We start from the raw sequence: 54,814 nt of genomic DNA on the forward strand, positions 1-54,814 counted from the left end.
GTTATGCCTGATGACCATAGCAAGTTGGTCCCACCCCTTCCCATCCCGAACAGGACCGTGAAACAACTTTGCGCCGATGATAGTGCTGCAACCAGTGTGAAAGTAGGTTATCGTCAGGCTTGTTATATAAAAAAACCCCGCATCAGCGGGGTTTTTTTTCGTCTGCAGCATTCATCGAATCAGATGCCCCAGGTGATGCTTTCATTTTCCGCCTTGGCCGAGCGCAGCATCTCCATCAAGGGATAGGCGCGCTGCGAGAAATGCACTTTTTGCGCGCGCGCATGGGCACCCGTTTCACCATCTTCCAGCGTTTCCGGCGTATGCGCATCGTGTTCGACGTCATTTTCCGGATGCAGTTTGCTTTCCGCGACTTCTTTTTCCAGCAGGGCCAGGGCATCGCCCGCTTCGGCTGGCGTGATGACGCCGCGCGTGGGGTTCTTGTGCAGAATGTCGAGGATGCGCTGGGCATGTTCCTGGTACATCAGCACTTCAGGGGAGGATTTGGATTTGAATGAGATCAACATAAGCGCTTTCTGAAACTTGTTGTTAGTGTCGAAACAATATCACGACTTGAAATGTCGCACAGGCCGTCCGATTGCCCGGATTGCACATTTGCAAGCCGGATAGGGCCATCTGTTGGACAACGCACGCATTTACAAGAGCTTGCTTACGGTGAAAATACCCGTTTAAGCGATCGTTAAGTCTCAATCCAGTTTCACCGAGTCCATGAAAGTGTCGATGGTGTCACGCGACAGCTTGCTTTCTTCACCGAGGATGATGATCTGGAAAATCCGTTTATCCTGCGCCACGAAACGGCCGACCAGCAAGACAGGCTTGCCTTGCTGCGTGCCTTTGGCCTCGATGCTGAGCGAACTGTGCTGGTGTGTTCCTGCCGCCGTGCTCCTGGCCGTCGATGCCGATTTTTCGCTGCGCACGGTGCCGTTAATATTCTTTAACAGGGCAGTCTGCATGGCGGGCAGGGCCGCTTGCGCCTGTTCTGCACTGTCGAGCACGGCGCTGCCGATGGCGAAGGTATTGCCATCAACCTCGCTGGCCGTCATGGTCAGGCTGATTTTCTTACCATCAAGATCGATCTCGCGCGTCAGCACGGCCGGTTTGCCTGGGAACAAGGCCGTGAACTGGGCGTCGGGGCTGCGGTAGTCGCGCCAGTCGAACTTCGGACTGCAGGCGGACAAGACGCCGGCGGCCGCGAGCGTAGCCAGAAAGAGGGCAAGTGATGGTTTTTTCATCAGCAGATGGTAGCAGCGCCGCCAGTCGCGCGCAATCGTGCACGTTTGGCACTTACGGGCCGCCTTATATTTCACGCAGCACGCGCCGGTACTGGATCGCTTCGGCGACGTGCGGCTGTGTGATGCCGGGGCTAGCCTCCAGGTCCGCGATGCTGCGCGCCACGCGCAGTACGCGGTGGTAGGTACGCGCCGACCAGTGCAATCGCGCCATGGCGCCGTGCAGCAGCTGTTCGCCATGCGTTTCCAGGCGACAATGCTGTTCGATTTCCGTGCTGCTCAGGCGCTGATTCGCCTTTCCCTGGCGCGCCAGCTGCAGGGCAAAGGCTGCCGCTACCCTTGTGGCGATGGCTCGCGTGCTTTCTCCGGCGCCGGCGTGCCGGCCCAGCGCCGCCGGCGGCATCGCGGCCACTTCAATCTGCAGGTCGATACGGTCGAGCAGCGGGCCGGACAGGCGGCTGTGATAACGGAGCACGGCGTCCGGCGTGCAGCGGCAACGTCCCGAAGCGTGGCCCAGATAGCCGCACGGGCAGGGATTCATGGCGGCGATCAGCTGGAAGCGGGCAGGAAACTCGGCCTGGCGGGCCGCGCGTGAAATGTTGATCACGCCCGATTCCATGGGCTGGCGCAACACATCGAGCACCCGGCGCTGAAATTCGGCGATTTCATCGAGAAACAGCACGCCGCAGTGCGCGAGCGAGATTTCTCCGGGGCGCGGAACATTGCCGCCGCCCACCAGGGCCACACCGGACGCCGTCTGGTGCGGGGCGCGGTAGGGGCGGCGTTTCCAGTGTTCCACCTTGAAGTGGCCACCCAGCGAATGCACGGCAGCCGATTCCAGCGCCTCTTCGTCGCTCATGGGCGGCAGCACGCCGGGAAAACGGCTGGCCAGCATGGTCTTGCCCGCGCCCGGCGGCCCGACCATCAGGACGTTATGGCCGCCTGCGGCCGCCACTTCCAGCGCCCGCCGCGCCTGCTGCTGCCCTTGCACGTCGGCAAAGTCGGGATACGGAAAGACGTGCGCTGCCAGCATGGGCTGATGGCGTTGCAGGGCGGTCTGGCTGCCGTGCGCGGCAAAATGCGCGCAGACTTCCAGCAGGCTGTGGGCGGGATAGATGCAGGCATCGCTGACGAGCGCCGCCTCGTCCGCGTTCGCCTGCGGCAGGATGAAGGCGCGTGGCGCGCCCGCCGGGCTGCGCTGCATGGCAAAGGTCATGGCCAGCGCGCCGCGAATGGGACGCAACTGGCCTGAGAGCGACAGTTCGCCCGCGAATTCATAGTGATGTAATTGGTCGCCCGGCAACTGGCCGGAGGCGGCCAGGATACCCAAGGCAATAGGGAGGTCGAAGCGCCCCGATTCCTTGGGCAAGTCCGCCGGCGCCAGGTTGGCCGTGATGCGCCGCGCCGGCATCTCAAAGCCGCAGTTTTGCAGCGCGGCACGGACGCGGTCGCGCGATTCCTTCACTTCCGTATCCGGCAGGCCGACTATCGTAATAATTGGGCCGAATTACACAAATTTATTTTCAAAAAAGTTTGCTTGTCGATAAAATCATTAGTGTGAATGTAATGAGTCTCTCAATAGTGATTGGGGAAATCAATGAGTACGGAGGAGGACGAGTAATACATTCTCTGAAAAAATGATTCTTGTAGCCAACCAGCTAAGAAAGTACTACAATCAGTACAGGGCTACGATTTTTCTACTATATGTAGTTTTTAGCTCGATTTCTAATGTGGTTTATTGTTTGCCAACATTTAAGATGAGGTGACACATGAATGACAAATGGGAATTCTATCAAGATCCGTCAAAGGGCTGGCGTTGGAGGAGAACGGCAGCAAATGGCAAAATTGTCGGAGCTTCAACGCAAGGATATACAAATCGCGTAGATTGTATTGCTAATGCACGGATACATGGTTACACCGGTAGTTGAATAGTATCGTGGGCCGGGAAATTTATATTTCTCGGCTTTTTAATTTACAGTTTTCAGTACTCGATAGACGCTTGCAATACCTTTACTGGTGGTATCGGTAATTTCTTGTCTCCTCAGTTCCTTTTCTGCGAACGAAACAACCTTTGCAGTCTTGCTTGTGCGTTTGGAGCACGACCCGTCTATTTCCCCTCCGCTTTGGTTATTTCTATCCCAACCTTTCGATGTCTTCGCATGTTCTCACCTTCAAATTGAGTGATGCTTTCGAACAGGTTGAAGGCTAAGCCCGCTCCAGTGAGATTTTCGATACCCGTGCGTAGCCATAGATACAATATGGCCTGAATTATAAAAAAATTTACAGAAACGTTGAATATGGAAGTCGATAGAGTTGCCTTATGGCAATTCTGGGTATGCTGCGAGGTCGCATTCTTCACTTAATAGGCGAAAGGGCGGTAAGGTATTGCCTCAGAATGCCCTGAAATATGGCTAGGAGGCGTTTGAGCGCAGGTCGAGTGGTTTTTATCGCCTCCAAAATACAGTCTCTTCTACCGTCTTCTAGCTGTAAGCCACTTAATAGGCGTGCTATCAAAACCTGCCAAGCTTTTCGACGGGCACGCCGTTAGTGTCAAACTCCCATACTTTGCAGCAGCGCCGTAAGTCGCCAACCTTTAAAAGCATTTCTGGGTAGGAAGATGGTAGTTTTTCCCATTCACGATTTGGCAGGACAAAGGCATGCTGAGTGGTGCCTATTTCGAATGCGTTCTTGATCGAGAAGGCAAGTCGGTATTCAGACTGCCATTCGTAGTCCCTTGTCTTTGACATTGCAATACGATCAGGTAAGGCCCATGCCACTCCTACCTCTTGCTCAGGGCCGTAATACTGTACGGTATCGTGTAGCAGCTTCTTGTTTTTGACGGAAGGGCGGCGCTCAAGCGCTGAGCGAATGCGTCCTATGAGGTAGCTGGGATTATGAATTTCGATACAGGCTGTCGTCTTAAAGTCATTGGCGAGGTCTGTAGATAGCACTGTACTGAGACAGAACACAAATATATCGTCACTTTGTACCCTAGATTCAAACGATCCCTGCATAATAGTTGGCTTTGGATCATCGTTCAGCATCAGATCGAGTCCTTCTGGCTTCTGGTGCAGTCTAGTACCCTCGTACATATCACCCCGTACCTTCTTTTCCTCGTCTTCCAAGTCTCTAAAGTACGATAGTGACCTGAATAGCACTTCGCCCCGAAGGAAGTTTGCAACGTACTGTTCTGGAATGTATTTATATACAGACGACATGCAGTCTCCGATGAGTTGCTTGGTGCTACGAACTAGCCAAGTGATGCTACTCTTCGCAACACGGCAGAAGGTTTCTCGCCTCTCTTAGGAGCGGTCAACAGAGCCTTAATGAGTGTACTTCCGATGATAGCTGGATCGATACCATTTTGATATCCATCATGCATTAGCTCCAAAGAGGCATTCAGGTAATCGAAGTCTGAAGTGGAGACTTCAAGGTAGTGCATATAGACGTCATAGGCATCGACAGCAGTAGCGTCTCGTAGCGTTAATGCATCTAATACCTGCTCTTCGTACTCTTTAAACGATCCAGGAATATCTAGCGGTTTTGTACCTTTCTCAGCTTTACAGATCCAGTGTTCTATCGCTATGAAGCTGCTGAAATGTTCAGTGCAAGGCGGCTTGACGAGTGTCGGCGTACCGTCTTGCCATGCTATACGAGCGGTGTAAGAATTGCGGGAGAGCAATAGATCATTACCACCGTTATCGTTTTTTACTCGTCCTGCTACTACCCAATTCATGTGGGCTGCTTGCCGAGTCATCACATTGGATGGGTGGTTATATATTTTCCAAAGATGACGCACCAAAAATAGGAGAACGACACCCGCTGCGATCCAGATCATTTAGCGATCCTGTGTCTAGGTAGAAGCACGCATAGTACCGCTGGATCACTGCTGCTACCAGAGAATTAGTGTTGTCAAAAAATTTATCGGCTTACGCTGTTGTTGTAGTGCAGTATCGTTTGACTGTGGCCGTAGAGATTTCAAAATGCGCAGCGGTGACCCTGATGCTTGCTCCATTCTCAGCACGCCATGCCGCTACGGTAGTCGGGTCAGCAACTTTGGCACGGCCTACATAACGTCCATCGCCTGCTGCCTTCGCTACTTCAATGCCTCGCTTCTGCATTTCTTTGCGGTTCAGGTAATCAGCTTCGCCTTGGGCGGCAATGAAGGCCAGTACGGCATCTCGGGTAGCTTTGTCGATGGCATTGGTAGCAGTGCCGTCGAACGTCATTCCATTTAGAGTGCAGATGACTTTGACGCCCATGCGCATCAGTTCCTGCATGACAAGGTTGAGTTCGTCATAGCGGCGGCTGATGCGATCTAGCCATCGAACGTACAGCACCCCACCGTCTGATAGTTTATCCATAACACGTCGCCACTCTGGGCGATCTGATGGGGCAATGTGATAGCCGCCTGTAGCCTCGTCAACGTGAACATGCTTTTCATCGACTCCTTGCTTGCTCGCGTCGTCGTATTGGCTTGCACTAGTTTGGCCGTCGTTCGTGCTGGTGCGACCGTAGTAGATTGTTTTCATTGTGGTTCCTTTATGTGGCTCATTTGGGTGTGTGGCTCAATATTGATGCATGGCTCACATACAGTCAACCCTATTGAGCCATATAAATGGATTAGTTTGATTGGTTCGTTGGGGTATACCCTGTGAGCCACCCTTGACGGCGCTGTATGTAGCGTTCTCGTCTGGCATTAATGATAAGCGGCTATCTGTTTTGAATTGGCAGTGTTGCTGCCTGTTGATGTGGCTGTGCTACGGACGGAGCATTTCCCATACTTCCATCCCTACGGCCTCTGCTAAGCGTTCCATGCTATCAATGGATAGATTACGAACGCCCCTTTCGACTTGGCTAATGTACGTCCTGTGCAGGCCAGCTTTCTCTGCTACGGCCTCCTGAGATAGCCGCAAGCTCTCCCGCCTGTGTTTGAGTACTAGGCCGAACTGTATCTTTCCGGTGAGCTTGGCCGGGGCGTTTTTGTCTGTATGCACGAGTAGAATCGTGCGTGGATGACTACTTTGAGTCTACAGAGTTTGAGTCTATTTATGTTACTATGTTCGCAACCATAATCTGATATTTGGAGAAAATCATGCACAAATCTTTACTTACATACTTTGTTCTAGTGGCTACATCTATTGTTTCAGGTGCTGCTATAGCTGGTAGTTGTCTACCTATTGATTATCAGGAGTTAAAGGAGTTACCTAGAGAAGTTCTCCTAGCGGAACTGTGTTCAGCTAAGAAGAATTCTGAATTTAATAAAATTCATGGTGACTCTTTAAGTCTATCGGCTAAGATGAATCGTAATTTGGGCGATGCAAGAGAGGCGAGTAGTGAGAATAAAAAAGCCATTGAGGCGTATGAGGTTCGTACTGTTTGTGAAAAGCAAATTGAACGAATTCAGCGGCAGCTTGTTCAGGTAGGCGAGAAGGAAGAATCCATCGAAATTCTTTGCCCGGCAAAAGCAAAATAGAAGACCTAGATTGTTAGTAGGTTTTCACTCTTGATAAATTTAATCATAGGAAGAATAAATGACTATTTTAAACACTACGTGTCCCGTGTGCGGCGCTCCGCATGCCAAAAAGCTCTCCGTGATACATAGTGATGGTCTTTCTAATGTCAATACTTCGGTGAACTCAGTTGGAACATTGAACACAATCGGCCGACAAAAAATAACTACAAATGGTACTGTGTCAGGGATTCAGCAAACTGATGCATCTAGGCGTGCAGCACCGCCCTTTGTGCCACCCCTTGTATCTAGTAGTGTAAATAATGCAGCGTCCTTATTATTTGGTGGTAGCGTAGTTATAGTATTAATTGGTGTTATGGCAAATATTTCTGGTGCGAAAACCGGAACTGTATTCCTCATGGTAATTTCCATGTTTGTAGCACTTTTCTTTATCGCACGTTCGTCAACTGCTCCGCCAACTCAGAAAGACATTGAGCTATATGAGGCAGAAAACAAGGATAAGCTAGAGGCGTACCGAAAATGGGAGAATACATTTTCATGTGGCTCTTGCGGTAATAGATTCATACCTGAGGACTCCCATGGTTAGGAATTTATTCTTCGTAGCATAGGTAGTTCGTTGGAATGATAATACTTACAACTGGCATCTTTAAGGCGGGGAGCATATCTCCGAGGCTGGAGTTTTTCCTGCCTATGTGCTGCTGCGATCCCTGCTGGCGCTGTAAATGTTCCTCATTCCAGCTACTTTAGATCGATTCTTTACTAAGTAAGAAATCCATACTTTGCAGTCTGCAATCTTCTCCTTGCTCCCGAGCGTGGCGTACCTCAGTTGGCGTTGCTTTCTCTTAGTGCGATGGATTGACGAGCGAGGAGGTGCAATGTAGAACTTCACGCCGTTCCTTTCCATGATAGGCTCAATTTTGCTGTTTGAGCGGTGGTTCAGGAACCTTCGGCAAGGGTTTTGATCTTTGCATTCAATCAACATAAAAATGTGCATGTGTAGTCCTTTACCATCTATATCTTTATCTTCATCACGCTCTATGCAGCTATGCCACTGACAGGGCATACCGTTATCTCTTAGTTTCTCAACAACAGTCTTCCATGTTGCTCTATACACTGCTGGGTCGGTGGCACCTGTCAGTATGAGGTGATACAGTCGTGCCTCTTTGAACTTATTGTTATCAACCATCTCCTTCATAAGCTTGTATTTAGGTTGATTATGCATACCTCCATTTTTTAGGGTTATGACTGTTTCTTCTTTCTTCATTTATTGTTTATCTCCTTATTTGTTCTTGCTGTTCTAGTAGACTGGTTACACACTATAGTTACATGCTCCTGTCTCTACTATCTATTACAGATTTTCTTTATTGCGGTGAAATGTAGCGATTTCTCCTATGAAGGCATCTCAATTTTTATGTGCTTCATATGAATATGTAAAGTGCGTGCTATCATAGGGGGAATGGTTATTTTCTTTTCAATTTGAAACCCTCTAATTCGCTGAGTGTTTCATTGTCTAAAACTCATTAAGCTCAGTTGCCTTTGCACTATGCTGTTGCTTAATGCTGATCCATGGAATTAAGACTTCACAAGCCATTTTTATGTCCTGGCTAGGGCTTCCTATTGCCGGGATTTATTTTGTGCTTGTAGGGGCTTTAAATCGCCTGTAAATCAATTCTATTGTGCGTTCCTAGTTCTGCTTTGATCTGCGATTGCGACAAGTTGAGAAATTACTCGACTGCCGCTTAGCTTTGAGCGCATGCACAGTCTCCGTAGTGCCTCCCATGATTCTGAGTCCATATACACAAATCGCCTTTCTAGGTTGCTGCCATCTGCTGTGACGATGTGCTGTCCGACAGACAAAGGGTTAGTTCTTAATGCTCGTTCCATATCTCTTCCTTTAAAAATGCAAAATCGCAGACGAACAAATCCATACCTTTGATCGAGGCGGGATTCATCAGACTGCGATTAGCGGGTATTTTGTGCCGAATTGGCTGGCTACCGGACGGTGGCCGGGATGGTGTTACTGGATTGCTGCCAACTCTTTTTCTAAGCGCTTTACTTCTTTGGCGTGCTGTGCTGCCTGTTCGGCCAGTTGCTTGCGGACTGTGGTAGCTTTATCCTCGGCTACTATGCGTGCCGCCTCAGCCTTCACGCGGCGTTCGAACTCTACTTGTTCCAGTGCTAGGGCGTCATTGATCGTTTGCTGTGCGGCTTCTTCGGCAAACTTGAGTGGCTCACCCAGAATTAGATGGATGAATGCTTGGCCTGTAGCGGGGATAACATCCACTGCCGCGTCAGGATTGATGACGTATCCGTTTCTTACGTGCGTACACAGTTCCTGAAATACTCGATGGGAGTTGCCGGATAGTTTCAGGGCAAAAGGCTTGTTAGTTGTCATTGTCATATGTTTAGATTCCTTTTTTGATATTGTTGGAGATAAAGTTACTCACGCCCCCTCGATTGAAGGCCTTGCCTGATGGCATTGTGAAGCCTTGGGCATCTAGGTGCTTTGCGATGGTTGCCAAGCTTGAGAGGGGGCGTAGCACGTTAATTATGCTGATGATCGAGGCGTAATATTCGGGGGTGCATAGCTTGCCGCCGAATGCGGGGACTGCTTTTGTGGACATACTTGTTGTTCCTTATGTTGAGATGCTCATTTCTGTGAGCGTAAACGACAAAGGGCAACCGATTAAGATTGCCCTACTGAATTATTTATGATCTTAGCACGACTCACCTGAAAAGTCAAGCACATTTCATGTGAATTTGCAAGTATTTTTTGAATTATTTTACAGTGTCATATCAAAAGGTGGGCAACTTTTCCTGGCAATCGTGCCTTTTCCTGCACTCACAATGCGATATTTGCCAATAAATTTCTAAGAAGAAGAAAGTGCGTTCGCTTAACAAATAGGCCGCTTTCCGCACTGGCATTTTCAGGTAGATGATAGGTGTGTTATCTGTACTCTGGTACAGTAGGCTAGTCAGGGACTACGCTATCGCCCCAGTCACCTTCGCTCACAAAGTCGTCTTCTCTGTATTCTGGATCGGGATCAAATGGTGGGGTAAACACATCCTCTTGTGTCCACACTGTAGCCTGTGTGGCTGGAGTGGCTGGGTAGAACATCACACCTTGCTCCATGCTATCGAAGATGTCCAGTATCTTCACCTTGTCTTGCTCCACACTGTAGCGACCAGCTCCACCATCAATCTTGACAATGATGTTCAATCGTTTCAAAAGCTCGTTAGACTTTTGACGTAAGTCTCTATTAGTCAGGTCGAATGCAGCGAAGAAAGCCGCCTTGTCATCGATGGTATCGGCAGCCAGTGATAGTTTGAGGTCGGCAATTTCTTCTTTAAGCTGGTCAATGCTGAATTGTAGTTTGTGTAATGCTTTCGCTAACGGCAGGCTGTACGCCACTTCTAATCCTTCCGCCATCAGAGTCTGTTTGTTCTCCTCAACGATCAGCCTCCCGTGCGCAGCCTCAAGACGGCCTGCCAGTGCTGCGGTCTTGTCCTCCGATAGTGACTTGTCGCCTACCTTCGCCAGAATTTCACGGTAGACCATTTCCGTTGCTTCAATCCTGATAGCTTTTGCCTTGCAGCCAGTACGCTTGCCTGAGCACGTCAGATAGGTGTACACAGGAGGTGGCTTTTTCTCTCCCACACTGTAGATACGTCCCACATCTGGTAACTTCCCCTTCGTGATGCTGTACATTGATTCGCCACATGCCGCACACTTTCCTATGCCAGCCCACACATTGAAGTCCCTGGTAGTCTTCGTCGTTCGCTGAATGAGGCGGCTTTTGTTGGCTGATGCTGCCCGATTGAAGGTGGTTTCGTCTATCACTGGTGGAAAGTAACCAATGACGGGAGGATGGCCAGTTGTTTTGCGCATAGTCTTAGGATGGTACTCACCAAGCACGGCACGGCTTTTAAGGATACGACTAATTTGAGTCGTTCCCCACAGTCCGCCTTTGAAAGCTGGTACGCCTTCAGTGTTCAGGATGGCAGCTATGGCCGTCCGTCCCCGTCCGTCTATCGATAATTGGAAGATACGTTTCACGATAGCAACACGTTCTGGGATGGGTCTGTAGCAGGCACTGATGCCGTTGGCCTTGTCCTCTTTAACGTACTCCAGCCACCTAGGAGCGTTGTTGCCCATTGGCTTAAGTTCGTCTGCAGCGGCTTGCTTCTTCCTTCTCCAAGCACTGCCAAGCAGTGTTGACTTACGCGAGGACTCCTCGTGCGCTCTCCCCATCGATACAAGGATAGGCATAAGTTCAAGCCAGTTGTTGATCTGGCTGGCTCGGCTGTACTCCCTTTCGTCTTTCAGTGTCACGACTGTTACTCCACCCTTTATGATGGACTGGAATACGTCCAGAGCCTCCATCACCGGGAGGCGTGAGAGCCTATCAATGTCTTCAATGAGTAGAAAGGAGCCTTTCGGCACTGTGCCGCACTCAATCGCCTTGACGAAGCTACCCAGCGCACCATCTGTGATGTTCTTGCCTGTGTAACCTGATACTCCTAGGTCTCGCATGTTCAGCGTTGTATCAAGTGTCAAGCCCTTGCGAGAGGCGTACTCAATAGCTCTTGAGTCTTGTCGTTCAAGACTTCCACCGTGCTGCTGGCTGGAATGGCTGAACCTTATATATGAGTAGGCGATATTTGTCATGCACCGATTTTAGTGTATATCGGGCCAACAATGGTAAATGAAGGCAAACCGTTGGCAAGGTGGACTTCGACACTTACCTCGGGCGCTTCCATGCCGGCCAGGGCGCGGCTTTTCAGGACGGCCAGACTCATCAAACTCCCCTGTAGCGCGGGCGCGGGCAGTCTCAGTCTAGCGCGTGAAACGCCGTCAGGCTTGAGCTATGCCAGCAAGGCCGTCAGTAACGTGGTCTGGCTGGCGTCACCTTACAATCTTACAACCTTACAACCTTACAACCTTACAACCTTACACCTTGGCCTTGGGTTCGTTCAGACGGGTTTCCAGTTCGATCAGGCGCAATTCCAGTGCGTCGAGCTTGGCGCGGGTCTTGGCCAGCACTTGCGCCTGGATATCGAATTCTTCGCGCGTGACGAGATCGAGGCGTGCGAAGCCTTGGGTCATCATCGATTTCACGTTTTTCTCGATATCCTTGGCCGGCGAGTTCTCGATGGCCTGGTGGATCTTGCCTTGCAAGTCGTTAAAGAAGGTATTCATGTCCATGATCAGTCCTTTTATGGTGCGGCATGTGCATCGCACCATTGCGGTGCACAGCGGTGTTAATCTGGTGCGAAAATAGGCAAATCCACAACGCTTCAGCAGCGTATTTCCGCATGCCCAGCGGCTTGCAGGGTATGTATGGCCGGAAACGCACCTGTCAAGGTGGCAAGAGAGCTGGCACGTATTCTGCTAAAGAAGGTATGAACGCTTTGTGATCTCCAGCCAAGATTTTAAACCTCAACCGCTTTAAAAGTTCAATAAAAGGGAATCGCCATGAAGAATCTGTCCAAGAACATGACTTTAGCTGCAGCGTTGACGCTGGCCATGACCGCCATGTGCGGCAGCGCCATGGCCCAGGATGCAGTGGCGGCGCCTGCTGCGGCCGAAGCCGTACCTGATAACGTGGTGAGCTACAACGTGGCGCTGACCAGCGACTACCGCTACCGTGGCGTGTCGCAAAGCCGTCTCGACCCTGCCATCAGCGGCGGCGCCGACTATACCCACAACCCGACGGGTTTGTACGTGGGGAGCTGGCTGTCGAGCATCAAATGGATCAAGGACGGCGGCGGCGATACCAACCTGGAATGGGATATCTACGGCGGCAAACGAGGCGAGATCAGCAAGGATTTCACCTACGATGTGGGCGGCCTGTACTACTTCTATCCGTCGAATGGGCTGAGCACCAACGCGAACACCTTCGAGCTGTACGGTCAGCTCGGCTATGGTCCGCTGTACATCAAGTACTCGCACTCGACGACCAATCTGTTCGGCGTGCCTGACAGCAAGAACAGCGGCTACCTCGATGTGGGCGGCAACTTCGATCTGATCGACGGCTACATCATGAACGTGCATATCGGCCGCCAGAAAGTCGCGCACAACGATGCCCTCAGCTATAACGATGTCAAGTTCGGCGTGACCAAGGATTTCGGCGTGGTGACCGTGGCTCTGGCCGCCGTCAAGGCCAACATCACGTCGCTGGCACCGAATGGCAAGAATCTGGCGAAATCCGGTCTCGTGCTGACCGTATCCAAAACCTTTTAAGCGAGACTGCCATGAAAATGATTACTGCAATCATTAAACCGTTCAAACTGGACGAAGTACGCGAAGCCTTGTCGGCTATCAATGTGCAAGGCATTACCGTCACCGAAGTCAAAGGTTTCGGCCGCCAGAAAGGCCACACGGAACTCTACCGTGGCGCCGAGTATGTCGTTGATTTTTTGCCAAAAACCAAGATTGAAGCGGCCGTCGATGACGCCATTGTCGACCAGGCCATCGAAGCGATCGAAGGCGCTGCGCGTACCGGTAAAATCGGCGACGGCAAGATTTTCGTCTACAACCTGGAACAAGTCATCCGCATCCGTACCGGTGAAACCGGTAACGAAGCGCTCTAAGGGGAATATTGATGCGTAAAAATATAACAAAATTGCTCGCTGGGTTTGCCTGTGTGTGCGCGTTTGGCGTCGCCGCGCCAAGCTTTGCCGATGCCCCTGTCAAGACCGAGGCAGCCACGACCACGGCCGTTGCCGCCCCCGCCGTCACGCCGGTGCCTGACGCAGCAGCACCGGCGGCTGCAGCGCCGGCCGCTGCCGCTGCAGCGCCAGCCGCCGCGCCCGTCGCCAACAAGGGCGATACCAGCTTCATGATGATTTCCACCTTGCTGGTGATCTTGATGACCATCCCCGGCCTGGCCCTGTTCTACGGCGGCCTGGTGCGCTCGAAGAACATGCTGTCGGTGCTGATGCAAGTGTTCATGGTGTTCGCGCTGGTCATCGTGTTGTGGTGTATCTACGGCTACTCGATCGCCTTTACGGAAAAAACCGCCTTCTTCGGTGGCTTCGACCGCCTGTTCCTGAACGGTATCTGGGATCCGGCAAAGGGCACGTTTGCCGCCGCCGCCACCTTCAGCAAGGGCGTCGTCATTCCAGAGTTCGTCTTCGTCGCCTTCCAGGGCACGTTTGCCGCCATCACCTGTGCGCTGATCGTCGGCGCGTTTGCCGAGCGCGCCAAGTTTGCCGCCGTGCTGGCCTTCGTCGTGCTGTGGTTCACGTTCGCCTACCTGCCGGCCGCCCACATGGTGTGGTTCTGGACCGGTCCTGACCTGATCACCAATGCCGCCACCTCGGCCAGCGAAGCCCTGAAAGCGGGCTGGATCTGGCAAAAAGGCGCGCTGGACTTCGCCGGCGGCACCGTGGTGCACATCAATGCCGCCGTCGCCGGCCTGGTGGGTGCGATCATGATCGGCAAGCGCGTTGGCTACGGCCGCGAATCGATGGCGCCGCACTCGCTGACGATGACCATGATCGGCGCTTCGCTGCTGTGGGTGGGCTGGTTCGGTTTCAATGCCGGTTCCTCGCTGGAAGCGGGCGACGTGGCGGCCCTGGCCTTCGTCAACACCTTGCTGGCCACTGCCGCCGCCACCCTGTCGTGGGTATTTGGCGAGTGGATCAGCAAAGGCAAGCCATCCATGCTCGGTGGCGCCTCGGGCGCCGTGGCCGGCCTGGTGGCGATCACCCCGGCGGCCGGCTTTGTCGGCCCGATGGGCGGCCTGGTCATCGGCCTGCTGGCCGGTATCGTCTGCCTGTGGGGCGTGAATGGCCTGAAACGCCTGATCGGCGCCGACGATTCGCTCGACGTGTTCGGCGTGCATGGCGTGGGCGGTATCCTCGGCGCCTTGCTGACGGGTGTGTTTGCTGCACCACAATTGGGCGGCCAGGGCATCTTCGACTATGTGACGAACAAGATGTCGGCCGATCCGTATTCGATCGGTCATCAGGTGTGGGTGCAGGCGCAAGCGGTCGGCACCACCATCGTCTGGTCGGCCGTCGTCTCCGTCGTCGCCTATAAACTGGTCGACATCGTCATCGGCTTGCGCGTACCGGAAGAAGAAGAGCGCGAAGGCCTCGACATCACCAGCCATGGCGAGCAAGCGTATCATGGTTAAATAACAAGGATCTGACATGCCAGCGCCCCGGCGCGGCATGTCCGGCCAGAAAGGCGCCTCATTGAGGTGCCTTTTTTTCGTTGTGGGAATGGAAAAGGTCTTTAAAACAAGGGTTTTGCCCCGATTTGGGGTACTTACACGGTAATATAGTCGGCAGTTCTGTGTGCTTTTTTGAATACTGCACATAATTTAAGGATGTAACTATGGTTCCCCATCTCGTCACGGCCCTGACCGGACCGCTGCTCGACCTCGAAAAAAAGATTCTGGCCGCGACGCCGGCCATTGAGCGCTGGTTTCGCATGGAGTGGCAAGAACACACGCCGCCCTTCTATTGCTCTGTAGACTTGCGTAACGCGGGCTACAAGCTGGCGCCCGTCGATACCAATCTGTTCCCTGGCGGTTTTCACAACCTGGCCACGGAAATGCTGCCCCTGTCCGTGCAGGCGGCCATGGCTGCCATCGACAAGTATTGCCCGGACGCCCGCAACCTGCTGATCGTGCCGGAATTACACAACACCACGCCGCAATACCTGCAGAACGTGGCGCGCCTGATGCAGATCTTCCGCCAGACGGGGCTGCACGTGCGCTTCGGTTCGTGGTCGCCCGAGATCACCCAGCCGACACCGCTGGCCCTGCCGGACGGCAACATGCTCGTCATCGAGCCCCTCGTGCGCCTGAACAACGGCCGCCGCCTGGGCTTGAAGGATTTCGACCCGTGCACGATTCTGCTGAATAACGACTTGTCGGATGGCATCCCTGATATCTTGCAAAATATTCATGAACAAAGCCTGCTGCCGCCCTTGCACGCGGGCTGGGCCTTGCGCCGCAAGAGCAACCACTACACGGCCTACGATGAAGTGGTGAAAAAATTCGGCAAGATGATCGATGTCGACCCGTGGATGCTCAATCCCTTCCACGCCAAGTGCAGCGACGTCAATTTCCAGGAAGGCGAGGGCGAAGATGCGCTGGCCGCCAGCGTCGACGTGCTGCTGGCCAAGATCCGCAAGAAATACAAGGAATACGGCATCAAGGAAAAGCCGTTTGTCATCGTCAAGCCCGATGCGGGCACGTATGGCACGGGCATCATGACGGTGCGCGACGCCAGCGAAGTGCGCGACCTGTCGCGCAAGCAGCGCGACAAGATGTCCATCGTCAAGGACGGCAAGGTCGTCACCGACGTCATCATCCAGGAAGGCGTGCCCACGTTTGAAAGCATCAAGGATGCCGTGGCGGAACCGGTCGTCTACATGATCGACCGCTATGTGGTGGGCGGTTTCTACCGCGTGCACGCGGAAAAGGGCGTCGACCAGAACCTGAACGCGCCCGGCTCGCAGTACGTGCCGCTGGCGTTTGCCCAGCAGCATGCCGTGCCGGACTTGAAGGCCAAGCCGGGCACGGCCGCGCCGAACCGCTTCTATGTGTATGGCGTGGTGGCGCGCCTGGCCTTGCTGGCCGCGTCGCTGGAAATGGAGCGCACGGACCCGAATCCCGAGGTGTATTGATCCCTCCCCGCAGCTTGCCGGGCGCGGTGACTACCGCACCTGGCGATCTCGGCTAGAATCAAGCATTCCTTATCCAGGCTCCCCGATTGGACGCACCATGAAAATTGCATTCCTTGCCGACCCGCTGGCAGGCTTCAAGACTTACAAAGATTCCACCTTCGCCATGATGCGCGAGGCGGCCAAACGCGGTCATGCCGTGTACGCGTTCGAACAGAAGGACATGGCGCTGGAAGAGGGCATCGTCACGGCACGGGTAAACCACCTCGAGCTGACGGGCGACGAACACGATTGGTACAAGGTCGTCTCGACCGAGGAAGTGCGCCTGTCGGCCCTGGACGCCATCATCGAGCGCAAGGACCCGCCATTCGACATGGAATACGTGTACGGCACGTATTTGCTGGAACTGGCGGAAAAGCAGGGCGCGCACGTCTTCAACAAGCCGTCCGCCATCCGCGACAACAATGAAAAGCTGGCCATTGCCCAGTTTTCCGAATTCACGTCGCCGACCCTGGTGACGTCGGATGAAGCGCGCCTGCGCGCCTTCCACGCCAAACACCAGGACGTCATCTTCAAGCCGCTCGACGGCATGGGCGGCACGGGCATCTTCCGCGTCAAGGCCGATGGCCTGAACCTGGGCGCCATCATCGAGACCTTGAGCGAGAACGGCGCGCAGACCATCATGGCGCAGCGTTTTATCGCCGACATTGTCAAGGGCGACAAGCGCATCCTCGTCATCGGCGGCAAGCCGGTGCCGTTTTCGCTGGCGCGCATCCCGCAGGCGGGCGAAGTGCGGGGCAACCTGGCCGCCGGCGGCACGGGCGTGGCGCAGCCATTGACGGCGCGCGACCTGGAAATCGCAGAAAAGCTGGGCCCGATCCTGGCCGCGCGTGGCCTGATGCTGGTAGGATTGGACGTGATCGGCGACTATCTGACGGAAGTCAATGTCACCAGCCCGACCTGCTTCCAGGAAATCATGCAGCAAACGGGTTTTGATGTGGCTGCCATGTTTGTCGACGCCGTCGAGCATGGCGTTGCGCAAGCGCAGCAGCGCTAGAAGGTGAAATGACTATGGTAGGGATCTTGCTCATGACACATGCACCGCTGGGACAGGCTTTCATCGCCGCCTGCGCGCATGTGTTTCGCGGTCCAACGGAGCGGTTTGAAGCCATCGACGTCGTCGCCGACCAGGATCTGGCGGAAGTGCAAAAGCTGGCGTCGGACGCCATCTGCCGTCTCGACGACGGTTCCGGCGTGCTGGTGATTACCGACGTGAAGGGCGGCACGCCGTCGAACTGCTGCAATAAGCTGGCCGATGCGGGCAGGGTGGAAGTCATCGCCGGCATCAGCCTGCCGATGCTGCTGCGCGCCATCACGTATCGCCGCGACACGCTCGACGTGGTGGTGGAGATGGCGCTGGCCGGCGCGCAAAGCGGCGCCGTGCGCGTCGATAACCGCATTCGCGTGGGCGAGTAAGGAAGTACATGGCCGCCGCCCTGAAGGCGGCGGGTTTTATAGGCCAAGATTGTCATCAGCGTAGTGCATTCAGGGATAGAGACCATACAAAAATGATTCAAAGAGAACTCGAAATCATCAACAAGCTGGGACTGCACGCACGCGCCTCCGCCAAATTTACCCAGCTCGCCGCCAAGTTCAAGAGCGACGTCTGGCTGACCCGCAACGCGCGCCGCATCAACGCCAAGTCCATCATGGGCGTGATGATGCTGGCCGCCGGCAAGGGCGCGAAAGTGACCCTGGAAGCCGAGGGCGATGATGAGCAGGCATGTGTCGATGCGCTCACCGCCCTGATTAATGACAGGTTTGGCGAAGGCGAGTAATGCCCGCCGAACGCAGCCGCAGCCGCATTCCGACAGGTCAACCCATGGCATCTTTCACGCTCCACGGCATCCCGGTTTCCCGCGGCATCGCCATCGGCCGCGCACATCTGCTGGCGCCGGCCGCCCTTGACGTCAAACATTACCTGGTCGCCCAGGAACAGATCGAAGCCGAAGTCCAGCGCCTGCAAAGCGCCATCGCCACCGTCCACAAGGAACTGCAGACCCTGTGGAACGAGCTACCCAAGGATGCGCCCACGGAGCTGGGCGCGTTCATCGACGTGCATGCGCTGATCCTCTCCGACCCGATGATTTCCGAAGCGCCGCTCGACATCATCCGCAAGCGCCATTACAACGCCGAATGGGCGCTGTTGACGCAGATCGATGAGTTGTCGGCGCAGTTTGATGAAATCGAAGACCCGTACCTGCGCGAACGCAAGGCCGACATCCAGCAGGTGGCCGAACGCGTATTGAAGGTCTTGCTGGGCACGGAGCAGCTGCTGCCCAAGGCCGCGGCCGAAGACGAATTGATGGCGCAGATGATCGTCGTCGCGCACGACATCTCGCCGGCCGACATGCTGCAGTTCCGCGACCGCTCCTTCATCGGCTTCATCACCGACGTGGGCGGGCAGAACTCGCACACGGCCATCGTCGCGCGCAGCCTCGACATCCCGGCCGCCGTCGGCATGTCGCAGGCGTCGATGCTGATCGACCAGGATGACTGGCTGATCATCGACGGCGACGCCGGCGTCGTCATCGCCAACCCCAGCGCGCTGGTGCTGGAACAGTACCGCGAGCGCCAGGTGGCCATGCAGCGCGCGCGCAAGAAGCTGGGCAAGCTGAAAAAGACGCCGGCCGTGACCAAATGCGGCACGCCCGTCACCCTGCTGGCGAATATCGAGTTGCCCGAGGATTGCGCGTTTGCGCTGGAGTCGGGCGCCAGCGGCGTGGGCCTGTTCCGCTCCGAATTCCTGTTCATGGGCCGCGCCCACAAGATTCCCACCGAGGACGAGCAGTTCGAGGCTTACCGCAACACGGTGCAGTCGATGAAGGGAAAAGTCGTCACCATCCGCACGCTCGACATCGGCGCCGACAAGCCGCTCGACCAGTCCGACCATACGGCATTGAATCCCGCCCTGGGCCTGCGCGCCATCCGTTACTGCCTGGCCGAGCCGCAGCTGTTCCTGACGCAGCTGCGGGCGATTTTGCGCGCCTCGGCCTTCGGCAAGGTGCGCATCCTGATCCCGATGCTCGCGCATGCGTTCGAGATCGACCAGTCGCTGTCCATGATCGCGCAAGCAAAGGCCAGCCTGCGCGAGGAGGGCGTCAAGTTCGACGACGAGGTCGAAGTGGGCGCCATGATCGAGATTCCGGCTGCGGCGCTGGCCCTGCCCATGTTCGTCAAGCGCATGGATTTCCTGTCGATCGGCACGAACGATCTGATCCAGTACACCCTGGCCATCGACCGGGTCGACTACGAAGTGGCGCATTTGTACAATCCGCTGCATCCGGCCGTGCTGCAGCTGATCTCCATGACGATCGCGGCCGGCCACAAGGCGGGCATCGACGTGGCCGTGTGCGGCGAAATGGCGGGCGACGTGAAGCTCACGCGCTTGCTGCTGGGCATGGGGCTGCGCGAGTTTTCCATGCATCCGGCCCAGCTGTTGGCGGTCAAGCAAGAGATCCTCAACAGCGACCTGGGTCTGATTGCACCACAAATGCGCAAAATTATGCGTTCGATGGAACCAAATGTGATCGCGGAAGCTGTCCATCAACTTCAGCTCATGTAAACTGTCACCTTAAGCATCAGGACACATCGCGCGCGGCAAGATATGTCCTGATGTTAAAGTTGCAGCACCTATCATCGCGGTGCCGCATCGACCATGGCCCGTGGGGCCGCCTCCCTTTTATAAACCGACACACATGTCATCCATTGGAATCGTTTCGCCGCAAACTATGTATTTTGCGCAACCCCTGCAGCTGCAAAGCGGCGCATCGCTGCGGGACTATATGTTGATGTATGAAACCTACGGCACCCTGAACGCCGACAAATCGAACGCGGTGCTGGTCTGCCACGCCCTGAACGCCTCGCACCACGTGGCCGGCGTCTATGCGGACGAGCCGAAAAGCACGGGCTGGTGGGACAATATGGTCGGCCCCGGCAAGCCGCTCGACACGGACAAGTTCTTCGTCATCGGCGTCAACAACCTCGGCTCCTGCTTCGGCTCGACGGGCCCCATGCACACCAATCCCGCCACCGGCAAGCCGTATGGCGCCAGCTTCCCTGTCGTGACGGTGGAAGACTGGGTCAGCGCGCAGGCGCGCCTGGCCGATGAACTGGGCATCACCCAGTTCGCCGCCGTGATGGGCGGATCGCTGGGCGGCATGCAGGCGCTGGCGTGGAGCATCATGTTCCCCGAGCGGCTGCGCCACTGCGTGGTGATCGCCTCGACGGCCAAGCTGTCGGCGCAAAACATCGCCTTCAATGACGTGGCGCGCCAGGCCATCCTGTCCGACCCCGATTACCATGGCGGCGACTTCTATGCGCACGGCGTGGTGCCGAAGAACGGCTTGCGCGTGGCGCGCATGGTGGGCCACATCACGTATTTGTCGAATGACGACATGGCCGAGAAATTCGGCCGCAAGCTGCGCGACGCGGCGCAGACGGGCGACTACAAATTCGGCTTCGGCATCGACTTCGAGATCGAATCGTATCTGCGCTACCAGGGCGACAAGTTCTCCGAGTACTTCGACGCGAACACCTACCTCTTGATCACCAAGGCGCTCGACTATTTCGATCCGGCGCGCGCACATGGCGGCGACCTGGCCAAAGCCCTGTCGGGTACCAAGGCCAGGTTCTTCCTCGCCTCGTTTTCCACCGACTGGCGCTTCTCGCCAGAACGCAGCCGCGAGATCGTCGAAGCGCTGGTGTGCAACCGCCGCCAGGTCACGTATGCCGAAATCGACGCGCCGCACGGCCACGACGCCTTCCTGCTGGAGGATCCGCGCTATATGAACATGGTGCGCGCCTATTATGGCCAGGTTTGGAACGACATCGGGGCGGGCTTGCCCGCTCCTGCACCGCACACCGCCGTCCGCCAGGGCGCCAAGGAGACCGCATGACTTTTGACGAATTGAGCGCGCTGCGCCCCGACCTGGCCTTCATCGCCCATTGGGTGCCGAACAACGCGCATGTGCTGGACGTGGGCTGCGGCGAAGGCGTGATGCTGCAGTATCTGCAAAGCGACAAGGAGTGCAGCGGCTATGGCATCGAGATCGCCGACGACAAGGTGCTGGCCAGCACCCTGCGCGGCGTGAACGTGATTCAGCAGGACATGGAAAAGGGCCTGGCCATCTTTGGCGACAACAGTTTCGATACGGTGCTGTGCCTGTCGTCGCTGCAGATGATGAAGCAGGTCGAGCCGCTGCTGCGCGACATCGTGCGCGTCGGCGCCGAGGCTATCGTCTCGTTCCCCAACTTTGCCTACTGGCCGCACCGCGTGGCCTTGCTGAAAGGCCGCATGCCCGTGTCGAAGTCGCTGCCCTACCAGTGGTACGACACGCCCAACGTGCGCTGCGCCACCATCAACGACTTCCGCGAACTGGCCGAGGAATGCGGCCTGGAAGTGATCGAATGCGTAGCCCTGGCCGAAGGCAAGATGGTTTCCGTGCTGCCGAACCTGCGTGGCGACCTGGCCGTCTTCCGCCTGCGTAAAAAAGCGGTGCACTGATGAGCACAAGCCCGGCGCCTGGCTGGCGTTCCTATGCCAATGGCCGCATGCTGGCCGTGCTGGTGCTGGGCTTCAGTTCCGGCCTGCCCCTGTTCATCCTGCTGTACCTGCTGCAGGCATGGCTGGCCAAGTCGGGCTTGAACGTGAAGGCGCTGGGGCTGTTCGCCCTGGTGCAGTTCCCGTATATCTGGAAATTCCTGTGGGCGCCCCTGATGGACCGCTACCGCATCCTGGGACTGGGACGCCGGCGCGGCTGGATGGCGCTCACGCAAGTGGCGCTGTTCTTTTCCATCGGCGGCATGGGCATGCTGGACCCGCTCACGCAGATCGGCCTGATCGCCGCCGCCGCCGGCGGCGTGGCTTTTCTGTCGGCCAGTCAGGATATCGTCATCGACGCCTACCGGCGCGAAATCCTGTCCGATAACGAGCAGGGACTGGGCGCCGCCGTCATCGTCAATGCGTACAAGGTGGCGGGCATGGTGCCGGGCGCGCTGTCGCTGATCCTGGCCGACCGCATGCCGTGGCAGCCCGTGTTCTGGATCACGGCCGCCTTCATGCTGCCGGGCCTCGTGTGCACCGTGCTGATCAGGGAACCCACCGTGTACGGCTCGCCGCCGAAGACCATGCGCGAAGCGATCATCCTGCCGTTCCAGGAATTCATCGCACGCGATGGTTGGCGTAACGCAATGTGGATACTCGCCTTCGTATTACTCTACAAAATCGGCGACAGCATGGCCACGGCCCTGGCGACGAAGTTCTATCTGGATCTGGGTTTCAGCATGACGCAGATCGGCCTGGCCGCCAACACCACGGGTTTCTGGGCCAGCCTGGCCGGTGGCGTGGTGGGCGGCGTGTGGATGCTCAAGCTGGGCATCAACCGGGGCCTGTGGGTGTTTGGCGCGCTGCAGGCGATCGCGATTCTGGGTTTCGCCTGGTTGGCGCAGGTGGGACCGAATACCATGCTGCTCAGCGCCGTGATCGGTTTTGAAGCTTTCGCCAGCCTGGGCCTGGGCGCGGCTGCCTTTGTCGCATTCCTGTCGCGCACCACGGACCCGCGCTATACGGCCACGCAATATGCCTTGTTTTCCAGCCTGAGCGCCGTGCCGCGCACCCTGATCAATGCCTCGGTGGGCTTTCTGGTCGCCGAGCTGGGCTGGTTCTCGTTTTTCATCGTGTGCTTCTTCCTGGCCTTTCCGGCCATGATGATGCTGCCTAAAATTGCTCCATGGAGGTCTGCCAATGGCACCAATATCCCTTAAACGTTACGCCATCCTGGCCAGCCTGTGCGCGGCCACCGCGCTGGCGCCCCTGTCCGCCCACGCCCAGCAGGCGACGGTCCAGGATGGCATCAAGGTGCGTCCGTTGTCGACGTCGCGCATCTTTGCCGGCGGCGCCGATTTCAATGAACAATCGAAGCAGCAATATGCGCAACTGGTCAACGAGGCGAAGGAAAAAAATGCGCTGGTGCCCGACAGCGACCCGCAAGTCAGGCGCCTGCGCGCCATCGCCCAGCGCATCATCCCGTTCGCCACGCGCTGGAACGAGGCGGCGGCCGACTGGAACTGGCAGGTCAACCTGCTCAATTCCGACCAGGTCAATGCGTTTTGCATGCCGGGCGGGCAGATCGCTTTTTACAGCGGCATCATCACCAAGCTCAATCTGACCGACGACGAAGTGGCCATCGTCATGGGGCATGAAATCTCGCATGCGCTGCGCGAACACTCGCAGGCGCAGGCGGGCAAGGGCAACCTGGCCGCCGTCGGCGCCAAGCTGGCCGGCGCCGGACTGTCGGCCTGGCTCGGTGTCGATCCGAGCATTACCAGCACCGCCACGAATATGGCGGCGCAGGGCGTGATGCTGAAGTTTTCGCGCGACGATGAGCGCGAAGCGGACCTGATCGGCATGGACCTGGCCGCGCGCGCCGGTTTCGACCCGCGCGCCGGTGTCATCCTGTGGCAGAAAATGGCGGCAGTGAGCAAGGGCGCGCCGCCGGAGTTCCTCTCGACGCACCCGTCGGGCAAGGATCGCATCTCGCAGATGAACAGCCACATGGCGCAAGTGCTGCCCCTGTACGCGCGTAGCAAGGGCGTCAGCGTGGACGCCTTGCCGCCATACCGCAGCAACGCCATCGCGCAGCGCTAGGATGACCAAGCGTCACGCCGCCGCACCCTTGCCCATGCGCGACGGCGTGGCGGCCAGCTACCTGTGGCTGCCGGAAGGGCAGTGGCCGGACATGCTGTCCTTTCTGGTCGAGCGCTATCCGCAGATCAGCGCCGCGCAATGGCGGGACCGCATGGCGCGCGGTGAAGTGGTCGATGGCGACGGCGCCGTGCTGGCGCCCGGCAGCACGTACAAGCGCGGCATGCGCATTTTTTACTACCGCGAGCTGGAGCGGGAAACGCCGATTCCCTTCCAGGAAGAGATCCTGTTTCAGGACGAGCATCTGATCGTGGTCGACAAGCCGCATTTCCTGCCCATGACGCCGGGCGGGCGCTTCGTGCAGGAGACCTTGTTGACGCGCCTGAAGAAACGGCTCGATAGCGGCGACCTCACGCCGATCCACCGCCTCGACCGCGAGACGGCCGGCGTGGTGATTTTTTCGCGCCAGATCGCCAGCCGGGGCGCCTATCAGTCGCTGTTCCAGCGCCGTGAAGTGCGCAAGACGTACGAGGCGCTGGCGCCCGTGCTGGCGGGACGCGATTTCCCATTTACCTACCGCAGCCGCATGGTCGAGGGCGCGCAGTTTTTCCTCATGCGCGAGGAAGCGGGCGAGCCGAATTCGGAAACCGTCATCGACGTGATCGAAGAGCGCGGCGGCGTGAATCTGTACCGGCTGCAGCCGCACACGGGGCGCAAGCACCAGCTGCGCGTGCACCTGGCCTCGCTGGGCATCCCCATCGTCAACGATGCGTTTTACCCGGTGGCCCTGCCGTGCAAGGAAGACGACATGTCGCAGCCCTTGCAGCTGCTGGCGCGGGCCATCGATTTCACGGACCCGCTGTCGGGCGAGCCGCGCCATTTCGAAAGCCGGCGCGTGCTGGCGTGGCATGCTTAATCTGCCACCATCACTGACGTGCCGACAATGCTGTCGGATTACGGTCCTGCGGACCTAATCCGACCTACGGCAGATTCAGCGTAGGTCGGGTTAGCGCGCAGCGCGTAAGCCGACACCACCACGGACGTATCAGATCAGCCCTTGACCGTGTAATCGATGATCAAGGGCGCATGGTCGGAAAAACGTTCGTCCTTGTAGACGCTGACCGTATGCGCCTGGGCTGCGATGCCGGGCGTGGCGACGTGGTAGTCGATGCGCCAGCCCACGTTCTTCGCGTAGGCTTGTCCGCGGTTGCTCCACCACGTGTACTGGTCTTCGCGCTTGTCCAGGCCGCGGTGCACGTCGACGAAGCCCACTTCGTCGAAGACGCGCGTCAGCCACGCACGTTCTTCGGGCAGGAAGCCGGAATTCTTTTTGTTGCCCTTCCAGTTTTTCAGGTCGATTTCGTGGTGGGCGATGTTCCAGTCGCCGCAGATGACCACTTCGCGGCCCAGCGCCTTCAATTCCAGCAGGTGCGGCAGGAACAGTTCCATGAAGCGGAACTTGGCTTCCTGGCGTTCCGGCCCGGACGAGCCGGAGGGGCAGTACACGGAAATGACGGACAGGTTGCCGAAATCGCAGCGCACGTAGCGGCCTTCGGCATCGAATTCGGGGCTGCCGAAGCCGATATGCACGGCGTCCGGTTCCACCTTGCTGTACACGCCCGTGCCGGAGTACCCCTTTTTCTCGGCATAGTGGAAATGGCCATGGTAGCCGTGCGGGTTGAGGAATTCCGGCGTCATGTCGGGCAGCTGCGCCTTCAATTCCTGCACGCAGATGAAATCGGCCGTCTGCGTGCCCATCCAGTTGAAAAAGCCTTTTTTGGCGGCGGAACGGATGCCGTTCAGGTTGGCGGAGATAATTTTTGGCATAGAGTGAGAATGAAAAGGGCGCTGGACGGGGCCGGCGGGCGCGGCATGGCGATTGTCTCGCCGCTGCGCGCGGATTAAAATACAGGCACTTTTAAAAAATGAGGCTAATGTGAATAATTTACGCCAGCAGTTTATCGCGTTTTCAGTATCCAAGGGAGTCTTGCGGTTTGGCGAGTTCACCACCAAGGCCGGGCGCCAGTCGCCGTACTTCTTCAATGCGGGCCTGTTCCATGACGGCGCCACCCTGGCCGAGCTGGCGCAGTTCTACGCGCAGACCCTGCTCGACTCGGGCGTGGAATTCGACATGCTGTTCGGCCCCGCCTACAAGGGCATCACCCTGGCGTCGGCCACCGCCGTGGCGCTGGCCGGCAAGGGCCGCAACACCTCGTTCGCCTTCAACCGCAAGGAAGCCAAGGACCATGGCGAAGGCGGCACCATCGTCGGCGCCAAGCTGCATGGTAAAGTCGTCATCATTGACGATGTGATCTCGGCCGGCACCTCGGTGCGCGAATCGGTGGACATGATCCGCGCCGCCGGTGCCGAACCATGCGCCGTGCTGATCGCCCTGGACCGCATGGAGCGCTCGGGCCCGGATGGCCAGCTGTCGCCAAGTTCGGCGGTGCAGGAAGTGTCGAAACAGTACGGCATTCCCGTCATCTCGATCGGCAACCTGGACGACTTGTTCGGCTACCTGAACGGCGCGGGCGCCGATCCGGAACTGCTCCAATACAAGGATGCCGTTTCCGCGTACCGCACGCGCTACGGTATTTAAGTCGTCTTTTCCAGCAGCGCCCGCAGCCGCGGGTCGCTGCAGGCGGCGCCAGCTTGCGGATGGCATTGCAGCAGCCGCTGCAGCAGCGCGCCGCCGATGCCGCGCCGGCGGAACGGCGGTTTCACGAACAGCATGTTCACCGTCACTTCATCGGCGTCCCTGCTGATATCGAGCATGGCCACCTGCTGGCCATCGATCCACGCGCACAGCGCGCTGTCCCCTTGCCAGTCTATCCGCATCACGCCAGCCATGGTTTGACCGCCGCATGCAGGCCTAAGGCGAACAGGCCGATAAAAAAGCAGCGCTTGAATACCTGCTGCGCGATGCGCCCGCGCAGCCATTGACCGGCCAGCATGCCGGCCAGCGCCGGCAGCAGCGCATACGCGGATGCGCCGGCCGCGCCCAGGCTGAAGTCGCCGTGCAGGGCCAGGCTGGCCGCCAGCGCCACGGTCGATGCCGTAAAGGCCAGGCCCAGCGCCTGCACCAGCGCATCGCGCGCCAGCCCCAGTCCCTGCAGATACGGCACGGCGGGGATCACGAATACGCCGGTGGCGGCCGTCACCAGTCCCGTCGCCGCGCCGGCCAATGGCCCCAGCCACGCTTCGTGCCGCGCTGGCACGCGCAGCTGCAGCGAAAACAGGCCCGCCAGCGCATACAGCATCAGCGCCACGCCCAGCGCGACGACGGCCCAGGCGCCGCTGTCGGCCGGCAGCAGGGCGCCGCCCGCCACGGTAGCGGCCATGACGGCCGCCAGCATGGGCCACAGGCGCCTCAGCAGGCCGCGCAGGCCGGGGCCGGCCGCCAGTTGCCAGATATTCGTCACCATCGACGGCACGATCAAGAGGGCCGCCGCCTGCACGGGCGGCATGACGAGGCTGAGCGTGCCCATGGCCACCGTCGGCAAGCCCAATCCGACTACGCCCTTGACGAAGCCAGCGACGAGGAAGCTGGCGCCGACGGCCAGCAGAAATGACGTCTCCATTTTTTCTGTTCCACAGTGAATTGCGTGGATTCTGCGCGCGCTGGGCGGTTTCGCCAAGGTGGATTATTTTGAGTCAGCCTCAGTAAAATACGAAGGCTGGTAAGATGGTGAAAAGGGGAGCCGTCATGCGCTTTGATCTGGTCGATTTGCAGCTGTTCGTCAACGTGGTGGAAGCGGGCAGCCTGACGGCGGGCGCCGCGCGCAGCCACCTGGCGCTGGCGTCAAGCAGCGCGCGCGTGCGCGGCATGGAAGAGATGCTGGGCATGCCCTTGCTGCTGCGCGGACGGCGCGGCGTGGAGCCGACGCCCGTGGGCCAGACCTTGCTGCATCACGCGCGCCTCGTATTGCTGCAAATGGAGAAAATGCGTGGCGAGCTTGGCGAGTTTGCGCGCGGCTTGAAAGGGCAGTTGCGCCTGCTGTGCAATACGGCCGCGCTCAGCGAATTTTTGCCCGAGGCGCTAGGCGCTTTTCTCGACCGCCATCCGAACCTGACCATCGACCTGGAAGAGCGCCTCAGTTACGATATCGTCAAGGCCGTCTCGGAAGGGCTGGCCGACATGGGCATCGTGTCCGACTCGGTCGATATGCGCGGCTTGCAGACGTTTTTGTTCCGCCCCGACCGGCTGGTGGTGATCGCCGCGGCCGACGGCGTGCATCACCGCGCCCTGGGCCAGGATGGCGTCGTCGCGTTCTCCACGCTGCTGGATCACGATTTCATCGGCCTGGCCGACGACAGCGCGATGCAGCAGTACCTGGGCATGCATGCGGCGCGCCTGGGCCGCCCCTTGAAGGTGCGCGTGCGCCTGCGCAGCTTCGATGCCGTGTGCCGCATGGTGGCCAGCGGCGTGGGCATCAGCGTGGTGCCGCTGGCGGCGGCCAGCCGCTGCCAGCAGACGATGGCGCTGCGCTGCCTGGAATTATCCGATCCCTGGTCGGTACGCAATCTGACGATCTGCGTGCGCCAGTTCAGTGAATTACCCCTGTATGCGCGCCAGTTGATCGATCATCTGAAGGCGTGACAGGGCATGACAGGAGCAGCGATGCGTTTTTCAGAAGACAAGATGGCCAGCCTGCTGTGCAGCGACCGGGTCGAGCGGCCTATCCACATCTGGCAGCCGGAGCATCCCCGCGCCGTGATCCTGGCGATCCACGGCGGCATGGCGCATGCGGGCGACTACGTCACGCCGGCGCTATACTTCCGCCAGCACGGCATCGCCACCGTCAGTTTCGACATGGTGGGCCACGACGGCAAGCGCAAGGTCGACATCCCCTCGTTCGACGCCTTCCTTGACGACGAAGAGCTGTTCCTCGCCTGGGTCAAGCAGGCGTATCCGGGCGTGCCGATCTTCGTCATGGGCCACTCCATGGGCGGCCTGATCGCCACCCACCTGGGGCTGCGCCGCTTTGCGGGCGATCCGGCCATCAAGGGGGTTGTGATTTCATCGCCGTATTACGTGAATGCGATTCCCGTGCCGAAGGTGCTGCAGATGCTGTCCGGCTGGCTGGCGCGGCGCTTCCCCACGATGAAGGTGCCGCTGGGTAACCTGACCATGCTGCTCACGCATGACCAGACCATCACCGCGCGCCATTTCCAGGACGAGCGCGACGGCATACGCGCCAGTGCGGCGTCGGTGCGGTTTGCCCATGCGCTGACGTCGGCGCAAAAGGAACTGGCGGGCGGCCTGTCGGACTGGCGCTTCCCCCTGTTCGCCGCGGTGGCGGGCGACGACAAGCTGGCCGACAGCCGCGCCACGGAAAGCCTGCTGCGCAGCGTGCCCGATGGCTTGCTCGACTATCATTTTTATCCGGCCAACTATCACGAGAATTTCAATGAAGTGAACCGCGAGACGATCTTTGCCGCCATCCTGGCCTGGATGGGAAAACTGCTGGCACCCGTGCAGGCTTGACGGCCGGGTATCGTTATAATCGGTTTGACTGTATTTACCGCCGGCGCATGCCGGCCCGGTCCCCGCGGCACAGGGGAATACTCAAGGAACGAACGATGCGCTTGCTGATTGCCCTGTTACTCCCATGGCTGACCTTTTTCACGATCGGCCGTCCGATCGCCGGCATCATTTGCCTGATCCTGCAAATCACCTTGATCGGCTGGCTGCCGGCCACGATCTGGGCCGTATATGCGCTGAGCCAGTACAAGACGGACCAGAAGATCGCCGACGCCATGCGCCGGCGTTGATGTAGGGCTAAGGCCTGTTTAAGCTGCGCTTCCTATCTTGATTCAACCGACATGAGGAGAGTGAGATGGCATCAAACAGACGCGGTACCCTGGGCCTGGCGGCGGCGATGCTGGCCGCCGGGCTGTTGCTGGGAAGTGCGGCGCAGGCGCAAACCGACGGTGCACTGCCGCCCGTGCAGAAAAGCGGGGCGGTGGAGTATCTGAGCGGCGGCATCGGCCTCGATGAGTCGACGGCCATCAAGAGCGCCAGCCGGCATTGGCCCTTGAGTCTCGTGTTTTCCGTGCAGGCGGCGGGCAAGGCGGAATTTGCCTCCGACGTGAAGCTGGAAATACGCGATGCCAAGGGCGCTCCGGTGCTCGATACGACGGCCAGCGGACCGTTCCTGCTGGCGAAACTGCTGCCAGGCAGCTACAGCCTGCGCGCCACCCTGGCCGGCAAGTCGCTGGAGCGCAAGGTGCAGATCAAGGCGGGCAGTTCCGCGCGCGTGGAGCTGGTCTGGCCGGCGGGAACGAACCAGGGCCGGCCTTGATGTCTGGCGACGGCAAGGCGCCCGAAGGGGACTTGCCGGCGCGGGGCTTGTCGGCGCATATCCTGCCCACGTCGGCGACGATGGTCGGCGTGTGCATGACGGTGCTGTCAATCGGGCATCTGGCGCCGCGCGGTGACATGCGCGTGGTCATCGACAAGCTGCTCGCCGTCGATGCCATCGTCTTTCTCGTCAGCGCCGTGCTCTCGTTCATCTCCCTGCGCCCCGGCCAGTCGCGCTTGCGCTACGAATCGTGGGGCGAGCTGCTGTTCATCTGCGGCCTGGCGCTGCTGGCGCTGGGCGCCGTGGTGCTGGCCTTCGTTATCAACTGACCTCGATCAGCTGACATCGAATCAGCTGACCGCGAGCACGCGCCCTTCGGCAGCGCTTTGCAGCGCCAGTTCGATCAGGCGTATCGTCGCTGCCGCATCCTCGGCCGCCACCGGCGCCGGTGCGCCGTGGCGGATGGCGTCGGCCATGCCCTGGTAAAAGTCCTGGTAGCGGCCCGCCTGCATTTCGAAGTGTTCGCAATGGCCGTCCGGCTGCGTGCCCAGGTGCAGCGCGCCGCGCACGGGGTCCACGCCCCAGCCGGGCTGGCCCGGCCTGCCGCCCGCCTTCAGCGCGTCTTCCTGCGGATCGAGGCCGAATTTCACGAAACTGCCCTTGTCGCCATGCACGGCGAAGCGCGCCGTCGGCGCCTTCACCAGGCAGCCCGCTTGCAGCACCACGCGCAGCCGGTCGTAATACAAAATGACGTGCATGTAGTCGACGGCTTGCGCGCCATCGCGCTGCAGGACGATATCGGCGTAGAGTTTTTCCGGCTTGCCGAACAGCTGCATGGCCTGGTCCAGCATGTGCGGACCCAGGTCGTACAGCAAGCCGCCGCCCGGCGCGCCGGATTCGCGCCAGCGCTGGCGGATCTCGGGGCGGAAACGGTCGAAGTGCGATTCGACGCTGGCGATGCGCCCCAAGGTGCCTTGCGCCAGCAGCGCTTGCAGGGTGAGGAAGTCGCCATCCCAGCGCCGGTTGTGATACACGCTGAGCACCAGCTTGCGCTCTTTCGCCAGCGCGATCAGGCTCTGCGCCTCGGTGCTGGAAATGGTGAAGGGCTTGTCGACCACCACGTGCTTGCCCGCCTGCAGGGCCGCCTGCGCCAGGCTGAAGTGCGCCTCGTTGGGGGCGGCGATGACGACCAGTTCGATCGAGGCATCGGCAAACAGCTGCGCCGCATCCGCATACACGGTGGCGTGCGGCCAATCCTTGTGCACGAGCTCGGGCTTGCTGGAGGCGACGGCCGCCAGTTCCAGGGCATCGATGGCGGACAGGACGGGAGCGTGGAAGGTGGAGCCGGCAAAGCCGTAGCCGACCAGGCCGGTTTTGATCTTGTTCATGGCGGGTTCACAGGTGCGTGGAAGAATCCATGATCATACCTGCAAGCGGGCGGCGGCACCGCTGCAGCAATGCTGCCACGATGTGCCGCCGCGCATGCTTTAGAGCCTATCCCAGTAGGGAGCGTCTTTTGCAAGCAGCACATCAGGAGCGCGGACAAGGCGCGAGGAGGACGCGTGACGAGCCACGCGACGACGAACAACGCAGTCCCCGCTTCTGAGGGGCGCTTGCAAGAGATGTATTCATCTACTGGGATAGGATCTTAGTTCAGGCTCCAGACGTATTGCACCTTGACGCTGGCGCTGACAGGCTTGCCGCCAGCGAGGGCCGGCTTGAACGTGCACTTGGCAATGCCAGTGCGCGCCGCCTCGTCGAGGGCAGGATGGCCGCTGCTCTTGACCACGCTTGACCCTTGGACCTTGCCGGTGGCGTCGATATCAAAGGACAGGTTGACCGTGCCCGTTTCCTTCGCCTGCAGCGATGCGGGCGGGTAGACCGGTTTGCCGCACACGCCAAAGTCGATGACGGGGCGGCGCTCCAGCACGGGTGCGCTGTCGGCGGCGACGGCCTGGCCGTAAATGCCGAGGCAGGCGCCGGCCAATGCCAGCAGCGGCACGGCCGCCTTCCAGTTCAGGGCTTGTGGTGCGGGGCGCAGCAATCGTTTGATACGTGACATAAGATCTCCTCCGTTGGCCGCCTGGGCCAGGTGGTGGGTTGAGAACTGGAGACGTTCCAGTTCCGAGAGTGCAAGAGCCAGACGCCGCGGTTCGCCCAGTTGTCTTGCTGCGAAATCATCTGCAATATGTTCGCGTTCGAGGCGCACGCCGCGTGAAATCCACCAGACGGCAGGGTGGAAGAACAGCAGCGCCTCGATGGCGTTTTGCAGCAGGTTGATCAGATAATCGTGGCGCCGGATGTGCGCCAGTTCATGCGCCAGCAGCGCGTCGAGCAGGTGCGGCGGCATGCCGGTGATCAGTGCCGCGGGCACCAGCACCATGGGGCGCCAGATGCCGGCCGTGAGCGGACTGGCGATGTTGTCGAGCACGCGCAGCCGCACGGGCCGCGCCACGCCGGCATCGTGCGCCATGCGCGACAGCCTTGTCTGCAGCTGTCCATGCGCGGTGCCCGTGTTCCTGGCGCTGCGCTCTATCCACAGCATGCCCAGCGCCATGCGCACGGCCAGCACGGCGGCGCACAAGGCCCACACGCCGACGACGGCGCGCAGCAGCAGGTCCAGGTCGGGCAGGCTGTCGGGCGCCAGCAGGGCGGCGGGCAGCAAGGCGCTGGAGTACAGCGCGCCCGTGGCATCGGCCCCGGCCAGGCGCAGATACAAGCCCGCCGCCGGCCACGCCAGGCAGGCCAGCAGGGCGCCGCAACCGACGGCGTAGCGCGCCTCGGGACGCGCATTGCGCAGGGCCGCCCACGCCAGCGCCGTGGCGCAGCCGATAAGCAGCCCTTGCCACAGGAAGTGCAGCAGGGTCCAGCCCAGCGCCGGCACGAAGCCGCTCATGACTGATCGTCCTTGAGCATTTTTTCGATTTCCGCGCGTTCGGCCCGCGACACGCCCGTGCGCAGCGCCGCCAGCACCAGCGCCTTGGCCGAACCGGCAAAGGCCTTCTGCATCAATTCCTTGAGCAGATTCGTCTGCAGGCTGTCCTGCGCCTGGGCCGGCGCATACACGTGTGAGCGCTGGCTTTCGTCGCGGATCAGCAAGCCCTTGCCGTGCATGATCTGCATCAGGCGCAGCACGGTGCCATACGTGATGGCCGGCTTGGCCAGCGTCAGCGCCTCGTGCACCTGCTTGGCCGTGGCCGCACCCAGCGGCCACAGCGCCTGCAGCAGATCGAGCTCGGCTGCCGTCGGTTTCGGGATGTCGTGCGTCTTGGTCATGCGGTTTTCCTCTTGCCTGAAATTCAATATGGCTAGATTACTCGTTGTAGACAAAAATGTATACTTTAATTTTCAGTGGCGTATAAACGCCTGTCAGACGTGACATAAAACGTAGACAAGCTTGTTTATGAGGAGATCCGACAGGCAAAAAAAAAGACGCCGCAGCGTCTTTTTTTGGGGCGAGTGAAAATTATCCCGCCAGCTTGGCCTTCAGCAGTTCCGTCAGCTGGGCCGGGTTGGCCTTGCCTTTGGATGCCTTCATGGCCTGGCCGATCAGCGCATTGATGGCCGCTTCCTTGCCGGCGCGGTACTGCTCCACCGACTTGGCGTTGGCCGCCAGTACTTCATCGACGATGGCTTCCAGGGCGCTCGAGTCCGAGATCTGCTTCAAGCCCTTGGCGTCGATGATGGCGTCGACCAGGTGCTCGTCGTTTGACTTCGCTTCCCACATGCCGGCGAAGACTTCCTTTGCCGCCTTGTTCGAGATCGTGCCGTCGGTGATGCGCTTGAGCATGGCGGCCAGCTGGGCGGCGGAGACGGGGGCGTCGTCCAGGTCCACGCCTTCGCGGTTCAGGGTCGACGATACGTCGCCCATCAGCCAGTTGGCGGCGGCCTTGGCGTTTTCCTTGCCAGCCTTGTCCACCACGGCGACGAAGTAGGTCGCCATGGCTTTCGATTGCGTCAGCACCAGCGCATCGTAGTCCGGCAGTGCGTATTCGCTGATGAAGCGGGCGCGCATGGCGGCCGGCAGTTCCGGCATCGAGGCCTTGACCGTGTCGATCCACGCTTGCGAGATGACCAGCGGCGGCAGGTCAGGGTCCGGGAAGTAGCGGTAATCCTGCGCGTCTTCCTTGCTGCGCATTTCGCGCGTTTCCTTGCGGTCCGGATCGTACAAACGCGTCGCTTGCACGACCTTGCCGCCGTCTTCGATCAGTTCGATCTGGCGGCGCACTTCGACGTGCACGGCTTCCTCGATGAAGCGGAAGGAGTTCAGGTTCTTGATCTCGCAGCGCGTGCCGAATTCCTTCTGGCCGACGGGGCGCACGGAAACGTTGACGTCGCAGCGGAACGAGCCTTCCTGCATGTTGCCGTCGCAAACGCCCAGCCACATGACCAGCGAGTGCAGCGCTTTGGCGTAAGCCACGGCTTCGGCGGCGCTGCGGATTTCCGGCTCCGAGACGATTTCCAGCAGCGGCGTGCCGGCGCGGTTCAAGTCGATGCCGCTCATGCCCGCATAGTCTTCGTGCAGGGATTTGCCGGCGTCTTCCTCCAGGTGGGCGCGTGTCAGGTTGACCGTCTTGGTGACGAATTCGCCATCCTTTTCATAGCCGAAGGTCAGGGCGCCGCCGATGACGACGGGGTCCTCGAACTGGCTGATCTGATAACCCTTGGGCGAATCGGGATAAAAATAGTTCTTGCGCGCGAAGACCGAGTGCGGCGCCACGGTGGCGCCCACGGCCAGGCCGAAGCGGATGGCGCGGTCGACGGCTTGCTTGTTCATCACCGGCAGCACGCCGGGCAGCGCCAGATCGACGGGGCTCGCCTGCGTGTTGGCTTCGGCGCCGTACTTGATCGGCGAACCGCTGAAAATTTTGGATTCGGTCGTGAGCTGCACGTGGTTCTCAAGACCGATGACGACTTCCCATTGCATAGTGTTCTCGCTTATTTTTTGGTGGCGCCGCCTGGGCGGCGCGATTTTTTTCTTAGATGCCGGCCGTTGCGTTGCCTGGAGCACGCGTATGCCAGTCCGTCACTTGCTGGAACTGGTGGGCCACGTTCAGCAGTTTGGCTTCGCCAAAATAATTGCCGATGATTTGCAGGCCGACGGGGCGCTTGCCATTCTTCTCGCCTGCACCGAAACCGCAAGGGATTGACATGCCGGGCAGGCCGGCCAGGCTGGTCGACAGGGTGTAGATGTCGGCCAGGTAGTTCGCCACCGGGTCGTCCGTCTTGTCGCCCAGGTCCCAGGCGACGGTCGGCGCGACGGGGCCCATGATGACGTCGCAGACGGCGTCCGGGCCATTCAGCACGGCGTCGAAATCCTGCGCGATCAGGCGGCGGATCTTTTGCGCCTTCAGATAGTAGGCGTCGTAGTAGCCATGGCACAGCACGTAGGTGCCGACCATGATGCGGCGCTGCACTTCCGGACCGAAGCCCTGGGCGCGCGACTTCTTGTACATGTCCTGCAAGTCCTTGTACTCGGCCGCGCGGTGGCCGTAGCGCACGCCGTCGTAGCGCGACAGGTTCGACGACGCTTCGGCCGGCGCGATCATGTAGTAGGCGGGAATCGACAAGGCCGTGTTGGGCAGCGAGATGTCGACCAGGGTGGCGCCCAGCTTTACATACTGCGCCAGCGCGCCGCGCACGGCCGCTTCCACGTCCTTGGCCAGGCCCTCGCCGAAGTACTCGCGCGGCACGCCGATGCGCAAGCCCGTCAACGGCTGGCCCAGTTCACGTGAAAAATCTTCCGCCACGCCGCCCTGTTCCGGCGACAGGCTGGTCGAGTCGCGTTCGTCGAAGCCGGCCATGGCGGTGAGCAGCAGGGCGCAGTCTTCGGCCGAGCGGGCCATCGGGCCGCCCTGGTCCAGCGACGAGGCAAAGGCGATCATGCCGAAGCGCGAGACGCGGCCATAGGTCGGCTTGATGCCGGTGATGCCGCAGAAGGCGGCCGGCTGGCGGATCGAGCCGCCCGTGTCGGTGCCGGTAGCCGCTGGCGTGAGGCCGGCGGCGACGGCGGCGGCCGAGCCGCCGGACGAGCCGCCCGGCACGGCTGTTTTATCCCACGGGTTCTGCACGGCGCCGAAGGCCGAGTTCTCGTTGCCGGAACCCATGGCGAATTCATCGCAGTTGACCTTGCCCAAAGTGACCATGCCGGCCGCCTGGAATTTTTCCACCACGGTGGCGTCAAACGGGCTGGCGTAGTTGGCCAGCATTTTCGAGCCGGCCGTCGTACGCCAGCCTTTCGTGACGAACAAGTCCTTGTGCGCGATCGGCACGCCCGTCAATGGCGTGGCCGTGCCGGCGGCGATACGCGCGTCGGCGTCGGCTGCTTGCGCCAGGGTCAGGGCACGGTCGACGTGCAGGAAGGCGTTCGAGTTGTCCGCTTCGATGCGGTCGAGGAAATGCGTCGCCAGTGCAACGGCGGAAATTTCCTTGTTCTGCAAAAGCGTGGACAGCTGTTTGATGGATTTTGTATGCATGGCGTTTCTATTGTGATATTCGGCAAGAAGGCGGGAACGGCGCAACGGCGTGTTTATTCGATAACCTTGGGAACGAGATAGAGTCCATCCTGTACCTTCGGCGCCACGGCCTGGTAGGCGTCGCGGCGATTCTGTTCCGTGGCGACGTCCTCGCGCAGGCGCAGGGCGATATTGTCCATGTGGGCGGCCAGCGGGTGGCTCAGGGGCGCCACGCCATCGGTATTGACGGCTTGCATTTGTTCTGCCAGTGCGAAAATCTTGTTCAATTGGGCCAAAGACGTGACGGCCTGGTCGTCGGCCATTTCAAGTTGGGCCAGGTGGGCGATGCGTTTTACGTCGGAGAGTGTCAGGGACATGGCGAATGGCGCGGAGTGCCGCGCATTAGTATTAAGTTGGCGTTTTGATAAAACGCGGGTATTTACTGCTATTTTGCTCACAAAAATCGAGGAATGCCGCGTAACTCGCGGCTGCAAGAGTCGCACTTTTCCATGGTTTTTGAGCAAATCGCATTCAAATTATAAGGTAGAATGGCGGGTTAATGCGTTGCCGGCGCTGATGGACCGCTGCCGCAGCATAGAAAAGATTGCGCAAGCGCCAAGCGAAACCCGAAAAAATCGCCTCCACGGATTTTCAGGGTGCCTGAAAGCGCCCGCTTTGAAACTCCCCATAAACAGCTTTTGCGCAGCTCGATGCGCTACAGGACACTCATGTTTGGTTTTTTACGCAGGTATATCTCCACCGATCTGGCCATTGACTTGGGCACGGCCAACACCCTTATTTATGTACGCGGCCTCGGTATCGTCCTGGACGAGCCATCCGTCGTCGCCATCCGCCAGGAAGGCGGTCCGAATGGCAAGAAGACCATTCAGGCAGTCGGCAAGGAAGCCAAGCAGATGCTGGGCAAAGTGCCGGGCAATATCGAAGCGATTCGTCCGATGAAAGATGGCGTGATCGCCGACTTCACCGTGACCGAGCAGATGCTCAAGCAATTCATCCGCATGGTGCATGACTCGAAATTCTTCCGTCCATCGCCGCGCATCATCATTTGCGTGCCGTGCGGTTCGACCCAGGTCGAACGCCGCGCGATCCGCGAATCGGCCCTGGGCGCCGGCGCCTCGCAGGTGTACCTGATCGAGGAACCGATGGCAGCGGCCATCGGCGCGGGCTTGCCCGTGTCGGAGGCGACCGGCTCGATGGTGGTCGACATCGGCGGCGGCACGACGGAAGTGGGCATCATCTCGCTGGGCGGCATGGTCTACAAGGGTTCCGTGCGCGTGGGCGGCGACAAGTTCGATGAAGCCATCGTCAACTACATCCGCCGCAACTACGGCATGCTGATCGGCGAACAGACGGCCGAAGCCATCAAGAAGGCCATCGGTTCGGCCTTCCCTGGTTCGGAAGTGAAGGAAATGGAAGTCAAGGGCCGCAACCTGTCCGAAGGCATCCCGCGTTCGTTCACCATTTCCAGCAACGAGATCCTCGAAGCGCTGACCGACCCGCTGAACAACATCGTCTCGGCCGTGAAAAACGCGCTGGAACAGACGCCGCCGGAACTGGGCGCCGACATCGCCGAAAAAGGCATGATGCTGACGGGCGGCGGCGCGCTGCTGCGCGACCTGGACCGCCTGCTGATGGAGGAAACCGGCCTGCCGGTGCTGGTGGCCGAGGACCCGCTCACCTGCGTGGTGCGCGGTTCCGGGATGGCACTGGAACGTATGGACAAGCTCGGCTCGATCTTCTCCTACGAATAATCTGACAGAAGGGCCGGAAACCATTCCGGCCTTTTTTTGGTTTTGGCGCCGGCGTCTGACCGGGGCCTGCACGTTGGCGCACTGCGCCTGGCCTGATTATTGGAAGTCATGGAATACAGTCCTCCGCCACTTTTCAAACAAGGCGCCTCCGCCCGCGTCAAGATGATGGTGTTCGCCGGCATTTCTATCGCCCTGCTGCTGGTCGATTCGCGCATGCACGCGCTGACGGCCGTGCGTCAGGCGGTCGGCACCGTGCTGTATCCGGTGCAGATGGCGGCCCTGGTGCCGCGCGACGTGGCGCTTGGCGTCGGCAACTACTTTTCTTCGCTGTCCGCCCTGGAAAAACAGGTGCGCGACCTGAAGCACGAACAGATCGCCTCGGCGCAGATCCTGCAGCAGGCGCAGCTTAATATCGTTGAAAACAACCACCTGCGCAAGCTGATGGAAGCGCGCGAGCGCGTGCCCGTCAAGACCATGATGGCCGAAGTGCTGTACGACACGCGCGATTCGGCCACGCGCAAGATCGTGCTCGATCGCGGCATCCAGCATGGCGTGGAACTGGGCCGCCCCGTGATCGACAACCTGGGTGTGGTGGGGCAGGTCACGCGCGTGTTCCCGTTCACCTCCGAAGTAACGCTCTTGACCGATGAAGAGCAGGCCATTCCCGTGCAGCTGCTGCGCAACGGTGTGCGCAGCGTGGCCATCGGCCGCGGCAAGTCGGGCACCATGGAGCTGCGCTTCACGGCCCCCAGCGCCGACATCCAGATCGGCGACATCGTCATTACCTCGGGCCTCGACGGCCTGTACCCGGCTGGCCTGGCCGTGGCGCGCGTGACCCTGGTCGAGCGCAATGCGCATGGCCCGTTCGGCCGCGTCGTGTGCCAGCCGCTGGCCGGTATCGAACGCAACACCCAGCTGCTCATCCTGATGACGTCGCCCGATATTCCGCCGCGCCCGCCCGCCGAAGATGTCAAGACGGGCCGCAAGATCGCCGGCAAGATGGCGCCGATCAAGGACCCGGCCAAGGAGCCTGCCGCCGCCGCGACAGCCCCCGCCGCGAAGCCGCCCGCCAGCGCCGCGCCGAAACCGGCGGCGCCGGCAGGACCTGCCGCAACGCCTGTAACAACGCCAGCACCTGCCGCCGTGCCACCGAAGGAAGCGACACGATGAACCGCCCGCATTACATCCTGCTGCCGGTCAGCCCCCTGTTCATCGGTTTTTCCCTGCTGTGCGCTTTTTTGCTGAATCTGCTGCCATGGGGCCAGTTTGTCGGCGTGCCCGATTTCGTCGCGCTGGTGCTGGTCTTCTGGGGCATCCACCAGCCGCGCAAGGTCGGCATCGGCGTTGCGTTCTTCATGGGCCTGATGATGGACGTGCACGATTCGACCCTGCTGGGCGAGAATGCCTTGGCGTATACCTTGCTGTCGTATTTCGCCATCATGATGCACCGGCGCGTGCTGTGGTTCCCCATCCTGACGCAGGCACTGCACGTGCTGCCGCTGCTGCTGCTGACGCAGGCGCTGCAATTGCTGACGCGGCTGATCGTCTCGGGCCGTTTCCCCGGCTGGCTCAATTTCATCGAGAGCTTCGTCGCCGTCGCCCTCTGGCCTTTCGTGACGTGGATCCTGCTGGCGCCGCAGCGCCGCGCCGTGGACCGCGACCATAACCGGCCGATCTGACGGGCGCCTGCCATGACCGAACTGAAAAATACCGAGCGCGAACTGCATTTTTTCCGCATGCGCCTGACCATCCTGGGCGCGCTCGTCTTCGTCTGCTTTTCGCTGCTGCTGGCGCGCTTCATCTGGCTGCAGGTGATCAAGCACGAGGACTACGCGACCAAGGCTGAGGACAACCGCATCGCCGTGGTGCCCATCGTGCCCACGCGCGGCCTGATCCTCGACCGCAACGGCGTGGTCCTGGCGCGCAATTACTCGGCCTACACGCTGGAAATCACGCCGTCGAAATTGAGCGCCAGCCTCGATTCCGTGATCGACGAGCTGTCGACCCTGGTGCAGATCGACGTCAAGGACCGCCGCCGCTTCAAGAAGCTGCTGGAAGAATCGAAGAACTTCGTCAGCGTGCCGCTGCGCACGCGCCTGACGGACGAGGAAGTGGCGCGCTTCACGGCGCAGCGTTTCCGCTTCCCCGGCGTGGAAGTGCAGGCGCGCCTGTTCCGCCAGTATCCGATGGGCGAGGTGGCCTCGCACGTGGTGGGCTTCATCGGCCGCATCAACCGCAATGAAGCCAAGGCGCTGGAAGAGGGCGAGGACGCGGCCAACTACAACGGCACCGACCATATCGGCAAGGAAGGCCTGGAAAAAAGCTACGAAAAGCAGCTGCATGGCACCACCGGCTACGAAGAAGTGGAAGTGTCGGCCGGCGGGCGCGCCATGCGCACCCTGTCGCGCACGGCGGCCACCCCCGGCAACAACCTGATCCTGTCGATCGACATCGAACTGCAGAAGGTGGTAGAGGAAGCGTTCGGCGAATGGCGCGGCGCGGCCGTGGCCATCGACCCGGCTACGGGCGACATCCTCGCCTACGTCTCCAAGCCAGGCTATGACCCCAACCTGTTCGTCGACGGCATCGACCAGCAAAGCTGGAACGAACTCAATACCTCGCTGGACCGGCCGATGGTCAACCGTCCCCTGTCCGGTACCTACGCGCCCGGTTCGACCTTCAAGCCCTTCATGGCGCTGGCCGCGCTGGAACTGGGCAAGCGTACGCCGAGCCAGTCGATTTCCGATCCCGGCTTCTTCATCCTCGGCGGCCACACCTTCCGCGACGACAAGGTGGGCGGCCATGGCACGGTGGACATGCACAAGTCCATCGTCGTCTCGTGCAACACCTATTACTATCAGCTGGGCCGTGACATGGGCATCGACGCCATCCACGACTTCATGAAGCCGTTCGGTTTCGGCCAGCTGACGGGCATCGACCTGAATAATGAAAAGACGGGCGTGCTGCCGTCGACGGAGTGGAAGCGCAACCGCTTCAAGACGCCGCAGCAGAAAAAATGGGTGGGCGGCGACACGATTTCGGTGAGTAACGGCTCCGGCTACAACTCCTACACGCCGCTGCAGATCGCCCACGCGACGGCCAACCTGGCCAATAACGGCGTGGTGATGAAGCCGCATCTGGTGAAGATCATCGAAGACGCGGCCACGCGTGCGCGCACCCTGACGGTACCGAAGGAAAGCTACCGCATCGCGCTCAAGCAGGAAAACATCGACATCATCAAGCGCGCCATGGTGGGCGTGACCAGCGAGCAGGGCGGTACGGCCGCGCGCATCTTCACCGGCGTGCAGTACACGGTGGGCGGCAAGACGGGCACGGCGCAGGTGGTCGGCATCAAGAAAAACGAGAAGTACAATGCCAAGCTGCTGGCCGAGCGCCTGCGCGACAACGCCCTGTTTACGGCCTTCGCGCCGGCCGACAAGCCGCGCATCGCGATCGCCATCGTGGTGGAAAACGCGGGCTTCGGCGCCGGCGTGGCCGCGCCGATCGCGCGCAAGGCGCTCGACTACTACCTGCTGGGCAAGCGCCCGAGCGACAAGGAAAAAGACACCACCAAGGTGCCCAAGGAAGATGTCGACGAAGTGCGCACCCTGGAAGAAATCACGGACGAGCAGGCCGCCCCGGCGGCGCCTGCCAGACAGCAATGAAACCTTACTTATTACGAGAGGCGCTCGCCATGGCGGCGCGCCCGACCCCAAGGCACTAAGGAAGCACATGCCCATTAACGAGAGGCGTTCGCTGTGGCGGCGCGCCAAACCCTACCTGGCGGTGTTCGATCCGCCGCTGATGATCATCATCCTGATGCTGCTGTGCACCAGCCTGCTGACCCTGTATTCGGCCAGCATCGGCATCCCCGGCAAGATCGAGGACCATCTGCGCAACATCATGCTGTGCTTTTTCGTCATGTGGGTGGCGGCCAACGTCACGCCGCAGATGATGATGCGCATCGCCGTGCCGGCGTACACGGTATCGGTGATCTTGCTGGTGGCCGTGGCGCTGTTCGGCACCATCAAGCTCGGTGCGCGGCGCTGGCTGCATATCGGCGTGATCGACATCCAGCCGTCCGAATTCCTGAAGATCGCCACGCCGCTGATGCTGGCCTGGTTCTTCCAGCATAATGCGGGCGCCCTGCGCTGGAAATCGTTCCTGATGGCGGCCGTGCTGCTGCTGGTGCCCGTCTACCTGATCGCGCGCCAGCCCGACCTGGGCACGGCGCTGCTGGTGGTGGCGGCCGGCTTTACCGTCATCTTCCTGGCCGGCCTGTCGTGGAAGGTGCTGGCCGGCTTGCTGATCACCTTTGTTTCCTGCCTGCCGATCGCCTGGTCGCACCTGCATGATTACCAGCGCGACCGCGTGATGATGCTGATCGACCCGACCAAGGACCCGCTGGGCAAGGGCTTCCATATCATCCAGTCCATCATCGCCATCGGTTCCGGCGGCATGACGGGCAAGGGCTGGACGCACGGCACGCAGGCTCACCTGGAATTCGTTCCGGAGCGCACCACCGACTTCATCTTCGCCGTGTATTCGGAGGAGTTCGGCCTGGTCGGTAATCTGATTCTGATGCTGATGTATTTACTGCTGGTGGGACGGGGGATGATGATCGCCGCCAACGCCCCCAGTTTTTTCACTCGCCTGCTGGCAGGAGCGATAACAATGATTTTCTTTACGTATGCGTTTGTCAACATGGGCATGGTCAGCGGCATCGTGCCGGTGGTCGGCGTTCCCCTTCCATTCCTCAGCTATGGCGGCACCGCGCTGCTGACCCTGGGCGTGGCCACCGGCATCCTGATGAGCATTCAGCGCCACCGCAAGCTGGTGCAGACCTGATGCGGGCACCTATCGATACCTTCGCCATGCGCGGGCTGAGCCTCGCCGCCTTGCTGACCCTGGCCGCCTGCGGCACCGCGCCGCAAAAGCCCGCATCGAACAACGTGCCGCTGCCGTCGGGCGGCAAGGTCAAGGTGCCCGTGCGCCAGGATCCCACCTTGCCGGTCTTGCCGGCGGCCGGCTCCGGGCGCGGCGGCTACTACAAGGATGACGGTCCGGGCGACAATCCGCCCGCCAACCTGCGCGACGTGCCCGATGCGGAAGTGCGCAACGAGCCGTATTCGACGCGCTCGAACCGCCCGTATGTCGTCTTCGGCAAGACGTACACGCCGATCACCGACAACGAGCCATTCAAGCAAAAGGGCACGGGCACCTGGTATGGCAAGAAATTCCATGGCCAGCGCACTTCGTCGGGCGAAATCTACGATATGTACAAGATGACGGCGGCCCATCCGACCTTGCCGATTCCATCGTATGCGCGCGTGACGAGCATCGACAGCGGCGAGCAGGTGATCGTGCGCATCAACGACCGCGGCCCGTTCCACGCCACGCGCGTGATCGACGTGTCCTACACGGCGGCGCTGAAACTGGGCTTTCTCGGCAAGGGCAGCCACCAGGTGGTCGTCGAACGCCTGCTGCCGGCCGATATCGATGCCATCCTCGCTGCCCGCGCGGCGCCCAAGCCGGTGCCATCGGTGGTGGCCATTTCCATCGACACGCCCGTGGAAACGGGCGCCGTGGTGCAGCCGGAAGTGTCGTCGCAGATGCTGCCCGTCGATGCGACGGTGGCCATGCCTGCTCCGGCGGCGCTGGCCAGCGGCTTCTATTTGCAGCTGGGCGCCTACTCGCGCGCCGACAATGCGGAAACGGGACGTTCGCGCCTGGCGCCGTACGCGGCAGCCCTGGGTACCCTGGGCGTGGTGCAGGCCGGCAACCTGTTCCGCCTGTACGGCGGCCCGTTCTCCAGCCGCGCCGAGGCGGCACGGGCGGCGGCGAATTTGCCGGAATCGACGGGTATCAAGCCCATCGTCATTGAGAGGTAAGCGAGCGATGAGCGTAGGTCGGATCAGGCGCCAAGCGCCCTAATCCGACACGATTGTCAGCTGTCATTTACAGGAGCGCAGTTCCTGCTCTTCGAACTGCTTCGTGATCTCGGCCAGCCGCGCGCGCGTGGCGGCGTCGAGGTCGCGGAACTGGTAGGCGAATTGCTTGCTGGCGCTGTAGCGCGGCGCGACGCGGGCGCTGTGCACGCCCTGTTTGTTGAGCGATGCCAGCTGGCTTTGCGCGCTCGTTTCCGACTTGAATACGCCCAGTGAAATGCCCCAGCGCAGTGGGCTGTTTTCGTTCATGATGAAGTAATTCGTCACGCCCAGCTGCTTCAATTCGCCGGCCTTGCGGTCGGCGCCTTCCTTGCTGCCCTGCGGCGGGATGTACACCATGTAGCTGGAAATGTCCTGGCCGGCGACGTTGCGGCGCGACTGGCGGTCGCCCAGGCTCAGCGCGGCCACTTGCGCTTCGAAGCGGCGGCCATCGGCCAGCGGGAAATTGCCCACCTCCGTGCACGCATACGATGGCGGCGGCGCCGGCGTTTCTGCGGCGACCGGCGCAGGCGCTGTGGCCACGGCCGGTGCGGTCGCCTGCTCCTGCGTCAGCAAGGTGAGCTTGCCCGCCTGCAGCTGGTTTTTCAGGCGCGCCGGCTCGCGCGTCTCGCTGCGAAAACTGCCCAGATAACCCTGGCCGATGGCCAGCACCAGCAGGTTGACGCCGGCCAGCAGCCAGAAGACGAATTTCAGCATACGTGGTTTCCTTGTGTTCCTGCGGCCCCGGCGCGCGCGGCCGCCTGCAGGCCGATCATAACGATATTGTCGACCAGGTGCAGCGGCACCGCCAGCGCCAGGGCCGGTGCGATGCGCAGTGCGGCGCCGCCCGACAACAGGCAGGCGCTGGCGCCGTGCATGCGCACGGCCCGTTCGATGGCGCCCGCCTGCGCCGCCAGGCAGCCGGAGAGGATGGCGTCGTCCGTGTTGTCGGCAAAGCCGGCGGGCAGCATGGCATCGCTGCCGATGTGTGGCAGCTGCGCCGTATTGCGCGCCAGCGAACTGGCCATCAGTCCAAGTCCCGGCAAGATCATCCCGCCGAGGAAAACGCCGTCGGCCGTGATGGCGTCGATGGTGGTGGCGGTGCCGCAATTGGCGACGATGACGGCCTGGCCAGGCGCCAGCGCCTGCGCGCCGATGGCGGCGGCAAAGCGGTCGCAGCCCAGTTGCGACGGTGCGCGGTAGCCGTTCGTCAGTCCGGCCAGCTGCGGCAGCGAGACAAAGTCACGCGGCACGACCGGCAGCATGGCGCGCAGGCGCGTGCCGATGACGGCGCCGGCCACGTTCGACAGCAGCGCTTCGCTGATGGCAAGAGTCGCCCAGTGCGCGGCCAGGGTGTCGATCTGCGCATGCGCGACGGCGCCGCTGGCCAGCCAGCCGCCGGGGGCGCTGTCGGCGGCCACGAGCGCCCATTTGATGCGCGTATTGCCGGCGTCGATCAGCAGCAGCATGCGCTCACTCCCCGGCCAGGCGCAAGGACACGTCGCCCGACATGACTTCCTGCAGGCCGCCGTCGGTGCGCAGCAGCAAACGGCCCAGCTGATCGACGCCGGCCGCCACGCCTTGCTGCAGCAGCTGGCCGTTGTCGAGGATTTTCACGTGCTGGCCCTGCCACGCGTGCAGCAGGTTCCAGCGTTCCGCAAACGGCGCAAAGCCGGTGTCGTCGAATTCGGCCAGCACGCCGGCCAGGCGGCTGAGCAGCGCCGCCACCAGGGTGTTGCGCTCCATCTGCGCCAGCCAGGGCACGGCCGAGACGCTGCGCCCGATCTGCCGTTCCAGCGCATCGGGCATCAAGAGATTGATGCCGCAGCCGATGACGGCCCACACGCCGCCGCTATCGTTGCCCTGTGCCTGCTGCGTCTCGACGAGGATGCCGGCCAGTTTGTGGCCATCCTTGAGCAGATCGTTCGGCCACTTCAGTTGCACCGGCACGCCCAGCGCCGTCATGCTTTCGGCCAGCGCCACGCCGACGGCCAGCGGCAGGCCGACCAACTGGTGCAGCGGCCCCTTGAAGCGCCAGGCCAGCGAGAACATCAGGCTGGCGTCCGCCTGCGACACCCACGGCCGTCCGGCGCGCCCGCGTCCGGCCGTCTGCTGGCCGGCGATGCGCAGGGTCGGGCCGGCCAGGCTGGCGCAGCGCGCCAGCAGGTCGGCGTTGGTCGATCCCGTTTCATCGACCACTTCGATGGCAACGTGCGAGGCGCCGGTGGCGCAATGGGCGGCGATGGCCGCGCTGTTCAAGTCTGAGTGCTTCGTCATGTTGGTCAGTTCAGTTGCGCGCCTTGTGCGGCGCATTCGCGAAGGCCCGGTCGTAGACGGCATTGGGCAGCGCGCGCAGCAGCTTGGCGACGACGCCCATCTGCCACGGGATCACGCGGTAGCTGTCGCCGTCGGCGATGGCGCGCGCGGCGCGCACGGCGAATTTTTCGGCCGGCATGAGGAAGGGCATGCGGTAGGCGTTGTGGCGCGTCATCGGCGTGTCGATGTAGCCGGGCGTGATGGTGACGACCTTGATGCCCGCCGGTTTCAATTCCAGCCGCAGCGATTCGCAGTAGCTGATGACGGCCGCCTTCGAGGCGCTGTAGGCTTCGGCGCCGGGCAGGCCGCGGATGCCGGCCACGCTGCCGATGCCTACCAGGCGTCCGCTGCCCTGTTTTTTCATGGCGGCGATGAAGGGCGCGAAGGTGGCGACGGTGGCCGTGACGTTGATGGCGATGAGGCGCGCGAAGGCGTCGAGGTCTTCCGCGTGTTCGCTCAGAGTACCGTAGGACACGCCGGCGCTGGCGATGACGACGTCGATGCCGCCGGCATGGGCGATGAAGTCCTGTGCTGCGCCTTTCAGGGCGTCGTGGTCGCACACGTCGACGGCGTAGGCGCGGTGGCGTTCAGGGCGGGGCAGGGAAGCGATCAGTTGCTGCAGCGTGTCGCCGCGGCGGGCCAGCAAGCCCAAATGGGCACCCTGGCGCGCGTACTGCAGCGCCAGGGCTGCACCCAGTCCGCTCGACGCGCCCGTGATGAAAACGCGATGCATCAGGCGATGCCCGGGCGCGCCAGGGAAGTGGCCATGCTTATTTCTTTTCCGCTTTGGCTTTCGCGACCAGCACGTCCATCACGGTGAGCGCCTGGGCGTTCAGCTGCTCTTCGTTCTTGGCCGACTTGCTGCCCTGATCGGCTTGCGAAGGCGAGGTGATGTAGCGGCCGTCGATGGCGATCATGGGCCAGAACGTCACGTTATAGCCCTGCATCATGGCGTCCGCGCGGCGCACGCGGGCCGAGACGCCCATCGAACGGTAGGTGTCGATGAATTTCTGGCGATCCACGCCCTGCTTGGCGACGAAGTCGAAGACGGCGTCGTCGGTGTTCAGGCGGTTGCGTTCCACGTGCATGGCGTGGAAGACGCCGGTGTGCAGCTTGTCGACCAGGCCCATGGCTTGCAGGGTGAAGAACAGGCGCTGCTGCGGCGCCACGCTCTCGTCGCGCGACACGTGCACGCGCTTGAAGACGATGTTGTCGCCCTGTTTCTTGACCCACGCCGCCAGTTGCGGCTCGAGCACGTTGCAATGCGGGCAGTAATAGGCGAAGAATTCCGTCACTTCGATTTTCTTGCCCGATTCCGTCGCCTGCTGCGCGGGCAGGGTTTCGTATTCGACGCCGTTCTTCGGCTCGGCAGGCGAGGCGGACGCGCCCAGGGCGATGGTGCAGAGGGCGGCGGCGAACAGGATTTTCTTCAGAAAACGCATGCTGGTTCCTTATTTTTGGTTGCGGACGACGGCGACATCGATGCCGTTTTCAGACAGTTTGGTGCGCGCGCGGTTCATCGCTTCGAGCTGGTTGAACGGCCCGATGCGCACGCGGTGCAGCACGCCGGCGTCGGTGCTGCGGTCGCTGATGGCCGCTTCGAAACCGAGCAGCGCCAGTTTGCCGCGCGTGCTTTCGGCGTCCGACATGTCATGGAAGGCGCCGGCCTGCAGATAATAAATCCATTTGTCGCTGGCTGCATCGGTCTTGGCCTCTTTCGCGTCGGCCTTGGTTTGCGGTGCGGGTGCAGCCGCCGGCGTTTTCGGCGCCGGCTTGTCCTTCAGTGTACCGATCAATTCCTGCAGCGCGTCCGGCGCCGGTGCCTTCGGCTGCTGCGCGGTGGTGGGCGCCGGCGCCGGCGCGGCGGGCTGCGTCGGCGTGACGATCTCGCGCGGCTCCTTGGAGAAGTCGCGCGCCGCTTCCTTGGCCGCTTCCTTGTTGCCGTACATCGGCTTGTTCGGGTCGGCGATCTGGCCGGCCGTCGGTTCGGCCGACTTGCCGGCCTTGCCCGATTTGTCGGTGAAGGGCGAGGCGCCCTTGGTGATCACCAGGGCGACCACCACGGCGATGCCCAGGCCGATGACCAGGCCGATGATGATGCCGACCAGGGTATTGCCCTGCTGGCGCCGGGTCGAAGAGAAGCGGGAAGCATGATTCATTGACGGTTTGACCTTCGCGATTACATTTTGTTTGGCGCGGACACGCCGATCAGTGCCAGGCCGTTGCGCAGCACCTGGCGCGCGGCGACGACGAGGGCCAGGCGGGCCATCTTGACGGCGTCGTCCTCGACCAGCACTTTTTCGGCGAAGTAGAAGCTGTGCAGGTTGGCGGCCAGCTCGCGCAGGTAGAAGGCGACCTGGTGCGGTCCCAGTTCGGCTTGTGCGCGCGCCAGCATTTCCGGGTAGGCGGCCAGAGTCGCCAGCAGGGTCGCTTCGGTCGGCGCCGTCAGCGGGGACAAGTCCACGCCGGCAACCGTGCTTTCATCGCCGCCCCAGTTTTCCAGGATGCGGCAGATGCGCGCATGCGCGTACTGCACGTAATAGACGGGGTTTTCATCGGTGGTTTTCAGCGCCACGTCGACGTCGAAGACGAATTCCGTGTCGGCCTTGCGCGAGATCAGGAAGAAGCGCACGGCGTCGCGGCCTTTGGCGATGTCGCCGCCGCCCGACCATTCGATCAGGTCGCGCACGGTCACGTAGGAGCCGGCGCGTTTCGAAATCTTGACTTCTTCGCCGTCCTTCATGACGGTGACCATCTTGTGCAGCACGTAGTCGGGGTAGCCTTGCGGGATGCCCATGTCGACGGCCTGCAGGCCGGCGCGCACGCGCGCGATGGTGCCGTGGTGGTCGCTGCCCTGGATATTGATGGCCTGCACGAAGCCGCGCTGCCATTTCACCAGGTGATACGCGACGTCGGGCACGAAATACGTGTAGGTGCCGTCCGTCTTGCGCATGACTCTGTCCTTGTCATCGCCGAAGTCGGTCGTGCGCAGCCACAGCGCGCCATCCTGCTCGTAGGTGTGGCCCGCCTTGATCAAGGTTTCCACCGCGCTGTTGACCTTGCCGTCCGCGTACAGCGACGATTCCAGGTAGTAATTGTCGAACTTCACGCCAAACGCTTGCAAGTCGATGTCCTGCTCGTTGCGCAGGTAGGTGACGGCGAACGGGCGGATCGAATCGATGTCTTCCACATTGCCGTTGGCCGTCGCTGGCAAGCCGTCGCTGGCCGCAACCGTCTTGCCGGCCTTGAAGTCGCTGGCGATATCGGCGATGTAGTCGCCGTTGTAGGCGGACTCGGGCCATTCGGCGTCGCCGGGCTTGAAGCCGCGCGCGCGCGCCTGCACGGAATTGGCCAGGGTCTGGATCTGCACGCCCGCGTCGTTGTAATAGAACTCGCGCGTCACCTGGTAGCCTTGCGCGTCGAACAGCGAGGACAGGGCGTCGCCCAGGGCCGCCTGGCGGCCGTGGCCCACGTGCAGCGGGCCGGTCGGGTTGGCCGAGACGAATTCGAGGATGACTTGCTTGCCGGCGCCTGCCGTGCTGCGGCCATAGCTGTCGGCTTCGCTCAAGATGGTGTTCACCACGGCCTGCTTGGCGGCGGCGGAGACGCGCACGTTGATGAAGCCGGGACCGGCAATTTCCACTGCCTCGACCAGGCCCTTGCCGGCCGGGTTGGCCAGCACGGCCGTCACGATGGTTTGCGCCAGTTCGCGCGGGTTCTGTTTCAGCTGCTTGGCCAGTTGCATGGCGATATTGCAGGCGACGTCGCCATGCGATGCATCGCGTGGTCGCTCGAGCACCACGGTAGGCTCAAGCGAAGTGCCGGCCAGGACGGGAGCGAGGGCGGCCTGGAACAGGGCGATGATTTCTTGTTTCTGTTGGGCGAGCATGAGCAGGATGGCGGTGGAACCGCGTTAAGAATGAATAGAATGAATCGAAAAGCAAAACGGACGGCCATGACATCGCCGCCCAGACTGCGTTAATTATACTGGTTTGCTGCCGGGAACAATACGCTAGCCGGCAGTGTCCCCGTGCTGGCGCGTTTCACGATATTATCAGGACAGCATGCTCATGTTGGTGCGCGAAAACATCAGCATGGCGCATTCTGCTTGTATATATGCAGTTTTTTGCCGCAATTTACATGTATCGCTGCAATCGCTTGGGCCAGAGGACGCCACAAACGCTACAATCGACCCTTTATTGATGACGCGCGGCCGCGACTTTGCCTCCATGCAGCCCGCCGCGCGCAGCCACACCGGATAACTATGAACAAGCGCCCCACGCTGAAATTGAAAACCAAGCCGGCGCCAGGCCAGGCGCCTGCCGCACCGAAATTGCGTCCCAGCTACCATCCCGACCTGAAACCGGTCTTGCAGCCAGGCTTCCAACCCGATTTGCGCGCCGACTCGCTGGCGTTTTGCCTGCTGGGCGCGGCCAATGCCGTAGCGCAAGTGCGCACGGGCACGGCCCTGCCGCAGGCGCTGGCCAAGGTGTTTGCGCAATCGAACGCCAGCCCGCAGGCGCGCGGCGCCATCCAGGATATTTCCTACCGCACCATGCGTCAGCTGGGCCGCAGCGAAACCCTGGTTGGCCTGATGACGTCGAAGGCGCCGGAGCCGCCGATGCTCGCAGCCCTGCTGTGCTGCGCGCTGTCCTTGATGTCGGCCGAGCCGGGCGAGCAGCCGTACGAAGAATTCACGGTGGTCGACCAGGCTGTCACGGTGGCCACCTCGCACCCTGACCTGGCGCACGCCAAGGGCATGGTCAATGCCGTCTTGCGCCGCTTCTTGCGCGAGCGCAAGTCCTTGCTGGAAGCGGCCTTGCAGCAACCTTTGGCGCAATGGAATTATCCGCAGTGGTGGATCGATTCGCTGCGCCTGGCTTACCCGCGCGACTGGCAAGCCATTTTGACGGCCGGCAATGCCGTGCCGCCATTGACCTTGCGCGTGAATCGCCGCAAGAGCACGGTCGAAGCCTACCTGGCCGTGCTGTTTGATGCGGGTATCGCCGCGCGCCAGGTGGGACCGTTTGCCGTGCGACTGGACAAGCCGATCGGCGTCGCGCTGATTCCCGGCTTCGAGCAGGGTGTCGTTTCCGTGCAGGATGCCGGCGCGCAACTGGCCGCGCCGCTGCTGGACTTGCAGGACGGCATGCGTGTGCTCGATGCCTGTGCGGCGCCCGGCGGCAAGACGTGCCATATCCTGGAACTGGCCGACGTGCACGTGACGGCCATCGATGCGGACGCCAAGCGCCTGCCGCGCATCGCGGAAAACCTCGAACGCCTGGGTCTGGACGCGACCTTGAAGGCGCAGGACGCGCAATCGAGCGCATGGTGGGACGGCCAGCAGTACGACCGCATCCTGGCCGATGTGCCGTGCACGGCCTCGGGCATCGTGCGTCGCCATCCCGATATCCGCTGGTTGCGCCGCAAGGGCGACGCGTTCCAACTTGCAACACTTTCATCCAAAATTCTGGACAACCTGTGGCAGATGCTGCGCCCCGATGGTAAATTGCTGTTCGTGACATGTTCGTTGTGGCCGCAAGAGTCCGAGGCACAGGCGGCGGCATTTGCGGTGCGCAATAATGCGACCCGATTGACAGCGCCTGGCCAGCTGTTGCCGACTGGCAGCGCGGAGCAGGACCACGACGGTTTGTTCTATGCGCTATTCCAAAAAAATGCGGCTTGAGCGATTCGTCGAACCTTTTCTCACGGACACTACCGGCACACTTGTGACAACACGACTCTTCCGACTCCTGGCCCTGCTGCTGATGCTGGCATGTACCATGCCACGCGCGCATGCCGCCGATATGGTCGAGATCACCCGTGCCTACATCGAGGCCAGCGAAGAGGGCTACAAGCTGGCCGCCACGTATTCCTTCGAGCTCAATCATGACCTCGACGATGCCGTGCAGCATGGCGTGCCGCTGTATTTCACGACGGAAATCGAACTGACCCGGCCCCGCTGGTACTGGTTCGATGAAAAAGCCATCGTGGCGCGCCAGACCAGCAAGCTGTCGTACAACGTGCTCACGCGCCAGTACCATGTGTCGGGCGGCGGCTTGCAGCAAAGCTTTCCCACGCTCGACGATGCGCTGTTCCTGATCCGCCGTCCCAGCCGCTGGCTGGTGGCGCGGCGCGGCGAGCTGAAAGTGGGGCAGACGTATAACGTCACCTTGCGCATGGGCATGGACCGCGATTACCTGCCCAAGCCGATACAGGTCAATGCCTTCAATAACAGCGACTGGCGCCTGGCTTCGAATAAAAAAACCTTCTTGTATACGGCGGAGTAGTGAGTCAAGCATTGCGCTATCTGCTGGTGGTGGGCGGCGGCATAGTCAGTATCCTGCTGTTCCTGCTGGCGTCCGCTTCCGATAATTCCGGCTTTTTCGACCGTTACTACACCTGGCTGCTGGGCCTGAACGCGGCCGTGGCCGTGTCCCTGCTGGCGCTGGTGGGTATTTCCCTGGGGCGCCTGTACGCGCGCTACAAGAGCGGCAAGTTCGGCTCCAAGCTGATGACGCGCCTGGTGATGCTGTTCGCCGCCGTCGGCATCCTGCCGGGCCTGGTGATTTTCCTTGTCTCTGTGCAATTTGTCTCCCACTCGATCGAATCCTGGTTCAACGTCAAGATCGAAGCGGCGCTGGAATCGGGGATTGAGCTGGGCCGTGCCGGCCTCGATGCAGCCCTGGTCGAACTCGACCACCGGGGCCACAAGGCCGTCGAAGAAATGGGCGCCGACCCGGTGGCTGGCCCGGCCGTGCTGACCAGCCTGCTGCGCGAAGAGGGCATGCAAAATGCCATGCTCGTCAGCGGCGACGGCGTGCTGCTGGCCAGCGCCGGGCCGCACAGCGCGGCCGACTTGCCGACGCCGGCCATGCTGGTGCAGGCAGCCTTGCCGGCCGGCTATGCCTCCGCCGAAGGGGGGCTGGAATTGCACGACGACGGCACGGAGTCGGGCGGCGGCGGTTTCCGCTCGGGCTTGCCGGCGTCGCTGGAAACGGCGGCCAGCCTGCGCCTGCGCGTGCTGGTGGCCGTTCCGGGACCGTCCGTCTCGCCCCGCTACCTGCAACTGCTGCAATCGGTGCCGCCCAAGCTGGCGACGAATGGCGAGGTGCTGCGCGCCGCCTACAGCGAATACAAGGAACGTTTCGTCGCGCGCGTGGGACTGCGCAAGATGTACATGGAAATCCTCACCTTGACCTTGCTGCTGGCTATCTTCGGCGCCATCGGCAGTGCTTTCCTGATCGCGGGCAACCTGGCCCAGCCCCTGCTGCTGCTGGCCGAGGGCACGCGCGCCGTGGCCGAGGGCGACCTGTCGCCGCGCCCCATCGTCGCCACCAAGGATGAACTGGGTACCTTGACGCAATCGTTCAACATCATGACGCGCCAGCTGCTCGATGCGCGCACGGCCGTGGAAAGCAACCGCGCCGCGTTGCAAAACGCCAAGGCCCACCTGGAATCGGTACTGGCCAACATGTCGGCCGGCGTGATGGTGCTCGATGGCGACTTTAAACTGGTGACCTGCAATGAATCGGTCGAGCGCATCCTCCAGCATTCCGGGATGAGCATGGTGGGCCAGCCGCTGGCGCAGATTGCTGGAATGGAAGAATTTGGCGGCGCCATCATCAGCGCCTTCACGGCGCAAAGCGCGCAATCGGCGTCGGGCCGCAACCAGCAGCGCCTGCATTGGCAGCGCCAGATCGAGATTCCGCGCCGTCTGGGCAGCAGTGCCGACGAGCATGACATCACCTTGCTGGCGCGCGGCTCGCGCCTGCCGCTGGAGTCCGGCAGCGGCTACATTGTCGTGTTCGATGATATTTCCGATGTCATTTCCGCGCAGCGCTCGATCGCCTGGGGCGAGGTGGCGCGCCGCCTGGCGCATGAAATCAAGAATCCGCTCACGCCGATCCAGCTGTCGGCCGAGCGCCTGCAGATGAAGCTCGAAGGCAAGCTGGAGCAGCCCGATGCCGA

General features: G+C 60.7%; 59 protein-coding genes, 1 rRNA gene and 1 pseudogene (1 of these 61 cut by a window edge). 32 read left to right on the forward strand and 29 right to left on the reverse strand.

Features of this window, described 5'->3' with window-relative positions; all coding sequences use genetic code 11:
- Window positions 1-6 precede the first annotated feature (6 nt).
- Window positions 7-119, forward strand: a 5S ribosomal RNA gene (rrf, locus tag CSQ95_RS12225).
- Window positions 120-179: 60 nt separating this feature from the next.
- Here the strand turns inward: rrf and CSQ95_RS12230 are convergent.
- The 3 genes and pseudogenes from CSQ95_RS12230 to CSQ95_RS12240 form a co-directional block, all read right to left on the reverse strand.
- Window positions 180-524: a DUF1840 domain-containing protein gene (locus CSQ95_RS12230; RefSeq protein WP_070224486.1), complete on the reverse strand. Its 345-nt coding sequence runs from the start codon at window positions 522-524 to the stop codon at window positions 180-182.
- Between the two features lie 180 nt (window positions 525-704).
- Complete coding sequence (locus CSQ95_RS12235; RefSeq protein ID WP_099409725.1) at window positions 705-1,250, reverse strand: hypothetical protein; 546 nt, start codon at window positions 1,248-1,250, stop codon at window positions 705-707.
- A gap of 64 nt (window positions 1,251-1,314) precedes the next feature.
- Window positions 1,315-2,748: pseudogene (locus CSQ95_RS12240) on the reverse strand (YifB family Mg chelatase-like AAA ATPase); the annotation flags it as partial.
- Window positions 2,749-3,016: 268 nt separating this feature from the next.
- Here CSQ95_RS12240 and CSQ95_RS30350 point away from each other — a divergent pair.
- Window positions 3,017-3,175 (forward strand): DUF1508 domain-containing protein, encoded by a 159-nt coding sequence (locus tag CSQ95_RS30350; protein WP_099409727.1) that lies wholly within the window; start codon window positions 3,017-3,019, stop codon window positions 3,173-3,175.
- Window positions 3,176-3,757: 582 nt separating this feature from the next.
- Here CSQ95_RS30350 and CSQ95_RS12250 read toward each other — a convergent pair.
- The 4 genes from CSQ95_RS12250 to CSQ95_RS12260 all read right to left on the reverse strand — a co-directional run bounded on the left by CSQ95_RS12250 (window position 3,758) and on the right by CSQ95_RS12260 (window position 6,244).
- Window positions 3,758-4,465: a hypothetical protein gene (locus CSQ95_RS12250; protein ID WP_099409728.1), complete on the reverse strand. Its 708-nt coding sequence runs from the start codon at window positions 4,463-4,465 to the stop codon at window positions 3,758-3,760.
- 32 nt (window positions 4,466-4,497) lie between these two features.
- On the reverse strand, window positions 4,498-5,085 hold the full coding sequence (locus CSQ95_RS29105) for a hypothetical protein (RefSeq protein WP_143449957.1): 588 nt from the start codon (window positions 5,083-5,085) through the stop codon (window positions 4,498-4,500).
- A 91-nt stretch (window positions 5,086-5,176) separates the two neighbouring features.
- Window positions 5,177-5,779, reverse strand: a complete 603-nt coding sequence (locus CSQ95_RS12255; protein ID WP_099409729.1) for a recombinase family protein — start codon at window positions 5,777-5,779, stop codon at window positions 5,177-5,179.
- 228 nt (window positions 5,780-6,007) lie between these two features.
- Window positions 6,008-6,244: a helix-turn-helix domain-containing protein gene (locus tag CSQ95_RS12260; protein ID WP_143449958.1), complete on the reverse strand. Its 237-nt coding sequence runs from the start codon at window positions 6,242-6,244 to the stop codon at window positions 6,008-6,010.
- Between the two features lie 98 nt (window positions 6,245-6,342).
- Here CSQ95_RS12260 and CSQ95_RS29110 point away from each other — a divergent pair, with 98 nt between their 5' ends.
- Window positions 6,343-6,723, forward strand: coding sequence for a hypothetical protein (locus CSQ95_RS29110; RefSeq protein ID WP_143449959.1), 381 nt, complete (start codon window positions 6,343-6,345; stop codon window positions 6,721-6,723).
- A 58-nt stretch (window positions 6,724-6,781) separates the two neighbouring features.
- Window positions 6,782-7,306 carry a hypothetical protein gene (locus CSQ95_RS29115; RefSeq protein WP_143449960.1) on the forward strand — a complete coding sequence of 175 codons (525 nt, stop codon included), beginning with the start codon at window positions 6,782-6,784 and terminating at the stop codon, window positions 7,304-7,306.
- Window positions 7,307-7,408: 102 nt separating this feature from the next.
- On the opposite strand, the gene CSQ95_RS29120 is transcribed toward CSQ95_RS29115, so the two are convergent.
- The 6 genes from CSQ95_RS29120 to CSQ95_RS12280 form a co-directional block, all read right to left on the reverse strand.
- The gene (locus tag CSQ95_RS29120) at window positions 7,409-7,984 is read right to left on the reverse strand and encodes a hypothetical protein (RefSeq protein ID WP_143449961.1); all 576 of its coding nucleotides are present in this window, start codon (window positions 7,982-7,984) and stop codon (window positions 7,409-7,411) included.
- A 753-nt stretch (window positions 7,985-8,737) separates the two neighbouring features.
- Window positions 8,738-9,121 carry a hypothetical protein gene (locus tag CSQ95_RS12265; protein WP_099409730.1) on the reverse strand — a complete coding sequence of 128 codons (384 nt, stop codon included), beginning with the start codon at window positions 9,119-9,121 and terminating at the stop codon, window positions 8,738-8,740.
- Between the two features lie 4 nt (window positions 9,122-9,125).
- On the reverse strand, window positions 9,126-9,344 hold the full coding sequence (locus CSQ95_RS12270; protein WP_099409731.1) for a hypothetical protein: 219 nt from the start codon (window positions 9,342-9,344) through the stop codon (window positions 9,126-9,128).
- Between the two features lie 347 nt (window positions 9,345-9,691).
- The gene (locus CSQ95_RS12275; protein ID WP_099409732.1) at window positions 9,692-11,389 is read right to left on the reverse strand and encodes a recombinase family protein; all 1,698 of its coding nucleotides are present in this window, start codon (window positions 11,387-11,389) and stop codon (window positions 9,692-9,694) included.
- Window positions 11,386-11,520: a hypothetical protein gene (locus CSQ95_RS29835; RefSeq protein ID WP_257218039.1), complete on the reverse strand. Its 135-nt coding sequence runs from the start codon at window positions 11,518-11,520 to the stop codon at window positions 11,386-11,388. The genes CSQ95_RS12275 and CSQ95_RS29835 overlap by 4 nt, the downstream gene beginning before the upstream one ends.
- 151 nt (window positions 11,521-11,671) lie before the next feature.
- Window positions 11,672-11,926, reverse strand: a complete 255-nt coding sequence (locus CSQ95_RS12280; RefSeq protein WP_070289926.1) for an accessory factor UbiK family protein — start codon at window positions 11,924-11,926, stop codon at window positions 11,672-11,674.
- Between the two features lie 270 nt (window positions 11,927-12,196).
- Between CSQ95_RS12280 and CSQ95_RS12285 the strand changes: the two genes are divergently transcribed.
- The 13 genes from CSQ95_RS12285 (at window position 12,197) to CSQ95_RS12345 (ending at window position 24,984) form a co-directional block, all read left to right on the forward strand.
- Window positions 12,197-12,964 carry a TorF family putative porin gene (locus CSQ95_RS12285; protein WP_099409733.1) on the forward strand — a complete coding sequence of 256 codons (768 nt, stop codon included), beginning with the start codon at window positions 12,197-12,199 and terminating at the stop codon, window positions 12,962-12,964.
- An 11-nt stretch (window positions 12,965-12,975) separates the two neighbouring features.
- On the forward strand, window positions 12,976-13,314 hold the full coding sequence (locus tag CSQ95_RS12290; protein ID WP_010393464.1) for a P-II family nitrogen regulator: 339 nt from the start codon (window positions 12,976-12,978) through the stop codon (window positions 13,312-13,314).
- 11 nt (window positions 13,315-13,325) lie between these two features.
- Entirely contained in the window at window positions 13,326-14,864 is a 1,539-nt protein-coding gene (locus CSQ95_RS12295) for an ammonium transporter (protein WP_099409734.1), read from the forward strand.
- 203 nt (window positions 14,865-15,067) lie between these two features.
- Window positions 15,068-16,366 carry a glutamate--cysteine ligase gene (gene gshA, locus CSQ95_RS12300; RefSeq protein ID WP_070222828.1) on the forward strand — a complete coding sequence of 433 codons (1,299 nt, stop codon included), beginning with the start codon at window positions 15,068-15,070 and terminating at the stop codon, window positions 16,364-16,366.
- Window positions 16,367-16,463: 97 nt separating this feature from the next.
- Window positions 16,464-17,420: a glutathione synthase gene (gene gshB, locus CSQ95_RS12305; protein WP_099409735.1), complete on the forward strand. Its 957-nt coding sequence runs from the start codon at window positions 16,464-16,466 to the stop codon at window positions 17,418-17,420.
- A 14-nt stretch (window positions 17,421-17,434) separates the two neighbouring features.
- The gene (locus CSQ95_RS12310; RefSeq protein ID WP_035824452.1) at window positions 17,435-17,839 is read left to right on the forward strand and encodes a PTS sugar transporter subunit IIA; all 405 of its coding nucleotides are present in this window, start codon (window positions 17,435-17,437) and stop codon (window positions 17,837-17,839) included.
- Window positions 17,840-17,931: 92 nt separating this feature from the next.
- The gene (locus tag CSQ95_RS12315) at window positions 17,932-18,201 is read left to right on the forward strand and encodes an HPr family phosphocarrier protein (RefSeq protein ID WP_034749416.1); all 270 of its coding nucleotides are present in this window, start codon (window positions 17,932-17,934) and stop codon (window positions 18,199-18,201) included.
- 44 nt (window positions 18,202-18,245) lie between these two features.
- Entirely contained in the window at window positions 18,246-19,988 is a 1,743-nt protein-coding gene (ptsP, locus tag CSQ95_RS12320; protein WP_099409853.1) for a phosphoenolpyruvate--protein phosphotransferase, read from the forward strand.
- 133 nt (window positions 19,989-20,121) lie between these two features.
- Window positions 20,122-21,321, forward strand: coding sequence for a homoserine O-acetyltransferase (locus CSQ95_RS12325; RefSeq protein WP_099409736.1), 1,200 nt, complete (start codon window positions 20,122-20,124; stop codon window positions 21,319-21,321).
- Entirely contained in the window at window positions 21,318-21,929 is a 612-nt protein-coding gene (metW, locus tag CSQ95_RS12330) for a methionine biosynthesis protein MetW (protein ID WP_070222822.1), read from the forward strand. Before CSQ95_RS12325 ends, metW begins: the two co-directional genes overlap by 4 nt.
- The gene (locus tag CSQ95_RS12335; protein ID WP_099409737.1) at window positions 21,929-23,188 is read left to right on the forward strand and encodes an AmpG family muropeptide MFS transporter; all 1,260 of its coding nucleotides are present in this window, start codon (window positions 21,929-21,931) and stop codon (window positions 23,186-23,188) included. The genes metW and CSQ95_RS12335 overlap by 1 nt, the downstream gene beginning before the upstream one ends.
- Window positions 23,169-24,071, forward strand: a complete 903-nt coding sequence (locus tag CSQ95_RS12340; RefSeq protein ID WP_099409738.1) for a M48 family metallopeptidase — start codon at window positions 23,169-23,171, stop codon at window positions 24,069-24,071. The genes CSQ95_RS12335 and CSQ95_RS12340 overlap by 20 nt, the downstream gene beginning before the upstream one ends.
- Window position 24,072: 1 nt before the next feature.
- Window positions 24,073-24,984: a pseudouridine synthase gene (locus CSQ95_RS12345; protein WP_099409739.1), complete on the forward strand. Its 912-nt coding sequence runs from the start codon at window positions 24,073-24,075 to the stop codon at window positions 24,982-24,984.
- A 134-nt stretch (window positions 24,985-25,118) separates the two neighbouring features.
- Here CSQ95_RS12345 and CSQ95_RS12350 read toward each other — a convergent pair whose 3' ends face one another.
- Window positions 25,119-25,895, reverse strand: a complete 777-nt coding sequence (locus CSQ95_RS12350) for an exodeoxyribonuclease III (RefSeq protein ID WP_070222814.1) — start codon at window positions 25,893-25,895, stop codon at window positions 25,119-25,121.
- A 109-nt stretch (window positions 25,896-26,004) separates the two neighbouring features.
- Between CSQ95_RS12350 and pyrE the strand changes: the two genes are divergently transcribed.
- Entirely contained in the window at window positions 26,005-26,667 is a 663-nt protein-coding gene (gene pyrE, locus CSQ95_RS12355) for an orotate phosphoribosyltransferase (RefSeq protein ID WP_077399379.1), read from the forward strand.
- On the opposite strand, the gene CSQ95_RS12360 is transcribed toward pyrE, so the two are convergent.
- Both CSQ95_RS12360 and CSQ95_RS12365 read right to left on the reverse strand, forming a co-directional pair.
- Window positions 26,664-26,918, reverse strand: coding sequence for a GNAT family N-acetyltransferase (locus CSQ95_RS12360; protein ID WP_070222810.1), 255 nt, complete (start codon window positions 26,916-26,918; stop codon window positions 26,664-26,666). The two genes, pyrE and CSQ95_RS12360, sit on opposite strands and share 4 nt — an antisense overlap.
- Entirely contained in the window at window positions 26,906-27,649 is a 744-nt protein-coding gene (locus CSQ95_RS12365) for a sulfite exporter TauE/SafE family protein (protein ID WP_070222808.1), read from the reverse strand. The genes CSQ95_RS12360 and CSQ95_RS12365 overlap by 13 nt, the downstream gene beginning before the upstream one ends.
- Before the next feature lie 125 nt (window positions 27,650-27,774).
- Between CSQ95_RS12365 and CSQ95_RS12370 the strand changes: the two genes are divergently transcribed.
- The 5 genes from CSQ95_RS12370 (at window position 27,775) to CSQ95_RS12390 (ending at window position 30,702) form a co-directional block, all read left to right on the forward strand.
- The gene (locus CSQ95_RS12370) at window positions 27,775-28,668 is read left to right on the forward strand and encodes a LysR substrate-binding domain-containing protein (protein ID WP_070222806.1); all 894 of its coding nucleotides are present in this window, start codon (window positions 27,775-27,777) and stop codon (window positions 28,666-28,668) included.
- 21 nt (window positions 28,669-28,689) lie between these two features.
- Window positions 28,690-29,556, forward strand: coding sequence for an alpha/beta fold hydrolase (locus CSQ95_RS12375; protein ID WP_099409740.1), 867 nt, complete (start codon window positions 28,690-28,692; stop codon window positions 29,554-29,556).
- A gap of 95 nt (window positions 29,557-29,651) precedes the next feature.
- Window positions 29,652-29,843 (forward strand): YqaE/Pmp3 family membrane protein, encoded by a 192-nt coding sequence (locus CSQ95_RS12380; protein WP_070222801.1) that lies wholly within the window; start codon window positions 29,652-29,654, stop codon window positions 29,841-29,843.
- A 65-nt stretch (window positions 29,844-29,908) separates the two neighbouring features.
- A complete protein-coding gene (locus CSQ95_RS12385) occupies window positions 29,909-30,373 on the forward strand; it encodes a carboxypeptidase regulatory-like domain-containing protein (RefSeq protein WP_099409741.1) in 465 nt (154 codons plus the stop codon).
- Window positions 30,373-30,702: a hypothetical protein gene (locus CSQ95_RS12390; RefSeq protein WP_099409742.1), complete on the forward strand. Its 330-nt coding sequence runs from the start codon at window positions 30,373-30,375 to the stop codon at window positions 30,700-30,702. The genes CSQ95_RS12385 and CSQ95_RS12390 overlap by 1 nt, the downstream gene beginning before the upstream one ends.
- A 21-nt stretch (window positions 30,703-30,723) precedes the next feature.
- Here CSQ95_RS12390 and CSQ95_RS12395 read toward each other — a convergent pair whose 3' ends face one another.
- The 6 genes from CSQ95_RS12395 to gatC form a co-directional block, all read right to left on the reverse strand.
- A complete protein-coding gene (locus CSQ95_RS12395; protein WP_099409743.1) occupies window positions 30,724-31,761 on the reverse strand; it encodes an oxidoreductase in 1,038 nt (345 codons plus the stop codon).
- A 260-nt stretch (window positions 31,762-32,021) separates the two neighbouring features.
- Window positions 32,022-33,269 carry a M56 family metallopeptidase gene (locus CSQ95_RS12400; RefSeq protein ID WP_099409744.1) on the reverse strand — a complete coding sequence of 416 codons (1,248 nt, stop codon included), beginning with the start codon at window positions 33,267-33,269 and terminating at the stop codon, window positions 32,022-32,024.
- Window positions 33,266-33,649 carry a BlaI/MecI/CopY family transcriptional regulator gene (locus CSQ95_RS12405; protein WP_099409745.1) on the reverse strand — a complete coding sequence of 128 codons (384 nt, stop codon included), beginning with the start codon at window positions 33,647-33,649 and terminating at the stop codon, window positions 33,266-33,268. The genes CSQ95_RS12400 and CSQ95_RS12405 overlap by 4 nt, the downstream gene beginning before the upstream one ends.
- 190 nt (window positions 33,650-33,839) lie before the next feature.
- Complete coding sequence (gene gatB / locus CSQ95_RS12410) at window positions 33,840-35,315, reverse strand: Asp-tRNA(Asn)/Glu-tRNA(Gln) amidotransferase subunit GatB (protein ID WP_257218044.1); 1,476 nt, start codon at window positions 35,313-35,315, stop codon at window positions 33,840-33,842.
- A gap of 37 nt (window positions 35,316-35,352) precedes the next feature.
- Complete coding sequence (gene gatA / locus CSQ95_RS12415; protein ID WP_099409747.1) at window positions 35,353-36,849, reverse strand: Asp-tRNA(Asn)/Glu-tRNA(Gln) amidotransferase subunit GatA; 1,497 nt, start codon at window positions 36,847-36,849, stop codon at window positions 35,353-35,355.
- A gap of 53 nt (window positions 36,850-36,902) precedes the next feature.
- Window positions 36,903-37,205 carry an Asp-tRNA(Asn)/Glu-tRNA(Gln) amidotransferase subunit GatC gene (gatC, locus tag CSQ95_RS12420; RefSeq protein ID WP_070222787.1) on the reverse strand — a complete coding sequence of 101 codons (303 nt, stop codon included), beginning with the start codon at window positions 37,203-37,205 and terminating at the stop codon, window positions 36,903-36,905.
- A gap of 351 nt (window positions 37,206-37,556) precedes the next feature.
- On the opposite strand from gatC, the gene CSQ95_RS12425 reads away from it, so the two are divergent.
- The 6 genes from CSQ95_RS12425 to CSQ95_RS12450 all read left to right on the forward strand — a co-directional run bounded on the left by CSQ95_RS12425 (window position 37,557) and on the right by CSQ95_RS12450 (window position 44,491).
- Entirely contained in the window at window positions 37,557-38,600 is a 1,044-nt protein-coding gene (locus CSQ95_RS12425; protein WP_010393186.1) for a rod shape-determining protein, read from the forward strand.
- A 108-nt stretch (window positions 38,601-38,708) separates the two neighbouring features.
- Complete coding sequence (gene mreC / locus CSQ95_RS12430; RefSeq protein WP_099409748.1) at window positions 38,709-39,770, forward strand: rod shape-determining protein MreC; 1,062 nt, start codon at window positions 38,709-38,711, stop codon at window positions 39,768-39,770.
- Window positions 39,767-40,279: a rod shape-determining protein MreD gene (gene mreD, locus CSQ95_RS12435; RefSeq protein ID WP_035824494.1), complete on the forward strand. Its 513-nt coding sequence runs from the start codon at window positions 39,767-39,769 to the stop codon at window positions 40,277-40,279. The genes mreC and mreD overlap by 4 nt, the downstream gene beginning before the upstream one ends.
- 12 nt (window positions 40,280-40,291) lie before the next feature.
- Entirely contained in the window at window positions 40,292-42,265 is a 1,974-nt protein-coding gene (mrdA, locus tag CSQ95_RS12440) for a penicillin-binding protein 2 (RefSeq protein WP_099409749.1), read from the forward strand.
- A gap of 67 nt (window positions 42,266-42,332) precedes the next feature.
- A complete protein-coding gene (gene rodA, locus CSQ95_RS12445; RefSeq protein ID WP_070222781.1) occupies window positions 42,333-43,448 on the forward strand; it encodes a rod shape-determining protein RodA in 1,116 nt (371 codons plus the stop codon).
- The gene (locus tag CSQ95_RS12450) at window positions 43,448-44,491 is read left to right on the forward strand and encodes a septal ring lytic transglycosylase RlpA family protein (RefSeq protein WP_099409750.1); all 1,044 of its coding nucleotides are present in this window, start codon (window positions 43,448-43,450) and stop codon (window positions 44,489-44,491) included. The genes rodA and CSQ95_RS12450 overlap by 1 nt, the downstream gene beginning before the upstream one ends.
- A gap of 63 nt (window positions 44,492-44,554) precedes the next feature.
- Here the strand turns inward: CSQ95_RS12450 and CSQ95_RS12455 are convergent, their stop codons facing one another.
- The 7 genes from CSQ95_RS12455 to argS are packed head-to-tail and all read right to left on the reverse strand — an operon-like array spanning window position 44,555 to window position 50,732.
- Window positions 44,555-45,244 carry an SPOR domain-containing protein gene (locus tag CSQ95_RS12455; RefSeq protein WP_099409751.1) on the reverse strand — a complete coding sequence of 230 codons (690 nt, stop codon included), beginning with the start codon at window positions 45,242-45,244 and terminating at the stop codon, window positions 44,555-44,557.
- Complete coding sequence (locus CSQ95_RS12460; RefSeq protein ID WP_070222774.1) at window positions 45,238-45,996, reverse strand: type III pantothenate kinase; 759 nt, start codon at window positions 45,994-45,996, stop codon at window positions 45,238-45,240. The genes CSQ95_RS12455 and CSQ95_RS12460 overlap by 7 nt, the downstream gene beginning before the upstream one ends.
- A 4-nt stretch (window positions 45,997-46,000) precedes the next feature.
- Window positions 46,001-46,804, reverse strand: a complete 804-nt coding sequence (locus tag CSQ95_RS12465) for a biotin--[acetyl-CoA-carboxylase] ligase (protein WP_099409752.1) — start codon at window positions 46,802-46,804, stop codon at window positions 46,001-46,003.
- Window positions 46,805-46,814: 10 nt separating this feature from the next.
- Window positions 46,815-47,576, reverse strand: coding sequence for an SDR family oxidoreductase (locus CSQ95_RS12470; protein WP_099409753.1), 762 nt, complete (start codon window positions 47,574-47,576; stop codon window positions 46,815-46,817).
- A 37-nt stretch (window positions 47,577-47,613) separates the two neighbouring features.
- Entirely contained in the window at window positions 47,614-48,285 is a 672-nt protein-coding gene (locus CSQ95_RS12475) for a thiol:disulfide interchange protein DsbA/DsbL (RefSeq protein WP_070222768.1), read from the reverse strand.
- 9 nt (window positions 48,286-48,294) lie between these two features.
- Window positions 48,295-49,002: an SPOR domain-containing protein gene (locus CSQ95_RS12480; protein ID WP_099409754.1), complete on the reverse strand. Its 708-nt coding sequence runs from the start codon at window positions 49,000-49,002 to the stop codon at window positions 48,295-48,297.
- Between the two features lie 20 nt (window positions 49,003-49,022).
- Window positions 49,023-50,732 carry an arginine--tRNA ligase gene (gene argS / locus CSQ95_RS12485; RefSeq protein WP_099409755.1) on the reverse strand — a complete coding sequence of 570 codons (1,710 nt, stop codon included), beginning with the start codon at window positions 50,730-50,732 and terminating at the stop codon, window positions 49,023-49,025.
- A 375-nt stretch (window positions 50,733-51,107) separates the two neighbouring features.
- Between argS and rsmB the strand changes: the two genes are divergently transcribed.
- From rsmB to CSQ95_RS12500, 3 genes are all read left to right on the forward strand, one after another.
- On the forward strand, window positions 51,108-52,529 hold the full coding sequence (gene rsmB / locus CSQ95_RS12490; RefSeq protein WP_099409756.1) for a 16S rRNA (cytosine(967)-C(5))-methyltransferase RsmB: 1,422 nt from the start codon (window positions 51,108-51,110) through the stop codon (window positions 52,527-52,529).
- A 97-nt stretch (window positions 52,530-52,626) separates the two neighbouring features.
- Window positions 52,627-53,133, forward strand: a complete 507-nt coding sequence (locus CSQ95_RS12495; RefSeq protein ID WP_226939765.1) for a DUF4390 domain-containing protein — start codon at window positions 52,627-52,629, stop codon at window positions 53,131-53,133.
- A protein-coding gene (locus CSQ95_RS12500) for a PAS domain-containing sensor histidine kinase (RefSeq protein ID WP_070222758.1) crosses the window boundary here: on the forward strand, window positions 53,133-54,814 show its 5' portion. It continues 616 nt past the right edge of the window; only the first 1,682 of its 2,298 coding nucleotides appear in the window; it begins with the start codon at window positions 53,133-53,135; its stop codon lies beyond the right edge, outside the window. The genes CSQ95_RS12495 and CSQ95_RS12500 overlap by 1 nt, the downstream gene beginning before the upstream one ends.

The organism is Janthinobacterium sp. BJB304, assembly GCF_002735765.1.
Taxonomy (GTDB): domain Bacteria; phylum Pseudomonadota; class Gammaproteobacteria; order Burkholderiales; family Burkholderiaceae_D; genus Janthinobacterium.

Coding starts and splice junctions, on each gene's coding strand:
- CSQ95_RS12230 (WP_070224486.1), bottom strand. CDS start 524: ATGTTGATCTCATTCAAATCCAAATCCTCCCCTGAAGTGCTGATGTAC.
- CSQ95_RS12235 (WP_099409725.1), bottom strand. CDS start 1,250: ATGAAAAAACCATCACTTGCCCTCTTTCTGGCTACGCTCGCGGCCGCC.
- CSQ95_RS30350 (WP_099409727.1), top strand. CDS start 3,017: ATGAATGACAAATGGGAATTCTATCAAGATCCGTCAAAGGGCTGGCGT.
- CSQ95_RS12250 (WP_099409728.1), bottom strand. CDS start 4,465: ATGTCGTCTGTATATAAATACATTCCAGAACAGTACGTTGCAAACTTC.
- CSQ95_RS29105 (WP_143449957.1), bottom strand. CDS start 5,085: ATGATCTGGATCGCAGCGGGTGTCGTTCTCCTATTTTTGGTGCGTCAT.
- CSQ95_RS12255 (WP_099409729.1), bottom strand. CDS start 5,779: ATGAAAACAATCTACTACGGTCGCACCAGCACGAACGACGGCCAAACT.
- CSQ95_RS29110 (WP_143449959.1), top strand. CDS start 6,343: ATGCACAAATCTTTACTTACATACTTTGTTCTAGTGGCTACATCTATT.
- CSQ95_RS29115 (WP_143449960.1), top strand. CDS start 6,782: ATGACTATTTTAAACACTACGTGTCCCGTGTGCGGCGCTCCGCATGCC.
- CSQ95_RS29120 (WP_143449961.1), bottom strand. CDS start 7,984: ATGAAGAAAGAAGAAACAGTCATAACCCTAAAAAATGGAGGTATGCAT.
- CSQ95_RS12265 (WP_099409730.1), bottom strand. CDS start 9,121: ATGACAATGACAACTAACAAGCCTTTTGCCCTGAAACTATCCGGCAAC.
- CSQ95_RS12270 (WP_099409731.1), bottom strand. CDS start 9,344: ATGTCCACAAAAGCAGTCCCCGCATTCGGCGGCAAGCTATGCACCCCC.
- CSQ95_RS12275 (WP_099409732.1), bottom strand. CDS start 11,389: ATGACAAATATCGCCTACTCATATATAAGGTTCAGCCATTCCAGCCAG.
- CSQ95_RS29835 (WP_257218039.1), bottom strand. CDS start 11,520: ATGAGTCTGGCCGTCCTGAAAAGCCGCGCCCTGGCCGGCATGGAAGCG.
- CSQ95_RS12280 (WP_070289926.1), bottom strand. CDS start 11,926: ATGGACATGAATACCTTCTTTAACGACTTGCAAGGCAAGATCCACCAG.
- CSQ95_RS12285 (WP_099409733.1), top strand. CDS start 12,197: ATGAAGAATCTGTCCAAGAACATGACTTTAGCTGCAGCGTTGACGCTG.
- CSQ95_RS12290 (WP_010393464.1), top strand. CDS start 12,976: ATGAAAATGATTACTGCAATCATTAAACCGTTCAAACTGGACGAAGTA.
- CSQ95_RS12295 (WP_099409734.1), top strand. CDS start 13,326: ATGCGTAAAAATATAACAAAATTGCTCGCTGGGTTTGCCTGTGTGTGC.
- gshA (WP_070222828.1), top strand. CDS start 15,068: ATGGTTCCCCATCTCGTCACGGCCCTGACCGGACCGCTGCTCGACCTC.
- gshB (WP_099409735.1), top strand. CDS start 16,464: ATGAAAATTGCATTCCTTGCCGACCCGCTGGCAGGCTTCAAGACTTAC.
- CSQ95_RS12310 (WP_035824452.1), top strand. CDS start 17,435: ATGGTAGGGATCTTGCTCATGACACATGCACCGCTGGGACAGGCTTTC.
- CSQ95_RS12315 (WP_034749416.1), top strand. CDS start 17,932: ATGATTCAAAGAGAACTCGAAATCATCAACAAGCTGGGACTGCACGCA.
- ptsP (WP_099409853.1), top strand. CDS start 18,246: ATGGCATCTTTCACGCTCCACGGCATCCCGGTTTCCCGCGGCATCGCC.
- CSQ95_RS12325 (WP_099409736.1), top strand. CDS start 20,122: ATGTCATCCATTGGAATCGTTTCGCCGCAAACTATGTATTTTGCGCAA.
- metW (WP_070222822.1), top strand. CDS start 21,318: ATGACTTTTGACGAATTGAGCGCGCTGCGCCCCGACCTGGCCTTCATC.
- CSQ95_RS12335 (WP_099409737.1), top strand. CDS start 21,929: ATGAGCACAAGCCCGGCGCCTGGCTGGCGTTCCTATGCCAATGGCCGC.
- CSQ95_RS12340 (WP_099409738.1), top strand. CDS start 23,169: ATGGCACCAATATCCCTTAAACGTTACGCCATCCTGGCCAGCCTGTGC.
- CSQ95_RS12345 (WP_099409739.1), top strand. CDS start 24,073: ATGACCAAGCGTCACGCCGCCGCACCCTTGCCCATGCGCGACGGCGTG.
- CSQ95_RS12350 (WP_070222814.1), bottom strand. CDS start 25,895: ATGCCAAAAATTATCTCCGCCAACCTGAACGGCATCCGTTCCGCCGCC.
- CSQ95_RS12360 (WP_070222810.1), bottom strand. CDS start 26,918: ATGGCTGGCGTGATGCGGATAGACTGGCAAGGGGACAGCGCGCTGTGC.
- CSQ95_RS12365 (WP_070222808.1), bottom strand. CDS start 27,649: ATGGAGACGTCATTTCTGCTGGCCGTCGGCGCCAGCTTCCTCGTCGCT.
- CSQ95_RS12370 (WP_070222806.1), top strand. CDS start 27,775: ATGCGCTTTGATCTGGTCGATTTGCAGCTGTTCGTCAACGTGGTGGAA.
- CSQ95_RS12375 (WP_099409740.1), top strand. CDS start 28,690: ATGCGTTTTTCAGAAGACAAGATGGCCAGCCTGCTGTGCAGCGACCGG.
- CSQ95_RS12380 (WP_070222801.1), top strand. CDS start 29,652: ATGCGCTTGCTGATTGCCCTGTTACTCCCATGGCTGACCTTTTTCACG.
- CSQ95_RS12385 (WP_099409741.1), top strand. CDS start 29,909: ATGGCATCAAACAGACGCGGTACCCTGGGCCTGGCGGCGGCGATGCTG.
- CSQ95_RS12390 (WP_099409742.1), top strand. CDS start 30,373: ATGTCTGGCGACGGCAAGGCGCCCGAAGGGGACTTGCCGGCGCGGGGC.
- CSQ95_RS12395 (WP_099409743.1), bottom strand. CDS start 31,761: ATGAACAAGATCAAAACCGGCCTGGTCGGCTACGGCTTTGCCGGCTCC.
- CSQ95_RS12400 (WP_099409744.1), bottom strand. CDS start 33,269: ATGAGCGGCTTCGTGCCGGCGCTGGGCTGGACCCTGCTGCACTTCCTG.
- CSQ95_RS12405 (WP_099409745.1), bottom strand. CDS start 33,649: ATGACCAAGACGCACGACATCCCGAAACCGACGGCAGCCGAGCTCGAT.
- gatA (WP_099409747.1), bottom strand. CDS start 36,849: ATGCATACAAAATCCATCAAACAGCTGTCCACGCTTTTGCAGAACAAG.
- gatC (WP_070222787.1), bottom strand. CDS start 37,205: ATGTCCCTGACACTCTCCGACGTAAAACGCATCGCCCACCTGGCCCAA.
- CSQ95_RS12425 (WP_010393186.1), top strand. CDS start 37,557: ATGTTTGGTTTTTTACGCAGGTATATCTCCACCGATCTGGCCATTGAC.
- mreC (WP_099409748.1), top strand. CDS start 38,709: ATGGAATACAGTCCTCCGCCACTTTTCAAACAAGGCGCCTCCGCCCGC.
- mreD (WP_035824494.1), top strand. CDS start 39,767: ATGAACCGCCCGCATTACATCCTGCTGCCGGTCAGCCCCCTGTTCATC.
- mrdA (WP_099409749.1), top strand. CDS start 40,292: ATGACCGAACTGAAAAATACCGAGCGCGAACTGCATTTTTTCCGCATG.
- rodA (WP_070222781.1), top strand. CDS start 42,333: ATGCCCATTAACGAGAGGCGTTCGCTGTGGCGGCGCGCCAAACCCTAC.
- CSQ95_RS12450 (WP_099409750.1), top strand. CDS start 43,448: ATGCGGGCACCTATCGATACCTTCGCCATGCGCGGGCTGAGCCTCGCC.
- CSQ95_RS12455 (WP_099409751.1), bottom strand. CDS start 45,244: ATGCTGAAATTCGTCTTCTGGCTGCTGGCCGGCGTCAACCTGCTGGTG.
- CSQ95_RS12460 (WP_070222774.1), bottom strand. CDS start 45,996: ATGCTGCTGCTGATCGACGCCGGCAATACGCGCATCAAATGGGCGCTC.
- CSQ95_RS12465 (WP_099409752.1), bottom strand. CDS start 46,804: ATGACGAAGCACTCAGACTTGAACAGCGCGGCCATCGCCGCCCATTGC.
- CSQ95_RS12470 (WP_099409753.1), bottom strand. CDS start 47,576: ATGCATCGCGTTTTCATCACGGGCGCGTCGAGCGGACTGGGTGCAGCC.
- CSQ95_RS12475 (WP_070222768.1), bottom strand. CDS start 48,285: ATGCGTTTTCTGAAGAAAATCCTGTTCGCCGCCGCCCTCTGCACCATC.
- CSQ95_RS12480 (WP_099409754.1), bottom strand. CDS start 49,002: ATGAATCATGCTTCCCGCTTCTCTTCGACCCGGCGCCAGCAGGGCAAT.
- argS (WP_099409755.1), bottom strand. CDS start 50,732: ATGCTCGCCCAACAGAAACAAGAAATCATCGCCCTGTTCCAGGCCGCC.
- rsmB (WP_099409756.1), top strand. CDS start 51,108: ATGAACAAGCGCCCCACGCTGAAATTGAAAACCAAGCCGGCGCCAGGC.
- CSQ95_RS12495 (WP_226939765.1), top strand. CDS start 52,627: ATGCCACGCGCGCATGCCGCCGATATGGTCGAGATCACCCGTGCCTAC.